Source organism: Streptomyces sp. NPDC031274 (assembly GCF_055570235.1).
In genome coordinates this window covers 113,116-156,362 of sequence record NZ_JBVIHP010000025.1, presented here as the reverse complement: position 1 = coordinate 156,362, position 43,247 = coordinate 113,116, and the positions used below count along the sequence as shown (strand labels likewise).

Annotated in this window: 39 protein-coding genes, 1 rRNA gene and 1 pseudogene; 30 read left to right on the top strand and 11 right to left on the bottom strand. The window is 71.2% G+C overall.

The genetic code is table 11. From position 1 onward, the window contains the following. Window positions 1-211 precede the first annotated feature (211 nt). From rrf to ACZ5CR_RS33390, 3 genes and pseudogenes are all read left to right on the top strand, one after another. Window positions 212-328: ribosomal RNA gene (gene rrf, locus ACZ5CR_RS33400) — 5S ribosomal RNA — on the top strand. A 125-nt stretch (window positions 329-453) separates the two neighbouring features. Continuing rightward, window positions 454-1,494: pseudogene (locus ACZ5CR_RS33395) on the top strand (hypothetical protein); the annotation flags it as partial. 228 nt (window positions 1,495-1,722) lie between these two features. Next, window positions 1,723-2,550 carry a tetratricopeptide repeat protein gene (locus ACZ5CR_RS33390; RefSeq protein ID WP_468864444.1) on the top strand — a complete coding sequence of 276 codons (828 nt, stop codon included), beginning with the start codon at window positions 1,723-1,725 and terminating at the stop codon, window positions 2,548-2,550. Between the two features lie 85 nt (window positions 2,551-2,635). On the opposite strand, the gene ACZ5CR_RS33385 is transcribed toward ACZ5CR_RS33390, so the two are convergent. Further along, window positions 2,636-3,913, bottom strand: coding sequence for a DUF1015 domain-containing protein (locus tag ACZ5CR_RS33385; RefSeq protein ID WP_468864425.1), 1,278 nt, complete (start codon window positions 3,911-3,913; stop codon window positions 2,636-2,638). A gap of 72 nt (window positions 3,914-3,985) precedes the next feature. On the opposite strand from ACZ5CR_RS33385, the gene ACZ5CR_RS33380 reads away from it, so the two are divergent. Further along, window positions 3,986-5,014, top strand: a complete 1,029-nt coding sequence (locus tag ACZ5CR_RS33380) for an HAD hydrolase-like protein (protein WP_468864423.1) — start codon at window positions 3,986-3,988, stop codon at window positions 5,012-5,014. 133 nt (window positions 5,015-5,147) lie between these two features. Here ACZ5CR_RS33380 and ACZ5CR_RS33375 read toward each other — a convergent pair whose 3' ends face one another. Further along, a complete protein-coding gene (locus ACZ5CR_RS33375; protein ID WP_468864421.1) occupies window positions 5,148-5,981 on the bottom strand; it encodes a siderophore-interacting protein in 834 nt (277 codons plus the stop codon). After that, window positions 5,981-6,985 (bottom strand): ABC transporter substrate-binding protein, encoded by a 1,005-nt coding sequence (locus ACZ5CR_RS33370; RefSeq protein WP_468864418.1) that lies wholly within the window; start codon window positions 6,983-6,985, stop codon window positions 5,981-5,983. The genes ACZ5CR_RS33375 and ACZ5CR_RS33370 overlap by 1 nt, the downstream gene beginning before the upstream one ends. Before the next feature lie 284 nt (window positions 6,986-7,269). Here ACZ5CR_RS33370 and ACZ5CR_RS33365 point away from each other — a divergent pair, with 284 nt between their 5' ends. Genes ACZ5CR_RS33365 through ACZ5CR_RS33355 form a run of 3 tightly spaced genes read left to right on the top strand, consistent with a single transcriptional unit; the run spans window position 7,270 to window position 10,285 of the window. After that, complete coding sequence (locus ACZ5CR_RS33365; protein WP_468864416.1) at window positions 7,270-8,313, top strand: FecCD family ABC transporter permease; 1,044 nt, start codon at window positions 7,270-7,272, stop codon at window positions 8,311-8,313. Then, entirely contained in the window at window positions 8,310-9,338 is a 1,029-nt protein-coding gene (locus ACZ5CR_RS33360) for a FecCD family ABC transporter permease (RefSeq protein ID WP_468864413.1), read from the top strand. Before ACZ5CR_RS33365 ends, ACZ5CR_RS33360 begins: the two co-directional genes overlap by 4 nt. Further along, window positions 9,299-10,285 carry an ABC transporter ATP-binding protein gene (locus ACZ5CR_RS33355; RefSeq protein WP_468864411.1) on the top strand — a complete coding sequence of 329 codons (987 nt, stop codon included), beginning with the start codon at window positions 9,299-9,301 and terminating at the stop codon, window positions 10,283-10,285. Before ACZ5CR_RS33360 ends, ACZ5CR_RS33355 begins: the two co-directional genes overlap by 40 nt. On the opposite strand, the gene ACZ5CR_RS33350 is transcribed toward ACZ5CR_RS33355, so the two are convergent. Beyond that, window positions 10,269-10,616 (bottom strand): SCP2 sterol-binding domain-containing protein, encoded by a 348-nt coding sequence (locus tag ACZ5CR_RS33350; protein ID WP_468864408.1) that lies wholly within the window; start codon window positions 10,614-10,616, stop codon window positions 10,269-10,271. The genes ACZ5CR_RS33355 and ACZ5CR_RS33350 overlap by 17 nt on opposite strands. 42 nt (window positions 10,617-10,658) lie before the next feature. Between ACZ5CR_RS33350 and ACZ5CR_RS33345 the strand changes: the two genes are divergently transcribed. Genes ACZ5CR_RS33345 through ACZ5CR_RS33335 form a run of 3 tightly spaced genes read left to right on the top strand, consistent with a single transcriptional unit; the run spans window position 10,659 to window position 12,734 of the window. After that, the gene (locus ACZ5CR_RS33345; protein ID WP_468864407.1) at window positions 10,659-10,994 is read left to right on the top strand and encodes a hypothetical protein; all 336 of its coding nucleotides are present in this window, start codon (window positions 10,659-10,661) and stop codon (window positions 10,992-10,994) included. A 7-nt stretch (window positions 10,995-11,001) separates the two neighbouring features. Further along, window positions 11,002-11,817, top strand: coding sequence for a TlyA family RNA methyltransferase (locus ACZ5CR_RS33340; protein ID WP_468864405.1), 816 nt, complete (start codon window positions 11,002-11,004; stop codon window positions 11,815-11,817). Then, entirely contained in the window at window positions 11,814-12,734 is a 921-nt protein-coding gene (locus ACZ5CR_RS33335) for an NAD kinase (RefSeq protein ID WP_468864403.1), read from the top strand. Before ACZ5CR_RS33340 ends, ACZ5CR_RS33335 begins: the two co-directional genes overlap by 4 nt. Window positions 12,735-12,844: 110 nt before the next feature. Here ACZ5CR_RS33335 and ACZ5CR_RS33330 read toward each other — a convergent pair whose 3' ends face one another. Continuing rightward, entirely contained in the window at window positions 12,845-14,194 is a 1,350-nt protein-coding gene (locus ACZ5CR_RS33330) for an FtsX-like permease family protein (RefSeq protein ID WP_468864401.1), read from the bottom strand. A gap of 220 nt (window positions 14,195-14,414) precedes the next feature. Between ACZ5CR_RS33330 and recN the strand changes: the two genes are divergently transcribed. The 3 genes from recN (at window position 14,415) to ACZ5CR_RS33315 (ending at window position 18,511) form a co-directional block, all read left to right on the top strand. After that, window positions 14,415-16,142, top strand: coding sequence for a DNA repair protein RecN (gene recN / locus ACZ5CR_RS33325; RefSeq protein WP_468864442.1), 1,728 nt, complete (start codon window positions 14,415-14,417; stop codon window positions 16,140-16,142). 34 nt (window positions 16,143-16,176) lie between these two features. Then, window positions 16,177-16,989, top strand: coding sequence for a hypothetical protein (locus tag ACZ5CR_RS33320; RefSeq protein WP_468864399.1), 813 nt, complete (start codon window positions 16,177-16,179; stop codon window positions 16,987-16,989). 385 nt (window positions 16,990-17,374) lie between these two features. Beyond that, complete coding sequence (locus ACZ5CR_RS33315; RefSeq protein WP_468864397.1) at window positions 17,375-18,511, top strand: glycosyltransferase family 4 protein; 1,137 nt, start codon at window positions 17,375-17,377, stop codon at window positions 18,509-18,511. A 61-nt stretch (window positions 18,512-18,572) separates the two neighbouring features. On the opposite strand, the gene ACZ5CR_RS33310 is transcribed toward ACZ5CR_RS33315, so the two are convergent. Continuing rightward, window positions 18,573-20,210 carry a PucR family transcriptional regulator gene (locus ACZ5CR_RS33310; RefSeq protein WP_468864395.1) on the bottom strand — a complete coding sequence of 546 codons (1,638 nt, stop codon included), beginning with the start codon at window positions 20,208-20,210 and terminating at the stop codon, window positions 18,573-18,575. Between the two features lie 198 nt (window positions 20,211-20,408). Further along, window positions 20,409-22,214: a glycoside hydrolase family 15 protein gene (locus ACZ5CR_RS33305; protein ID WP_468864393.1), complete on the bottom strand. Its 1,806-nt coding sequence runs from the start codon at window positions 22,212-22,214 to the stop codon at window positions 20,409-20,411. A 418-nt stretch (window positions 22,215-22,632) separates the two neighbouring features. Here ACZ5CR_RS33305 and ACZ5CR_RS33300 point away from each other — a divergent pair, with 418 nt between their 5' ends. From ACZ5CR_RS33300 to ACZ5CR_RS33250, 11 genes are all read left to right on the top strand, one after another. Beyond that, window positions 22,633-24,282: a CTP synthase gene (locus ACZ5CR_RS33300; protein ID WP_389913584.1), complete on the top strand. Its 1,650-nt coding sequence runs from the start codon at window positions 22,633-22,635 to the stop codon at window positions 24,280-24,282. Between the two features lie 86 nt (window positions 24,283-24,368). Next, window positions 24,369-24,995, top strand: a complete 627-nt coding sequence (locus ACZ5CR_RS33295) for an NUDIX domain-containing protein (RefSeq protein WP_468864390.1) — start codon at window positions 24,369-24,371, stop codon at window positions 24,993-24,995. A 200-nt stretch (window positions 24,996-25,195) separates the two neighbouring features. Next, window positions 25,196-27,295, top strand: coding sequence for a tetratricopeptide repeat protein (locus ACZ5CR_RS33290; RefSeq protein ID WP_468864387.1), 2,100 nt, complete (start codon window positions 25,196-25,198; stop codon window positions 27,293-27,295). 144 nt (window positions 27,296-27,439) lie between these two features. After that, window positions 27,440-28,555: an alanine dehydrogenase gene (gene ald, locus ACZ5CR_RS33285; RefSeq protein ID WP_468864440.1), complete on the top strand. Its 1,116-nt coding sequence runs from the start codon at window positions 27,440-27,442 to the stop codon at window positions 28,553-28,555. Window positions 28,556-28,921: 366 nt separating this feature from the next. Beyond that, a complete protein-coding gene (locus ACZ5CR_RS33280; RefSeq protein WP_468864385.1) occupies window positions 28,922-30,064 on the top strand; it encodes a ParA family protein in 1,143 nt (380 codons plus the stop codon). Next, entirely contained in the window at window positions 30,049-30,651 is a 603-nt protein-coding gene (locus tag ACZ5CR_RS33275; RefSeq protein ID WP_468864383.1) for a hypothetical protein, read from the top strand. Before ACZ5CR_RS33280 ends, ACZ5CR_RS33275 begins: the two co-directional genes overlap by 16 nt. 17 nt (window positions 30,652-30,668) lie before the next feature. Further along, window positions 30,669-31,709: a segregation and condensation protein A gene (locus ACZ5CR_RS33270; protein ID WP_468864381.1), complete on the top strand. Its 1,041-nt coding sequence runs from the start codon at window positions 30,669-30,671 to the stop codon at window positions 31,707-31,709. Continuing rightward, entirely contained in the window at window positions 31,706-32,371 is a 666-nt protein-coding gene (gene scpB / locus ACZ5CR_RS33265) for an SMC-Scp complex subunit ScpB (protein WP_468864379.1), read from the top strand. The genes ACZ5CR_RS33270 and scpB overlap by 4 nt, the downstream gene beginning before the upstream one ends. 10 nt (window positions 32,372-32,381) lie before the next feature. Beyond that, entirely contained in the window at window positions 32,382-33,632 is a 1,251-nt protein-coding gene (locus ACZ5CR_RS33260) for a pseudouridine synthase (RefSeq protein WP_468864376.1), read from the top strand. A gap of 132 nt (window positions 33,633-33,764) precedes the next feature. Further along, window positions 33,765-34,502, top strand: coding sequence for an NUDIX hydrolase (locus ACZ5CR_RS33255; RefSeq protein ID WP_468864373.1), 738 nt, complete (start codon window positions 33,765-33,767; stop codon window positions 34,500-34,502). Beyond that, a complete protein-coding gene (locus ACZ5CR_RS33250) occupies window positions 34,499-35,503 on the top strand; it encodes an ADP-ribosylglycohydrolase family protein (RefSeq protein WP_468864371.1) in 1,005 nt (334 codons plus the stop codon). The genes ACZ5CR_RS33255 and ACZ5CR_RS33250 overlap by 4 nt, the downstream gene beginning before the upstream one ends. Here the strand turns inward: ACZ5CR_RS33250 and ACZ5CR_RS33245 are convergent. The 4 genes from ACZ5CR_RS33245 to ACZ5CR_RS33230 are packed head-to-tail and all read right to left on the bottom strand — an operon-like array spanning window position 35,476 to window position 38,024. Further along, window positions 35,476-36,192, bottom strand: coding sequence for a nucleotidyltransferase domain-containing protein (locus ACZ5CR_RS33245; RefSeq protein WP_468864370.1), 717 nt, complete (start codon window positions 36,190-36,192; stop codon window positions 35,476-35,478). The two genes, ACZ5CR_RS33250 and ACZ5CR_RS33245, sit on opposite strands and share 28 nt — an antisense overlap. Before the next feature lie 22 nt (window positions 36,193-36,214). Further along, entirely contained in the window at window positions 36,215-36,694 is a 480-nt protein-coding gene (locus ACZ5CR_RS33240) for a Rieske (2Fe-2S) protein (RefSeq protein WP_468864367.1), read from the bottom strand. Beyond that, window positions 36,691-37,284: a DUF6529 family protein gene (locus ACZ5CR_RS33235; RefSeq protein ID WP_468864365.1), complete on the bottom strand. Its 594-nt coding sequence runs from the start codon at window positions 37,282-37,284 to the stop codon at window positions 36,691-36,693. The genes ACZ5CR_RS33240 and ACZ5CR_RS33235 overlap by 4 nt, the downstream gene beginning before the upstream one ends. Before the next feature lie 29 nt (window positions 37,285-37,313). Further along, entirely contained in the window at window positions 37,314-38,024 is a 711-nt protein-coding gene (locus ACZ5CR_RS33230; protein WP_468864364.1) for a hypothetical protein, read from the bottom strand. A 349-nt stretch (window positions 38,025-38,373) separates the two neighbouring features. On the opposite strand from ACZ5CR_RS33230, the gene ACZ5CR_RS33225 reads away from it, so the two are divergent. From ACZ5CR_RS33225 to der, 6 genes are all read left to right on the top strand, one after another. Next, window positions 38,374-38,472, top strand: coding sequence for a hypothetical protein (locus ACZ5CR_RS33225; protein WP_468864437.1), 99 nt, complete (start codon window positions 38,374-38,376; stop codon window positions 38,470-38,472). Window positions 38,473-38,617: 145 nt separating this feature from the next. Further along, complete coding sequence (gene aroH, locus ACZ5CR_RS33220; protein WP_389913540.1) at window positions 38,618-38,980, top strand: chorismate mutase; 363 nt, start codon at window positions 38,618-38,620, stop codon at window positions 38,978-38,980. Next, window positions 38,977-40,062, top strand: a complete 1,086-nt coding sequence (locus tag ACZ5CR_RS33215) for a prephenate dehydrogenase (protein WP_468864362.1) — start codon at window positions 38,977-38,979, stop codon at window positions 40,060-40,062. Before aroH ends, ACZ5CR_RS33215 begins: the two co-directional genes overlap by 4 nt. Window positions 40,063-40,252: 190 nt before the next feature. Continuing rightward, window positions 40,253-40,954 carry a (d)CMP kinase gene (gene cmk, locus ACZ5CR_RS33210; RefSeq protein WP_468864360.1) on the top strand — a complete coding sequence of 234 codons (702 nt, stop codon included), beginning with the start codon at window positions 40,253-40,255 and terminating at the stop codon, window positions 40,952-40,954. Further along, window positions 40,912-41,598 carry a lysophospholipid acyltransferase family protein gene (locus tag ACZ5CR_RS33205; RefSeq protein WP_468864358.1) on the top strand — a complete coding sequence of 229 codons (687 nt, stop codon included), beginning with the start codon at window positions 40,912-40,914 and terminating at the stop codon, window positions 41,596-41,598. The genes cmk and ACZ5CR_RS33205 overlap by 43 nt, the downstream gene beginning before the upstream one ends. A gap of 70 nt (window positions 41,599-41,668) precedes the next feature. Next, complete coding sequence (gene der / locus ACZ5CR_RS33200; RefSeq protein ID WP_389913528.1) at window positions 41,669-43,150, top strand: ribosome biogenesis GTPase Der; 1,482 nt, start codon at window positions 41,669-41,671, stop codon at window positions 43,148-43,150. Window positions 43,151-43,247 lie beyond the last annotated feature (97 nt).

Below are 43,247 nucleotides of genomic sequence, written 5' to 3'. Positions count from 1 at the left end.
GTTGATAGGCCAGATCTGGAAGCCCGGTAACGGGTGGAGGTGACTGGTACTAATAGGCCGAGGGCTTGTCCTCAGTTGCTCGCGTCCACTGTGTTAGTTCTGAAACAACGAACAGTTGTGTCGGCTGAACAGCTACACCACTTAATTGAAGAGTGTGCTTGTTCGCTGCCCTGTTTGAGATCCCGCTTTGCGGCGGGATATTTCATAGGGTTTCGGTGGTCATAGCATGAGGGAAACGCCCGGTTACATTCCGAACCCGGAAGCTAAGCCTCATAGCGCCGATGGTACTGCAGGGGGGACCCTGTGGGAGAGTAGGACGCCGCCGAACAATCTTTGGAGGACCCCTGGTCCCAGCGTCCACGCTGGGACCAGGGGTCCTTTTTGTTTTGTCGAAGCGCGCCGGCTACCCGGCTGCGCAAGAATGACTGCGGTACCGAAGACTAGGAGTCACCGATGTCCACCAACTCTCCCGACGAGCGACCGGAGCGCGGCCAGCGAAGCCGGGACGGTGGCGACCGGGGCGGAAACCGTGGCGGCGCACCGCGTCGCGACAACGACCGCAGTGGCGGTGGGCGTCCTCCGTTCCGCCGCGACGAACGCCCCACCTCCGGTGGCCCCCGCCGTGACGACCGCGACCGGAGTGCTCCGCGTCGTGACAACGACCGCGGTGGTGAGCGCGGTGGGTTCCGCCGTGACGACAACCGTGGCGGCAGCGGCGACCGTGGCGGCTTCCGCCGCGATGACCGCTCGACTTCCGGCGCTCCGCGCCGTGACGACCGCCGTGACGACAACCGTGGTGGCGGTGACCGCCCCCAGTTCCGCCGTGACGACAACCGTGGCGGTAGCGGTGGCGGTGACCGTGGCGGCTTCCGTCGTGACGACAACCGTGGCGGCGGTGACCGCCCCCAGTTCCGCCGTGACGACAACCGTGGTGGCAGCGGTGACCGTGGCGGCTTCCGCCGCGATGACAACCGGGGCGGTGGCGGTGGCGGCTACCGCGGGCGCGATGACCGTGGTGGCGGTGGGGATCGTCTTCCGTTCCGCCGTGATGACCGTTCGACCTCTGGCGCCCCGCGCCGTGACGACCGCAGTGGCGGTGGGGATCGTCCTCCGTTCCGCCGCGACGACCGTTCGACCTCCGGTGCTCCGCGCCGTGACGACCGACGCGATGGCGACCGTCCGCCCTTCCGGCGCGATGACCGCCGTGATGACAACCGCGGCGGTGGCGGTGGTGACCGTGGTGGCTTCCGCCGTGACGACAACCGTGGTGGCGGCGACCGTCCCGGGTTCCGTCGTGACGGGGATCGTCCGGGGTTCCGGCGCGATGACCGCCGTGACGACAACCGTGGCGGCGACCGCGGCGGTGACAACCGCGGCGGCTTCCGTCGTGACGACCGCCGTGATGACCGTCGCGACGACCGGCGTGATGACAACCGTGGCGGTAGCGGTGGCGGTGACCGTGGTGGCTTCCGCCGTGATGACAACCGTGGCGGTGCCGGTGGCGGTGACCGTGGTGGTTTCCGTCGCGACGACAACCGTGGCGGTGGTGGCGACCGTGGAGGCTACCGCGGCGGGCGCGATGAGCGTGGGCCGCGGCGTGACGACAGCCGTGGCGGGCGGCCCGGCGGGTTCCGTGGGCGCGATGACCGGCGTGACGACCGTGGCGGCGACCGTGGTGGCTACCGCGGGCGTGACGACCGTGACCGCGAGCCCATCAAGCGGCTGCCGATCCCGGACGACGTCACGGGCCGCGAGATCGACAAGGACGTACAGCAGGAGCTGCAGAGCCTTCCCAAGGGGCTCGCTGAGGACGTCGCCAGGAACCTGGTGATGGTCGCCAACCTCATCGACGACGACCCCGAGCAGGCGTACGCCTACGCGCGGATCGCGCTGCGGCTCGCGTCGCGTGTCGCCGCCGTACGAGAGGCCGCGGGCTTCGCCGCGTACGCGACTCAGAATTACAACGAGGCGCTCGGCGAGTTCCGGGCCGCCCGGCGGATGACCGGCACTGTCGAGCTCTGGCCCGTCATGGCGGACTGCGAGCGCGGTCTTGGCCGGCCCGAGAAGGCGCTGGACATGGCCGGTGCGCCCGAGGTGCAGAAGCTGGACAAGCCGGGCCAGGTCGAGATGCGTCTCGTCGCCGCCGGTGCGCGTCAGGACCTGGGCCAGACCGATGCCGCCATCGTCACCCTGCAGGGTCCCGAGCTGGCGTCGAACTCCGTCCAGCCGTGGACCGCGCGGCTGCGTTACGCGTACGCCGACGCGCTGCTCGCCGCCGGTCGTGAGGACGAGGCGCGCGAGTGGTTCGCGAAGGTCGTCGAGTCCGACAAGGACGGCAGCACCGACGCGTCGGACCGCCTCGCCGAGCTGGACGGTGTCGAGTTCGTCGACGTGCTTCAGAACGATGCCGAGGTGCCGGTCTCGGAGCCCGTGGTCGCCGACGTCACCCCCGTCCAGGAGGACGAGGATGAGGACGACGACGAGGATGAGGACGACGAGGACGACGAGGACGAGGACGAGGACGAGGACAGCGGTAAGTCTGGGCGCTGACCTGGTCGGCTAGTCACCTGGCCGCACAGAACGGGCGGGATCCCCTCAGGGGGCCCGCCCGTTCTCGTATGCGCGCTGCGGAGGTTCAGAAGTCCAGGTCGCGCAGGACCAGGCCCGATGCCGGCTTGGGGCCGAAGGACGTGGACTTGCGGGGCATCGTGACCCCCTGGCGGGCCAGATCGCGTACGACTTCTTCGCGGACCGGGTGCATCAGGACGGCCGTGCCGCCGTCGCGCTCCGCCTTCTCCACGGTCGCCGCGGTGTCGTGGATGTACGCGATGTGCTCCGGCGCGTCCGGGATCTGCCAGATGTGGTCGAGGAGCGTGGAGTGCAGGACCGTCGCGTCCAGGGTGCGCCAGGCCTCGGGCAGGTCGGCGGGGATCGTACGGGCCAGGAGGTCCGGGGACGGGCGGTCGATGAGGTGGAAACCGCCGTCACCCGCGAGGAGGAACGCGTTGCCTTCCGCCGCGGCTTCGGCCAATGCTTCGAGGGCGCGCGGCAGGGAGCCTTCGACGGTGCGTATGCGGAAGGAGTCCGTGAGGGCCGCGAGGGCGTCCGGGACCGGGAGCCGGTGCAGGTAGCGGTGGATGGAGCGGACCCGCAGGGGGTAGCGCGCGGTGTCCACCAGGAGGACCAGGCCGTAGTCCCAAGGGCTGGGTGACGGGTGCTCCGAGCGCAGTCGGAGGGTGGTCGCCCAGCGGTGGTGTCCGTCCGCGATCAGGGCCTGATGGCGGAGGAGATCTGACTGGATCTCGGCGAGATCGGCGGGGTCGGTGACCGCCCACAAGCGGTGACTGAAGCCGTCCTCCGTGGTCGTCGACAGGAGAGGCTCGGTGTCCACGGTGCGCTCGACGACGGCCGTTGCGCCCGTGGCGTCGCCGTTCGAGCGGTAGGTCAGGAGCAGCGGTTCGAGGTTGGCGCTCGTCGCGCGCATCAGGCCCGCGCGGTCCTCCACGACGTGCTGCATGACGCCTTCGTGGGGCAGGACGATGCCGTCCTCGGCCTCGGAGAGGCGCAGGGCGCCGATGACGCCGCGCTGCAGGATGTCGGCGTCGCGCTGCTCGTAGACATAGAGGCTGGGCTCCGGGTCGGGCGCCAGGATGCCCTGGGAGAGCCAGGCCCGCAGGGTCTGCGCTGCCTGTTCGTTGCGGGCCGCCGGTGTGGTGGCCTGCGGGAGGATCAGCCGGACGATGTTGTGCGGGTCGGCGGACTCGAGGTGGAGCAGGCCGTCGGGCCGTACGACCACGTCGTACGGGGGAGACGTCACGGCGGCGAGGCTGCCGACCTGCTCGGGGACGTAGCGCACGCCTCGGAACGGGATCAGGTCGAGGCCTTGGTCGTCGGTATGACCCGCTGTGTTCATTGCTGCATCGTATGTGTGTCAGTGGCATGAGCGATGATCGGGGGAGTGGGATCGATCGAGGAGCGATGCGTAATGAGCCAGACCGTCAGGACACGGCCCGCGGGCAGCCGAAATGTGCTGAGTGAGGCGTATGACACCGCGCTGCTCGACCTGGACGGGGTGGTGTACGCGGGTGGGCACGCCATCGCGCACGCCGTCGATTCGCTCGGGACCGCCCGCGCGGGGGGCATGCATCTCGCGTACGTCACGAACAACGCGCTGCGCACGCCGGACGCGGTGGCCGAGCATCTGAGTGAGCTCGGCATCCCCACCGGGGCATCGGACGTCATCACGTCCGCGCAGGCGGCGGCGCGCCTGGTGAGCGAGCAGGTGCCCGCGGGCGCGCGGGTGCTTGTGATCGGCGGGGAGGGGCTGCGGGTCGCGCTGCGGGAGCGGGGGCTCGAGCCTGTCGAGTCGGCGGACGACGGTCCCGTGGCGGTCGTGCAGGGGTACGGCGGTCCCGACATGGCATGGGGGCGGTTCGCCGAGGCCTGTTACGGGATCGCGCGCGGACTGCCGTGGTTCGCGTCCAACACCGACCTGACGATTCCGAGTGCGCGGGGCATCGCGCCGGGCAATGGCGCGGCGGTCGAGGTCGTACGCATCGCGACGGGCGCGGAGCCGCAGGTGGCGGGCAAGCCGCTGCCTCCGATGCACCGCGAGACGATCCTGCGGACGGGCGCCGAGCGGCCGTTGGTCGTGGGGGACCGGCTCGACACGGACATCGAGGGCGCGTTCAACGGAGAGGTGGACTCGCTGCTCGTTCTGACCGGGGTCACGGACGGCGCCCAGCTCCTCGCGGCCCCGCCCGAGCACCGGCCTACGTACGTGGACGCGGACCTGCGCGGCATGCTGACCGGGCAGCCCGAAGTGACCCCGGCCGATGGCGGCTTCGGCTGCGGTGGGTGGACGGCGTCGGCGCGGGGGCACGAGCTGGTGCTCGACGGCGAGGGCGAGGCGCTGGACGGGTTGCGGGCGCTGTGCGCGGCGGCGTGGACTCAGGCGGGGGACGGGAAGTGCGCGCTGGACGGGGAGAAGGCGTTGGCGCGGCTGGGGGTGTAGCAGCGGGGGGTGGAGGGGGGGAGAGCCGTGTGGCTGTTCTGACGGCTGCCCCCCGGGCGAAGTCCCGGCCGACGGGCCGACGGGGCTTCGCCCGGGGGCAGGCGCAGGGGAGGCAGTAAGGGATAGGGGAGGGTCAGGCCGTCTCGTTGCGGTCGATCAGTTCGTCCGTGGTGGTGCCCTTGCGCCAGTAGCCGGAGAAGCAGATCCGCTTGCGGTCGAAGTCGCGGTCGCGGACCAAGTGGCGGCGGACCGTCTTGACGGTTGCCGACTCGCCCGCGACAAAGGCGTACGGGGTGCCCGATGGCAGCTCCGCGGACTGGATCGCCGACGGTGTCGCGCCTTCCTCGGTGAGCCAGGTGATCTCGGCGTCGGCCTTCGTCGGCAGCTCCTGCTTGTCCGCCAGGTCGTGGACCTCGATCCACACGCGGGTCGGCGTCGCGGGCGGGAGCGTCTCCAGGATGGCCGCGATCGCCGGGAGCGCCGATTCGTCGGCGGCCAGGAGGACCCAGTCGGTGTCCTGCGGCGGCCTGAACTCGTACGCGCCGTTCTCCTCCTCGACCGGGGCGAGCACGCCGATCCGGGCGCCGGGCTGAGCGCTGCGTGCCCAGCTGGTGGCCGGGCCGTCGAAGGGCGAGGGAGCGGGGCCGTGGACCGCGAAGTCGACGATCAGTTCGTCGGGGTCGCGGCGCAGTTCACGTGTGGTGTAGGTACGCATGATGCCCCGGACGTCGGGATCGAGGGCGCACCAGTCGGCGTACCAGTTGGCCGCGTTCTCGCCCGTCGTGTCCGGCATGACGGGGGCGTCCTGCCCCGGATGCGGCAGGAACACCTTGATGCGCTGGTCGCGGCCCGCCGACGCCATCCCCGCCAGGCCGTCGCCGCCGAGGGCCACGCGGATCATGGCGGGGGTGACGAACTCGGTGCGCAGCACGTGGACATCGAAGAAGTGGTAGGGGGACGCAGTCATCAGGTGAGCCTCTTCGACTTCTCTATCGCGGTGGCGAGTTGTTCGAGCACGGGGGCGTAACCGGCGTAGCTGTAGCGCTCCTCCATGGACCACGGCACGGTCTGGCCGGCCTTGACGGCGGGGAGCAGCGCCCAGGTGGGTTTCTTCGCGAGTTCCTTGGGCGGCATGGCGCTCGTGCGGTTGTCGATCATGATGAGGTCGGCGTCGTACTTGTCGACGTTCTCCCAGCTGAGGAACTCCCAGAAGCCCCACTCGTCGCTCTTCTCGCCCTCGACGAACTCGACGCCGAGATCCTTGAAGTAGTTGAGGTCGCAGTAGGAGTCCGGCACGGCGACGTACATCTGGTCGGCGTCGCCGGTCATCGCGAGGACTTTCAGGCCGCGGTTGGCCTTCGCCGCCTTGCGCAGCGTCCGTTCGGCCTTGTCGAAACGGGCCTTGGCGGCCCGTACCTTCTCCGTCCCGAGGTCCGCGCCGAGTGACTCCGCGAGTTCGGTGTAGCGCTTCAGCGGGTCCAGGAGCGAGGTGCGGGCGCCCTTGATGCCGACGGTGGGCGCGAGCGCCTCGATCTTCTTGACGCTTTCCTCGGGGACGAACCAGAGGGCGGGCGGCGGGAACATGTTGCTGATCAGGAGGTCGGGCCCCAGGCCCGCGTACTTCTCGATGTTGAACTGGCCCCAGGACTCGCCCAGGCTTGTCAGTTTGTCGACATCGAGATCGCCGGCCTGGGGGTTGGGCCTGCCGTCCACCGGCTTGGAGGGGCCGAAGGTTCCGGTGCATGCGACGCCGTAGTCGTGCAGGGCGGCGGCGGTGCTGATGAAGGCGACGATGTTCTTCGGTGTGTGGTCGACCTTGGCGGTCTTGCCGCGGTCGTCCTTGAAGCTCCAGGGCCCCGCGCCCGGCATCGCGCCCGAGTCCTTCTCGGACTTCTCGCCGCTTCCGCAGGCGGCGAGCAGGGCGCCGAGTCCGAGGGCCCCGCCGGAGGCGAGCAGGCCGCGGCGGGACATGCCCGTGCTCGTTACGCCTGTACTCGATATACCCGTGCTCGATATACCCGTGCTCGATACGCCCGTGATACCCGTGCTCGACATGCCCGTGCTCGACATGCCCGTGCTCGACGTTGCGTCATCTGCGTCGCCGCCGCATGCTGTCAGAGGTCCGCCGATGCCGAGGGCCCCGCTCGCGCCGGGCACACCGTGACGGGTCGGAGCGGGAGATATCGGGCGGCGGGCGCGCATAGGTGGTGCTTCTCTCGTCGAAGTCGGCTGCGAGGGTAGGCTAACCTAACCTGGTGTTGGTCGACAGTCCCCCCGAAGCCGGCGCGGAGAACGCCCCCGCGCCTCCCAACCGCCGCGCGATACGCACCGCCGGGCTCCTTGTCTCGGTCTGTGTGCTGCTGCTCGTCGTCGTGGCGAGCATCGCGGTCGGTGCCAAGCAGATGTCCCTCGACCAGGTCTGGCACGGCCTCTTCCAGGAGACCGGGACGTACGGCGATGTCGTCGTCCAGGAGCGGCTCTCGCGGACGCTGCTCGGAGTGCTCGTCGGCGTGGCCCTCGGTCTCGCCGGAGCCGTCCTGCAGGCGCTGACGCGCAATCCGCTGGCCGACCCGGGGCTGCTCGGCATCAACCTCGGCGCGTCGGCCGCCGTCGTCACCGCCATCAGCTTCTTCGGCGTCACCTCGCTGAGCGGCTATGTGTGGTTCGCCTTCTGCGGAGCGGCAGTGGTCGGCGCCGCCGTCTATGCCCTCGGCGGGACCCGTAACGCCACCCCCGTACGGCTCGCACTCGCCGGAACCGCGCTGAGCGCCGCGCTCTACGGCTATCTGCAGGCCGTGATGATCACGGACAACGCCGCGCTCAACAAGATGCGCTTCTGGACGGTCGGTTCCCTGGCCTCGGCCAAGAACGAGACCATCATGCAGGTCCTGCCCTTCTTCGTGATCGGCATCGTGCTCGCCCTGGGCCTCGCCCGGCCGCTCAACGCCATGGCGATGGGCGACGACACCGCCCGCGCGCTCGGCGCCCACCTGAACCGCACCCGCGCCCTGTCCATGGCCGCCGCGACGCTGCTCTGCGGGGCGGCGACCGCGGCCTGCGGGCCCATCATGTTCGTCGGCCTGATGGTGCCGCACGTCGTGCGCTCCTTCACCGGGCCCGACATGCGCTGGATCCTGCCGTACGCGGCGATCCTCTCGCCGGTCCTTCTGCTCGGCGCCGACGTCGTCGGGCGCGTCGTCGCCAGGCCCGCGGAGCTGCAGGTCGGCATCATCACCGCGTTGATCGGCGCTCCGGTCTTCATCTTTCTCGTACGACGGCGGAGGCTGGCTCAGCTGTGAAGGCGATACGCACCCGGGGCGGGCTCAGCCTCCGACTCGACGTCCGCACGGCCGTGGTCGTCGCCGTGCTCATCGTGGCCGCGCTCGCCGCGAGCGTCGTCCTGATCGGCACCGGCGACTTCCCCATCCCCACCGCCGACGTCATCCGCACCCTGCTCGGCAACGGAGACGCCGGGCAGGAGTTCATCATCAACGACCTGCGCCTTCCGCGGGTCCTCGTCGGCCTCCTCGTGGGGGCCGCGCTCGGGCTCGGCGGCGCGATCTTCCAGTCCATCTCGCGCAATCCGCTGGGCAGTCCGGACATCCTCGGCCTCGGCCAGGGCTCCACCGCGGGCGCGCTCACCATGATCGTCCTCTTCCAGGGCAGCGCGGTGCAGGTCGCCGGTGGCGCGCTCGTGGGCGGTCTGGTCACCGGTTTCGCGATCTATGTGCTCGCCTGGAAACGGGGCGTGCACGGCTTCCGGTTCGTCCTGGTCGGCATCGGCGTCTCCGCCTTCGTCACCGCCGTCAACGGCTATCTGCTCACCAAGGCGGACATCGTCGACGCCGCGCGCGCCGTCGTCTGGATGACCGGCTCCCTCAACGGCCGGGACTGGGACCAGGTCTGGCCCCTGCTCATCCTCTGCGCGATCCTCGTGCCGCTCGTCATGACATACGCACGTCCGCTGCGGATGCTGGAGATGGGCGACGACGTCGGGTACGCGCTCGGCGTGCCCGTCGAGCGCACCCGCATCGTCCTGATGGGCGCGGCCGTGCTGCTCACCGCCGCCGCCACCGCGGCGGCGGGCCCCGTCAGCTTCGTCGCGCTCACCGCGCCGCAGCTCGCCAGGCGGCTCACCCGCTCGCCGGGGCCGAACCTGCTGCCCGCGATGTTCATGGGCGCCACCCTCCTCATCGTCGCGGACTGGGCCTCACAGCGGGCCTTCGCCGCCGATCAACTGCCCGTCGGCGTGGTCACGGGCGTACTCGGCGGCATCTATCTGCTGTGGCTCCTCGTCATCGAGCGCAAGGCGGGGCGGATATGAAGGCGCGCGTCACCGTGGATGCGGCCACCTCTGACACCTCTGATACCTCTGACTTCTCCACGAACACCTCTGAGAGCACCGACAGGCAGGAGCGTGCCGCAGTGAACCGGCTCATCGCGGACGGCGTGACCCTTGGCTACGACCAGCGCGTCATCGCCGAGAAGTTGTCCGTCGAGATCCCCGACAACTCCTTCACGGTGATCGTCGGCCCGAACGCCTGCGGCAAATCCACCCTGCTGCGCGCCCTGTCCAGGATGCTCAAGCCCTCGGCGGGCCGCGTCCTGCTCGACGGGAACGTCATCCAGTCGATGCCCGCGAAGAAGGTGGCGCGGACGCTCGGCCTGCTCCCGCAGTCCTCCATCGCGCCCGACGGGATCACGGTGGGCGACCTGGTCGCGCGCGGGCGCTATCCGCACCAAGGGCTCCTGCGCCAGTGGTCGGCGGACGACGAGCGGATCGTGGGCGAGTCGATGGCGTCGACCGGTGTCGCCGAACTGGCCGATCGCTATGTCGACGAACTCTCCGGCGGTCAGCGCCAGCGCGTCTGGATCGCGATGGCGCTCGCGCAGCAGACTCCGCTGCTGCTCCTGGACGAGCCGACGACGTTCCTCGACATCCAGCACCAGATCGACGTCCTCGACCTCTGCGCCGACCTGCACGAGGAACAGGGCCGCACGCTGGTCGCCGTCCTGCACGACCTCAACCACGCGGCGCGCTACGCCACCCACCTCATCGCCCTGCGCGAGGGCGAGGTCGTCGCCGAGGGCGCGCCGTCCGACATCGTCACGACGGAGCTCGTACGGGACACCTTCGGGATGGACTGCCAGATCATCGACGACCCGGAGACCGGGACGCCGCTGGTGGTGCCCGCGTCGCGGCGGGTGCGTGCCAAGAGCACGGCCGGGGCGGTGGCGACCGGCCGTGCCGGGGCTAAAGCAGCGACCTGAGGCGGAGCATGTCGCGCAGGCCCGCCTCCAGCTTGACCCGGCCGGAGGCCCAGGCCTTCGCGAAGTTCAGATCGCCGTCCACCATCGCCACCAGATCGTCGCCGGACATGGCGAGGCGGATCTCCGCCTTCTCGCGAGGGGCGCCCGCGTAGGTGTCGAGCACCGTGATCCGGCCGTTCTGGAGGCGGCCCGTGAAGGTCACGTCGAGATCGGTGATGCGGCAGCTCAGCGAGCGGTCGAGCGCGGCAGCGCCGCGTGCGCCGCCTTCGGCGCCCGCCAGGTTGTCCGAGAGTTTGTCGAGCGCCGTGCGGCACTCTTCGATCGTCGCCATCGTGATCGACGGTACCGCAGCGCTTCGGGGTAGCGTCGGGGCATGAGCGACTCGATGCCGGGCCCCGAGCCCGAGCCGGTGGAGCCCGGGGCCGCGGCAGCCGCGGCGGAGGCGGAGACGTACGACCCCGTCGGGCCCGCGCCCCTCGGGGTGGAGCGTGTCCCGACCGGTGACGCCGAGGTCGACGGCCTTCTGGGGCGTCTCGGCGACGCCGACCACCTCGCCACGGACGGCCACATCGAGGTGTACGAGGATGTACACCGGGGACTGCGAGACGCGCTGACCGCGCTCGACGCACGCCCCGGGCCGCCGGCGCCCTCACCCATGGGGACGCCCTCGGCTCCGTCCCCGCACTCACCCCCGTACAACAGGAGCTGAACAGAACGTGGCAGGAGTGGCACGCCGCCGCCTCGACGCCGAACTGGTCCGACGCAAGCTGGCGCGCTCGCGCGAGCACGCCAGTCAGCTGATCGCCGCCGGCCGGGTGACCGTCGACAAGAACACCGCGACGAAGCCCGCGACGCAGGTGGAGACCGCGGCCGCCATCGTGGTCGCGACCGACGACAGCGACCCCGACTATGTCTCGCGCGGCGGCCACAAGCTGGCGGGCGCGTTCGCCGCGTTCGTGCCGCGGGGCCTGGTCGTCGAAGGGCGGCGCGCGCTCGACGCGGGCGCGTCCACCGGCGGCTTCACCGATGTGCTGCTGCGAGCCGGCGCCTCGGGCGTCGTCGCCGTGGACGTCGGGTACGGCCAGCTCGCCTGGTCGCTGCAGAGCGACGAGCGGGTCACCGTCAAGGACCGTACGAACGTACGCGAGTTGACGCTGGACGCCATCGACGACACCCCTGTCGATCTGGTCGTCGGCGACCTCTCGTTCATCCCGCTCGGCCTGGTCCTTCCTGCCCTCGTGCGGTGTGCCGCCCCGGACGCCGACCTGGTCCTGATGGTCAAGCCGCAGTTCGAGGTGGGCAAGGAGCGCCTGGGCACCGGCGGTGTGGTGCGCAGCGTGGAACTGCGGGCCGACGCCGTGCGGGGTGTGGCGCGCCAAGCGTGGGGGCTCGGGCTCGGTGTGCGTGGCGTGACTGCGAGCCCGCTGCCCGGACCTTCCGGAAATGTCGAGTACTTTCTGTGGCTGCGTGCCGGGGCGCCCGAACTCGACCCGGCGGACGTTGACCGTGCCGTGGCGGAGGGGCCCCGTTGACTGAGACCCGAGAGACCCAGACCCGAGCTCGTACCGTTTTCCTGCTCGCGCACACCGGACGGCCTGCCGCCATCCGCAGTGCCGAACTCGTCGTCCAGGGGCTGCTGCGCAGCGGCATCGGCGTACGGGTCCTCGAGGCGGAGGCGGCCGATCTGCCGCTGCCGCCCGAGGTCGGCACGGTGAAGGAGGCCACCCCCCAGTGCCTCGACGGCTGTGAACTGCTCGTCGTCCTCGGCGGCGACGGCACGCTGCTGCGCGGCGCCGAGTTCGCCCGGGCCTCCGGGGTGCCGATGCTCGGCGTGAACCTGGGGCGCGTGGGCTTCCTCGCCGAGGCCGAGCGCGACGACCTCGACAAGGTCGTCGACCGGGTGGTGACGAAGGCGTACGAGGTCGAGGAGCGGATGACCATCGACGTCATCGTCCACAGCAACGGCGATGTCGTGCACCGCGACTGGGCGCTGAACGAAGCGGCCGTGCAGAAGATGTCGGCCGAGCTGATGCTCGAGGTCATCCTGGAGATCGACGGGCGTCCGGTCACCGGCTTCGGCTGCGACGGCATCGTGTGCGCGACGCCGACCGGCTCCACCGCGTACGCCTTCTCCGCGGGCGGGCCCGTGGTGTGGCCGGAGGTGGAGGCGCTTCTGATGGTGCCGATCAGCGCCCATGCCCTGTTCGCCAAGCCCCTGGTGACCTCGCCGGACTCGGTGCTCGCTGTCGAGGTCCAGCAGCACACGTCGCACGGGGTGCTGTGGTGCGACGGGCGGCGGACCGTGGAGCTGCCGCCGGGGGCCCGGGTCGAGGTGCGCAGGGGCGGGGTGCCGGTACGCCTCGCGCGGCTGCATCACGCGTCGTTCACCGACCGGCTCGTGGCCAAGTTCGCGCTGCCGGTGTCCGGATGGCGCGGGGCGCCTCACTAGCGTTCCGTTGGAGGCGCGGTTGGTGTGGGCTGCGTGGTGCGGACACCGCGGGTCGCCGGTGGCCGGTCGCGCAGCTCCCCGCGCCCTTCACGGGGCACGGCCTTTCCCGGCTACGTGGAGCAGACCACGGAGATGGCCCGCTTCCGCATGACCGCGCGTACCGGAAGCCCCGTGGCCAGCAGCGTGAGCAGCAAGGTGCCCGCCGTGATCCCCGTCGGTACGGCCCATGGGAGGTAGGGGACCGGCGAGCCGAAGGCCGTGCTGAGGATCGGCGCGAGCGTGCCGAGCGCGATCGCCGTGCCGAGCAGCAGCGCGGTGCCGGCGACGACCACGGCCTCCCAGGCCGCCATGGCCCGCAGTTGGGCGCGCCGGCTGCCGATCACGCGCAGCAGGGCCATGTCGCGGCGGCGCTCAAAAGAGATCATGGCGAGGGTGTTCGCCGCGGCGATCGCGGCGAAACCCGCGTACAGACCCGTGCCCACGTAGTCGAGCCAGACCTCGCCCGCGCTGCCCGCCGACCCCGTGTGGTGCCGCGCCGTGGTGCGCATGCCGATCTTGGTCAGGCCGAACCCGACGACCAGGACGAGCGGCACGACCGCGGCGGAGAAACGGCGTGGCTGCGAGCGGATGTTGAGCATCGCCAGGCGTGCGCTGCCGCCGAACCGGCCCACCAGCGCGGAGACCAGCCAGGCCGCGGGCCCGATGATCCGCGGGCCGAGCAGCCCCGCGCCGACGCAGAAGAGGATCAGGACGAGGAACGCCCCCTCGCCCGCCTCGTCCGCGGGCTGCTCGGACAGCAGGACCGAGACCACGCACGCCCCCGCGACCGCGACCAGGCCGAGCGGCGCCCGGAGTATGCCGAGCCCCCGCCGTCCGGTCGCCGCCTCGCTCAGGGCGCGGGCCGGGCGGAGCAGCGAGAACCGCAGCGCGGAGAGGAGCGCGGCGAGCGTCGTCGTCACCACGGCCACGCCCAGGCACACCGGCAGGGCGACCCAGCCGAACCGGAAGTGCGCCTCGGCGGGGAGCAGACCGTGCGCGATCATGCCCGCATGCCACCACCGGGCCACGAAGCCGCCGAGGACGAAGCCCGCGAGCGCGGCCGGTAGGGACGCGGCGAGGGCCTGCACGGCCACCGCGCGGCGGACCTGGCGGGGTGTGGCGCCGATGGAGCGCACCATGGCCAGCTCGCGGTGCTGCTGCGTGACGGCCGTGCCCATCGTCGATGCGACCACGAATATCGACATGTAGATAGATCCGATGAGCAGAACGACGGCCATGTCGCCGACGCCGTTCTCGGTGATCTGCTCGCGTGCCCGTGCGGAGAGTCCGTCCGTGCCCGTCGCGCCGAGCATCATCGTCGACGCGCTCACCACCGTCGCCGCGAAGAGCGCGGCCACGGCCGTGCCCACGAACGCCGGGCGGTGCGCGCGCAGCGCCGCCTGTGCCAGTCCCGTTCCCATAGGGATCAGGGTGGGGTGCTGGGGCACCTGTGCGACAGGAGGCTGTCAGGAAGATCGTGGTGGGGTAATCCCCACCCTGAGATCCCACCTCCTGCGGGTGACAGCGTCCGTTCGGTCCGCCTTTGCCACCTGCGCCTTCGTGGAAGGAAGGTGGAAGGGAGCCAGGGCCCGTCGCACACCTGGCCCATGACCTCGTAAGGTCGTGTCCGTGTTGGAGGAGATGCGGATACGGTCGCTCGGAGTCATCGACGACGCGGTGGTCGAGCTGTCGCCGGGGTTCACCGCGGTGACCGGCGAGACCGGTGCGGGCAAGACGATGGTGGTCACCAGCCTCGGCCTGTTGCTCGGCGGACGCGCGGATCCCGCCCTGGTGCGGATCGGCGCCAAGGCGGCGGTGGTGGAGGGGCGGATCAGCATGCCCGCGGACGCCTCGGCCGCCGTGCGGGCGGAGGAAGCGGGCGCCGAACTCGACGACGGGGCGTTGCTCATCAGCCGTACCGTCTCGGCGGAGGGGAGATCCCGCGCGCATCTCGGCGGGCGGTCGGTCCCGGTGGGGCTGCTCGCCGAACTCGCCGACGACCTCGTGGCGGTGCACGGACAGACGGACCAGCAGGGGCTGCTCAAGCCGGGCCGGCAGCGCGGGGCGCTCGACCGGTACGCGGGAGACGCGGTCACCGTGCCCCTTGCCAAGTACACGGCGGCGTACCGCAGACTGCGGGCCGTGACGACCGAGGTCGACGAGATCACCACGCGGGCGCGTGAACGGGCCCAGGAAGCAGATCTGCTGCGCTTCGGCCTCGAAGAGGTCGCGGGTGTCGAGCCGCGCGAGGGCGAGGACACCGAACTGGCCGCCGAGGCCGAGCGGCTCGGCCACGCGGAGGCCCTCGCCTCCGCCGCCACGTCCGCGCACGCCGCCCTCGCGGGCATCCCCGAGGACCCGGAGGGTGTCGACGCCACGACGCTGGTGGCGGGCGCCCACCGGGCTCTTGAGGCGGTGCGTTCCCACGACCCCGCCCTTGCCGCTCTCGCCGAGCGGATCGGCGAGATCGGGATTCTGCTCGGCGACGTGGCGGGGGAGCTCGCGGGATACGCCGACGACCTCGACGCCGATCCGCTGCGCCTCGCGGCGGTGGAGGAGCGGCGGGCCGCGCTCACCCAGCTGACCCGGAAGTACGGCTCCGACATCGATTCCGTGCTCGCCTGGGCCGAGGAGGGGGCCACACGGCTCACCGAACTCGAGGGCGACGACGACCGCCTCGACGAGCTGACCGCCGAGCGGGACGCGCTCAGAGGAGAACTGGCCGGACTCGCGCAGGCGTTGACCGACGCGCGCAAGGAGGCCGCTTCGCGGTTCGCGGCGGCCGTCACCGAAGAGCTGTCCTCGCTCGCGATGCCGCACGCGCGCGTGACGATCGACATCAGCAGTACGGAGGTGCCCGACGGCGCGGACGGTGTGCCGGTCGACGGACGCCTCGTCGCGTACGGCCCGTCGGGCGTCGACGAGGTGGAACTCCTCCTCGCCCCGCATCCGGGAGCCCCGCCGCGGCCGATCGCCAAGGGCGCGTCCGGCGGTGAACTGTCGCGCGTGATGCTGGCCGTCGAGGTCGTCTTCGCGGGCACGGACCCCGTTCCGACGTACCTCTTCGACGAGGTCGACGCGGGCGTCGGCGGCAAGGCCGCGGTCGAGATCGGCCGCAGGCTCGCCAGGCTCGCCAAGTCGGCGCAGGTCGTGGTCGTGACGCACTTGCCTCAGGTGGCGGCGTTCGCCGACCGCCAGCTGCTTGTCGAGAAGACCAACGACGGGTCGGTGACGCGGTCCGGCGTGCTCGTTCTCGAGGGCGAGGACCGGGTGCGGGAGCTGTCCCGGATGCTGGCGGGTCAGGAGGACTCGGAGACCGCGCGGGCGCACGCGGAGGAGCTGTTGGCGACGGCTCGGGGGGACGGGTAAGGCTCTGCCGTGCCCCGGCTCTAGGCTGGGCCGCATGATCGACCGCAAGCCCGCCCGCCGCCTCACCGCCCTCCTCGCCGCAGCCGTCGTCACCCGCGCGGCCACCACCGCGCTGCGCTCACGTGCCCCCGGCGGTCCCGACCGCTGGCAGCGGAGGAACTACGCGGGCCGCGCACTGGAGTTGTACGCCGGGCCCGCCGCCGCTCTCGGTGCGGCGGCCGGGACCCTGGCTCTGCCCGCCAGGGCCCGGGGCGCCGCCGCGCTCTCCGTGCTCGCCGCGGGGGCCTGCGGGGCGTACGACGACGTGGCGGGGGAGGGAGATCCGCGCCGGGGCTTCCGTGCCCACCTGAGCGCGTTGCGGGGCGGTGAAGTCACCAGTGGGGCCGTGAAGTTGTTCGGGATCTCCGCGGCGGGCCTCGCCGCCGGTGCGCTGCTCAAGGAGCGGCCGGTGGACAAGCTCCTCGCGGGCGTCGTGATCGCGGGCACCGCCCACTTCGTCAACCTCGTGGACGTACGCCCGGGGAAGGCCGCGGGTGCGGTGCTCGCCCTTGGGGCGCCCGGGCTGCTGCGCAAGGGCACCGCCGGGGTCCTCTCCGCCGCCTCCGTGGGGGCCGCGGCAGCCGTGTTCCCGGAGGACTTCGGGGAACAGGCCATGATCGGCGACGCGGGAGCGCACGCCCTGGGCGCGGTACTCGGTGCCGCCATCGTCGCGGGCAACGGCCGCGTGGGTCTTGCCGTCCACGCGGCGGGTCTGGTGACGGCCGCCGCGTACGGCGAGAGGGTCAGCGCGGTCGCGGGGGGACGGGCTCGGGCCGTTTCTGAAGGCTCTCGGTCCGCTGCCGAGTGATCGGCCGGCGTTTCGAGAGCCGCGTCCTGAGCCGTCGCTTGCCCCATGGAGTGCGCAGGCAGCAGGCGAGAGGCGGGTTCAAGACCGTAGGCGGCGGCCTGTGGCCCAATCCCAGGGAGGGGCGTCCGATTCCCGCCCTATCCCGGGCCCCGAGCCACGCCGAGCCTCTGAAAGCCTTCCCTCCGGCATATCCCCGCTGCAAAGATGCTGGGGGCCGCAGGCCATCAGCGGCGCTGAAACCCCGTCGTCCTCACCCGTGTGGGTGATCCGTGTCAGGGAGTTGCCCGCCCAGACACGGAAGAGACCTTTCGGTGGTGCCGGAACGTCCGTACGGACTGGCATCCTTGGCGCAGCCCCCCGACGCCGACCCAGGAGCCCCGGCTACGTGAGCCACGTGAGCAGCCACTCACCGCAAGGTCAGACCTCGCTGCACACCGTGCAAGTACTGGGCGGTGGCAGCGCGGGCAGCAGCGCCCACGTGAGGTCGCTCGCCGCGGGCCTCGCCGCGCGGGGCGTGCGGGTCACGGTCTGCGCCCCCGCCGAGGCGGCCAAGGCCTACGACCTGACGGGCACCGGCGCCCGGCACGTCCACGTACCCCGCAGCAGCGATCCCGCGTCCGTCGCCTCGCTCCGCCTCGCCTGTGCCGACGCCGATCTCGTGCACGCGCACGGGCTGCACGCCGCACTGCGTGCCGCCCTCGCGCTCACCGGCCGCCGCATTCCCCTCGTCGTCACCTGGCACACCCGCGCAGAGGCGGAAGGAGCGCGCGCCCGCCTCCTGCACCTGCTGGAGCGGCGCGTCGCCAAGGCCGCCGCCGTGGTCCTGGGCACCTCGTCCGACCTCGTCGACCGCGCCCGCAGCAGGGGCGCGCGAGACGCCCGTCTCGCCCCCGTCACGCTCCCCGCGCCCCGCGCGGCGGCCGGTGCGGGCGAGGAGCCCGACGGGTCACGCCACAAGGCCCGCGCCGAGATCGGCGCCGTCGACCGGCCGTTGATCGTCACGGTCGGCACGCTCGAACGGCAGCGGGGCTACGACCTCCTTCTGGAGGCCGCCCGCGCGTGGCGTCACCTCGACCCCCTGCCGCTCCTCGTCATCGCCGGTGAAGGGCCCGAGCGCGGCGCTCTGCAGCGTCGTATCGAGAACGAAGGCCTTCCGGTCCGGCTCGTCGGGCGGCGCGACGACGTCCCCGAGATGCTCGCCGCGGCCGACCTCGTGGTCCTGCCCAGCAGCTGGGAGTCCCGCTCCGTACTCGCCCAGGAAGCCCTGCACGCGCGCGTGCCGCTCGTCGCGACCGCTGTCGGCGGCATCCCCGAACTCGTCGGCGACGCGGCCACCCTCGTCCGGTACGGGGACGCCGAGGCCCTGGCCACCGCCGTCGCACGCCTCCTCGCCGACCCCGCGCTCAGGGAGAAGTTCAAGGACAAGGGCACGGCCCAGGCGGCGACATGGCCGACCGAGGACGAGACGGTCGCGCAAGTGCTGAGTGTCTACGACGAGTTGACGCAGCCGCTCACCCTGTAGCCCGCAGGCCGAGGCCCGCGGCCCCGATGCCACATGCCTCCCCTACGCCACACGCCTCCCCCTACGCCACATGCCTGCGCGCCCGCAGGGCCAGGCTCAGCGCGAGCACCGTCTGCGGGTCGTCCAGGTCGGTACCGAGGAGTTCACTGATTCTGGCCAGGCGGTTGTAGAGCGTCTGACGGTTCAGGTGCAGTTCGCGCGCCGTCTCCGCCTTGCGTCCCGCATGGGCCAGATACGTCTGCAGGGTGGGAAGGAGTGGTGGCTTCGAGCGCCGGTCATGGGTGCGGAGGGGGCCGATCGCGCGGTCCACGAACGCCGCGAGCGCCGAGTCGTCGTAATTGTGCAGGCGCCAAAGGAGCAGGTCGATGTCCAGGCGTCGCGCGTCGTACCAGGGTCGGTCGACAAGGCCCTGCGCGGCCGTCGCCGTCTCCGCGGCGTGCCGCAGCCCCGCCGAAGCCGCCGCCCAGCCGCCCGCGACCCCCACCACCACGACCGGCGGCAGTGCCCCTGCCCGCTGCATCCCCGCCCGTTCGACCCCTGCCCGCAGCGCCGTGGCGACCCGGTCGGCCACCGCGGCGCGTTCGGATTCGGAACGGAGCCCGAGGAGCAGCGGGACGCGCCCCTCGACCGGCCGTACGCCGAGCAGCACCGGCACCCCCACCGCCGCGAGCTCCTCCGCCACCGCCCGCGCGAGCACGGCCCAGCCGCCGCCGGGCGCAAGACCGTCCGCGAGTCTCATCACGACCGGGAGCAGCGGGCTCTCGCCGGGCTTGAAGCCGAGCACCCGCGCCTGGGCGGGCGCGTCGTCGGCCAGGATCCGCCCCTCCGCCAGATCGGTCAGGAAGTCTCCCCGGCCGCGTGCGGCGAGCTCCTCCTCCTGCCGGGCCTGCATCAGGACCACCGCGAGCGACCCCGCGGCCCGCTCCGCCGCGATCCGGTGCACCGGAAGCAGCGCGGACTCCACGGCGAGCAGCACCAGCCTGGCGCGCACCGAGCCGGAGCCGGGCCCACCGCCCGGCACGTCGACGAGCACCGCGCCCGCGGGCGGCCCTTCCTTGTGCTGACCCCGAAGCCCCTCCCACACCTGAAGAGGATCGGCGCACTCGGTTCCCGCTCCGGCGGCGTACAGAAGCTGCCCGTCCGCCGTCTCCAGGAACACCGGGTTGCCGCTGAAGTCCGCGAGGACGTTCAGGACTTGGGGGACGCCGCCTCCGCCGAGCAGCGCCTGGGTGCAGCGCCGGTGGACCTCCTCGGCGCGCTGGAGCAGCGCGTAGTGGCCGTTGACGATCTCGGTGTGGACTTCCTCCGTGACCGTGACGAAGGGCACCTCGCGGTGCAGCTGCACCAGCGGAAGGCCCGCCGCGCGCGCCGTCTCCACTATCGCCGCGGGGAGCCGCGTGAAGCGCGGGCCCAGCTCGACGACCAGTGCCGCGATGCCGCGCTCGGCGAGCTTGCGCACGAAGACGCGCTGTTCGGCGGGGCGTGCGCCGAGGCCGAGGCCCGTGGTCAGGAGCAGCTCGCCGCCCTTGAGGAGCGAGGCGATGTTCGGCACCTCGCCCGCGTGCACCCACCGCACCGTGCGCTGCAGCCGTTCCGCGCCCGCGACCACTTCCGGGAGCCCGCCGCGAAGACCCGGAAGTTCCAGGGCCCGCTGCACGGTGATGCCGCCCTGAGTGCCCTGCGTGCCCTGACTTTCCATGGGGCGGACGCTACCTGCGCATACGCCCCGGGAACATCTCCGACCGGTTACGGGAGTGATCTGTTCCGCTCATATCCCGACAACCCGTCGCCCCAGACATGACCCGAACATGAATCCCGAACATGAATCCCGAACAGGAAAACGGACGGCGACGGGCAACCCGTCGCCGTCCGATCCGATCCGGTCTGAGGAGCCCGGCTAGCCGCCGTACGCCCCGCTGGCCGTCAACCGCAGCGCGGTGTCGATCAGCGGCACATGGCTGAACGCCTGCGGGAAGTTGCCCACCTGGCGCTGCAACCGCGGATCCCACTCCTCGGCGAGCAGCCCCAGGTCGTTGCGGAGCGCGAGCAGCTTCTCGAAGAGCTTGCGGGCCTCGTCGACCCGGCCGATCATCGCCAGGTCGTCCGCCATCCAGAACGAACAGGCGAGGAAGGCACCTTCGTCACCTTCGAGCCCGTCCACGCCCGCGTCGTCGCCGGTCGTCGGATAGCGCAGGATGAAGCCGTCCGGCGTCGAGAGCTCCCGCTGGATCGCCTCGATCGTGCCGATGACGCGCTTGTCGTCGGGCGGCAGGAAGCCCATCTGCGGGATGAGAAGCAGCGAGGCGTCCAGCTCCTTGGAGCCGTACGACTGCGTGAACGTGTTCCGCTCCTTGTCGTAGCCCTTCTCGCAGACGTCCCGGTGGATGTCGTCGCGCAGCTCGCGCCACTTCTCCAGGGGGCCGTCCGCGTCTCCGGACTCGATGAGCTTGATCGTGCGGTCGACGGCGACCCAGCACATCACCTTGGAGTGCACGAAGTGGCGGCGCGGGCCGCGCACCTCCCAGATGCCCTCGTCCGGCTGGTCCCAGTTCGACTCCAGGTAGCGGATCAGCTTGAGCTGGAGCAGCGAGGCGTAGTCGCTGCGGGCGAGGCCCGTCATGTGCGCCAGGTGCAGCGCCTCGGTGACCTCGCCGTACACATCGAGCTGGAGCTGGTGCGCGGCTCCGTTGCCCGCTCGGACCGGGGTCGAGCCCTCATACCCCGGCAGCCAGTCCAGCTCCGCCTCGCCGAGCTCACGTTCGCCCGCGATGCCGTACATGATCTGCAGGTTCTCGGGGTCGCCCGCCACCGCCCGCAGGAGCCACTCGCGCCAGGCACCGGCCTCCTCGCGGTATCCGGTGCGCAGGAGCGAGGAGAGCGTGATGGCGGCGTCGCGCAGCCAGGTGTAGCGGTAGTCCCAGTTGCGGGAGCCGCCGATGTCCTCGGGCAGTGACGTCGTGGGCGCCGCGACGATGCCGCCCGTCGGGGCGTACGTCAGGGCCTTCAGCGTGATCAGCGAGCGGACCACGGACTCGCGGTACGGGCCGTGGTACGTGCAGTGCTCGACCCACTCGCGCCAGAAGTCCTGCGTGGCCAGGAGGGCGTTCTCGGGCTCGGGCAGCGCGGGCGGCTCCTTGTGCGAGGGCTGCCACGAGATGGTGAACGCGATCCGCTCACCCGGCGCGACCGTGAAGTCCGAATACGTCGTGAGGTCCTTGCCGAACGTCTCGGCCGACGTGTCGAGCCACACCGAGTCGGGCCCCGCGACGGCCACCGTGCGCCCGTCGACCTTGTGCACCCAGGGCACCACACGGCCGTAACTGAAGCGCATCCGCAGGGCGGAGCGCATCGGCACCCGGCCGCTGACGCCCTCGACGATCCGCACGAGCTGCGGGGCGTCCGTGTCGCGCGGCGGCATGAAATCGGTCACGCGGACCGTGCCGCGCGGGGTGTCCCACTCGGATTCCAGAATCAGTGAATCGCCGCGGTACGTGCGCCGCGCGGCTGTCGGCGGCTGCGCGTCGGGGCTGTGAGCAGGCCCCAGACGCCAGAATCCGTGCTCCTCAGTGCCGAGCAATCCGGCGAAGACGGCGTGCGAGTCGAAGCGGGGCAGGCACAGCCAGTCGACTGTGCCGTCCCGGCAGACCAGGGCGGCGGTCTGCATGTCTCCGATGAGTGCGTAATCCTCGATGCGCCCGGCCACGTGCAACTCCAGTCAAACGGCCACGTCGCCCTCTCGGGGCGCTCGCTCTACGGTCAAGGCTTCGCTGTAAAACGAACTGCACGAGCCTCTTGTTCCGGGGAACGGGCGGGGGGTGGTTGCCGTTGATCGGTCCGGCTCGGCAGTGAGTGTCCGAGCAGGATACGACGCACGCAGGTGATCTGCGCGCCGCTCCCGGCAACGAGGCTGCGCCGAACGGGTGAGCACCAGGTGAGGGAGTTGTGACGCGAGTGATCGAGCGTGGCCGGAAGCAGCCTCCCTTCGTCGCTGATACCCTGGTAGCCCGTGAGCCGGTGGTCATAGAACCCCCGAACCGCAGCGACGGCACCTCCTCCAGAACCCTTTGGACGGACGCCGGTACGCACCCTCCAGACCGCGACCACGGGAGCCCCTCTTGGCCATGCAGCCCAAATCCACGACGACCAAGCACATCTTCGTCACCGGGGGTGTCGCCTCCTCCCTCGGCAAGGGACTGACGGCTTCCAGCCTCGGCGCGCTGCTCAAGGCCAGGGGCCTCCGGGTCACCATGCAGAAGCTCGACCCGTACCTGAACGTCGACCCCGGCACGATGAACCCCTTCCAGCACGGAGAGGTGTTCGTCACGAACGACGGCGCCGAGACCGACCTGGACATCGGCCACTACGAGCGCTTCCTGGACGTCGACCTCGACGGCACGGCCAACGTCACCACCGGCCAGGTCTACTCGCAGGTCATCGCCAAGGAGCGGCGCGGCGAGTACCTCGGCGACACCGTCCAGGTCATCCCGCACATCACGAACGAGATCAAGCACCGCATCCGCCGCATGGCCACCGACGACGTCGACGTGGTCATCACGGAGGTCGGCGGCACGGTCGGCGACATCGAGTCCCTGCCGTTCCTCGAGACCGTCCGTCAGGTCCGCCACGAGGTCGGCCGCGACAACGTCTTCGTCGTGCACATCTCGCTGCTTCCCTACATCGGCCCGTCCGGTGAGCTGAAGACCAAGCCGACCCAGCACTCGGTCGCGGCCCTGCGCAACATCGGTATCCAGCCGGACGCCATCGTGCTGCGCGCCGACCGCGACGTGCCGACCGCCATCAAGCGCAAGATCTCGCTGATGTGCGACGTCGACGAGGACGCGGTCGTGGCCTGCAAGGACGCGCCGTCGATCTACGACATCCCGAAGGTCCTGCACACCGAGGGCCTCGACGCCTACGTGGTCCGGAAGCTGGACCTCCCGTTCCGTGACGTGAACTGGACCCAGTGGGAGGACCTCCTCGACCGGGTGCACAACCCGGACCACGAGGTCACCATCGCGCTCGTCGGCAAGTACATCGACCTGCCCGACGCCTACCTCTCGGTGACCGAGGCCCTGCGCGCGGGCGGCTTCGCCAACCGCGCCCGCGTCAAGGTCAAGTGGGTCACGTCCGACGACTGCAAGACCCCGGCGGGCGCCGCCAAGCAGCTCGGCGACGTCGACGCGATCCTGATCCCCGGCGGCTTCGGCGAGCGCGGCGTCAACGGCAAGGTCAGCGCCATCCAGTACGCCCGCGAGAACAAGGTGCCGCTGCTCGGCATCTGCCTCGGCCTGCAGTGCATCGTCGTCGAGGCGGCCCGCAACCTCGCGGACATCCCCGACGCCAACTCCACGGAGTTCGACGCCGCGACCGCCCACCCGGTCATCTCGACCATGGCGGAGCAGCTGGACATCGTCGCGGGCGAGGGCGACATGGGAGGAACGATGCGCCTGGGCATGTACCCCGCGAAGCTCGCCGACGGCTCCATCGCCCGTGAGGTGTACGACGGCAAGGAGTACGTCGAGGAGCGCCACCGTCACCGCTACGAGGTGAACAACTCCTACCGCGCCGAGCTCGAGAAGAAGGCCGGCATCCTCTTCTCCGGCACGTCCCCGGACGGCAAGCTCGTCGAGTACGTCGAGTACCCCCGCGAGGTCCACCCCTACCTGGTCGCCACCCAGGCGCACCCGGAGCTGCGCTCGCGCCCGACCCGCCCGCACCCGCTCTTCGCGGGCCTGGTGAAGGCCGCCGTGGAGCGCAAGACGAGCAAGTAACGCAAGAGAGATACGGTTGCCGGGGTACGGGCCTTACGAGGCGCGTACCCCGGTTTCTGTTTGCACGTGTGGGAGGACAGGGCGACATGACGATCAAGGACACCGCCGAGGAGTGGCAGGTCACGGCGGTCCAGACGCCCTTCGTGGGGAACAAGACCTCCGTCCGCACCGACGACGTGGTCATGCCCGACGGCACCGTGGTCCACCGTGACTACCAGGTGCACCCCGGATCGGTCGCCGTGCTGGCTCTGGACGACGCGGGACGCGTCCTGGTCCTGCGCCAGTACCGCCACCCCGTCCGCCAGAAGCTCTGGGAGATCCCGGCCGGGCTGCTCGACATCCCCGGCGAGAACCCCCTGCACGCCGCCCAGCGCGAGCTCTACGAAGAGGCGCACGTCAAGGCCGAGGACTGGCGCGTCCTGACCGACGTCTACACCACCCCCGGCGGCTGCGACGAGGCCGTGCGCGTCTTCCTCGCCCGGGATCTCTCCGAGGCCGACGGCGAGCGCTTCGAGGTCTCCGAGGAGGAGGCCGACATGGAGCTGGCGCGCGTACCGCTCGAAGAGCTCGTACGCGGTGTGCTCGCCGGTGAGCTGCACAACAACTGCCTCGTCGTGGGCGCCCTTTCGCTGACCGCCGCGCTCGGCGGCGACGGAGTCGACGCGCTGCGCCCGGCGGACGCGCCCTGGCCCGCGCGTCCCTTCGAGGCCTGAGGGGGCCCGTTGGAGGCCGTAGGCGGCCGTAGGCGGCCATAGGGGGCCATTGGAGTTCTCCGGTGTGACGATCTACTGATCCGATCGGGGGACTTGTGCGCGCCGCGCGTCGGGGGAGCGACCAGGGCCTGAACTAGGCTCTGGAAGCGTCCCGACCGGAGTCCCGGCGGGTTCGCGCGCAGGCGGACGGAGCATGGCCCGTGACGGATCAGGCGGTCGACACGGACGGATCGGCAGTGGGCGGCCCGGCGCCGCGCCTCGCTTCGGACCAGAGTTCCGACGGCGGTCAATTCGTCGGCAGGCGCAGAGAGTTGAAAGAGCTCCGCGCCGACATCGGCCGCGCCGGGCTCGACACCATCTCGGGCCGCAAGGCGCCACGCGCACGCGTGCTCCTCATCGCGGGCCGTCCAGGATCCGGCCGCACCGCGCTCGCCGAGGAACTCGCGCGGCGGCTCGCCGACAACTACCCCGACGGGGTGCTCCGCACCCACCTCACCGAACCCGACGGCACACGCGTGCCCACGGAACGCACCGCGAGGGAACTCCTGGACGCCCTCGACGTCCCCGCGCCCCCGGGGGCCGACGAGGACGAGCTCGCCGAAGCGCTCCGCAGCGCCCTGGCGGGCCGCAGGGCGCTGCTGCTCCTCGACGGCGCCGCCGACGCCGAGCAGGTCGACCCGCTGATCCCGGACGTGCCCGAATGCCTGGCCGTCGCCGTGTCCGAGGGCCCGCTCACCGGGATCCCGGACGTGCGGCCGTGCACGCTGGGCGGCCTGGACACCGCGGCCGCGGTCGAACTGCTCTCCCGCGCGGCGGGCCCGGTGCGCATCACCGTGGACCCGCGGTCCGCGGAGAGCCTGGTCGAGGCGTGCGGCGCACACCCCGCCGCGCTCGTCCTCGCCGGTGGCTGGCTCTCCGGGCGGCCCAAGGCGGCCGTCGCCGACCTGGCCAAGCAGGTGCACGACAGGCCCGAGGACGAGTCCGCGCCCGGCGCCCTCTCCCGGATGTTCCAGCTCTCGTACGCCTCCCTGCCGGGAGCGGCCGCGCGGATACTGCGATTCCTCTCCCTGGCCCCCGCGGGCCACGTCGACCCGCACACCGCATCCGCGCTCGCGGGCTGCTCGGTCTCCGCCGCCCGCACGACCCTGGACGACTTCGTGAAGCTCGGCCTCGTCAGGGCCGTGGAGTCGCCGCTGCCGCAGTACGAGCTGCCCGCCTGCCTGGTGCCGCTGCTCCGCGCGTGCACCGAGCGCCAGGACCGGCCCGCGGAGATCCAGCTGGCCCGGGCCAGGATGCTGGAGCGGACCGTGCGGCTGCTCCAGTCCTGCCGGGCGATCACGGAACCGGACGGCTCGGCGGCCCGCAAGAAGCTCGCCGGCATGCCGCGCGCCCTGCGCTTCCCCCACCCCGGCGCCGCATCCGAGTGGCTGCGCATCCGGCAGCCCGCCCTGCTCGCGGCGGCCCGCCTAGCGGTCGCCGACGGAGAGCTCGACACCCTCGCGCGGCGCCTGATGGCGGCCCTGACGCGGGCTCTGGTCGCCCATCGCGGCACGGAGGACGCGGCCCCCGAGCTGTACGGCATCCACCAGCTGGTCCTCGACGTGGCCGAGCGCAGGAAGCTGCCCCGCGAGAAGGCGGCGGCCCTCCTGAACCTCGCGGATCTGGACGCGAGGACGGGACGGACGCAGGGGGCGCTGGTGCGCTACCGCCTGGCACTGGATGCCGGACGGCAGGCAAACGATCCGTACGCGACCGGCCGCGCGATGGAATCCGTAGGCAGTGCCTACCAGGAGCTGGGGGACTGGCCGCGGGCGTCGGACTGGTTCGGGCGCGCCCTGGCCCAGCGGCTCGCGCGCGACGAGCGCACCGACGCCGCACGTCTCTACGGCCGGATCGCGGCGGTGCACACGTACGCGGGCCGGTACGGCGAAGCGCTTCGCAACTGGAGCTCGGCCGTCACCGGACACCGCAAGACCGGCGATGTGGCGGGCCAGGCAAGGGCGTTGAGCGAGCTGGCGCGGGTGCAGGAGTACGCGGGCCGGCCCGAGGAGTCGCTGCGCACCTGCCAGGAAGCCGTCGAGTGGGCGCGGCGGGCCGACGACGTACGTCTCCAGGCGGCGCTGCAGCTCAGGCTCGCCGACACCCTTGACCGGCTCGGCGACCCGGCGGCCGCCCGGCTGCACCGCGGTGCGGCCGAACGCATGCTGGGACCGGAGCTTGCGGAGGTCACAGGGCTTGCATCGAAAGATGGAGCTACGGCTTCCGCCTACGAAATCCGTAGCACTTCCGTAGAAGATTGATGCATTGAAAGGCTAGACAGCGAGAAGTCCTTCATTAGACTGGCTCCGCCGCGTACTTCCGTGGTGTCTCCGATGCGCCCTCTTGTGTATCGGTATGTAGAGAATTGCCCGAAAAATCCCTGAGCCAAGAGGACCGTGATCGACGTGAAGGTCGGCATCCCCCGCGAGGTCAAGAACAACGAGTTCCGGGTGGCCATCACCCCCGCCGGTGTGCACGAGCTGGTGCGCCACGGCCACCAGGTCGTCATCGAGCAGAACGCCGGTGTCGGCTCCTCGATCACGGACGCGGAGTACGTCTCCGCGGGCGCCCGCATCCTGGAGACCGCCGATGAGGTCTGGGCCACCGCCGACCTCCTCCTGAAGGTCAAGGAGCCGGTCGCGGAGGAGTACCACCGCCTCCGCAAGGACCAGACCCTCTTCACCTACCTGCACCTGGCCGCTTCCAAGGAGTGCACGGACGCGCTCCTGGAGTCCGGCACCACCGCCATCGCGTACGAGACCGTCGAGACCGCGAACCGCGCGCTCCCGCTGCTCGCCCCGATGTCCGAGGTCGCGGGCCGCCTCGCCCCGCAGGTCGGCGCCTACCACCTGATGGCCGCCAACGGTGGCCGCGGTGTGCTTCCCGGCGGCGTCCCGGGTGTCGCGGCCGGCCGGGCCGTCGTCATCGGCGGTGGCGTCTCCGGCTGGAACGCCGCGCAGATCGCCATCGGCATGGGCTTCCACGTGACCCTGCTCGACAAGGACATCAACAAGCTCAAGGAGGCGGACAAGATCTTCGGTACGAAGATCCAGACCGTCGTCTCCAACGCCTTCGAGCTCGAGAAGGCGTGCGTCGAGGCCGACCTCGTCATCGGCGCCGTCCTCATCCCGGGCGCCAAGGCCCCCAAGCTCGTCACCAACGAGCTCGTGTCGCGGATGAAGCCGGGAAGTGTCCTTGTCGACATCGCGATCGACCAGGGCGGCTGCTTCGAGGACTCGCACCCGACGACGCACGCCGAGCCGACCTTCCCGGTCCACAACTCGGTGTTCTACTGCGTCGCGAACATGCCCGGCGCGGTGCCCAACACGTCGACGTACGCGCTGACCAACGCGACGATGCCGTACATCGTCGAGCTGGCGAACCGCGGCTGGACCGAGGCGCTGCGCCGTGACAGGGCGCTCGCCCTGGGCCTCAACACCCATGACGGCAAGGTCGTTTACAAGGAGGTCGCCGAGTCGCACGGCCTCGAGCACGTCGAGCTCGAGACGCTCCTCGGCTGAACCTGACCGCTTTCGTCAACGAGAGTCGTCAATCTCACGCCAACGGCCGGACCTTGAGAGGGGTCCGGCCGTATGCGTATGTCCATGGACATGGTCAACTCGCCTTGAACGTAACCCTTTAACCGATTCGCCCACCCCGGAATTGTGGTGACGACGTGCCGTGCGCCCTTGACATGGGGGCGTTCGATTGCCGACACATCGGGCCGGGTCCGGCGGATTGTGTTGCTGCGGACCGGTGACACGCCATAGAGTCGCCAACCGTCGGCATAGTGCCACGCTGACCTATCGAGAAATTTCCTGGTCACCAAGGAGGTAAGACGACTTGTGAATGAGTCGACATTTGCTCCCGGGGGTGGTCAACCAGGAATGTCCGAGCGGGGCCGAGGACCCGTGGGACTCGAGGCTGTCGGCTCCGTCGCTGTCCGCACCTTCGAAGCCCGCCAGAAACCGCAGCCGACGCAACCGACATCGTCTGCACCCCCGAGCATGGATGGCCATCACGTGAACGCCATGGCCGGCGACCGGAGTGGCGAGAACACCACCCACACCCAACTCGCCGACTACGAGGAACTGCCCCAGGGGCACTTCTACGACCCTGACGCCGAGTACGAGCCCGATCCCGAGTACGCGGCCACGCTGGCCCCGGACGCGGCCCGTCAGCGCCGTGAGCGCATCGGTCCCACGGGGCGCCCGCTGCCGTACTTCCCGATCCCGGGACCGTTGACCGATCACGGTCCCGCGAAGATCATCGCGATGTGCAACCAGAAGGGCGGCGTGGGCAAGACGACGTCGACCATCAACCTGGGTGCCGCGCTCGCGGAGTACGGACGCCGGGTCCTGCTGGTCGACTTCGACCCGCAGGGCGCGCTCTCGGTGGGCCTCGGGGTGAACCCGATGGAGCTGGACCTGACGGTCTACAACCTGCTCATGGAGCGGGGCATGTCCGCGGACGAGGTGCTGCTGAAGACGGCGGTCCCGAACATGGACCTGCTGCCCAGCAACATCGACTTGTCGGCCGCGGAAGTGCAGCTGGTGAGCGAGGTCGCGCGCGAGTCCACCCTGCAGCGGGCGTTGAAGCCGCTGATGCAGGACTACGACTACATCGTGATCGACTGTCAGCCCTCGCTCGGCCTGCTCACCGTGAACGCCCTGACGGCCGCTCACAAGGTGATAGTGCCGCTCGAGTGCGAGTTCTTCGCGCTGCGCGGTGTGGCCCTGCTGACGGAGACGATCGAGAAGGTCCAGGAGCGGCTCAACCCCGACCTGGAGCTCGACGGCATCCTCGCCACCATGTACGACTCCCGCACGGTGCACAGCCGTGAGGTGCTCGCGCGGGTGGTCGAGGCCTTCGACGATCACGTGTACCACACAGTGATCGGACGCACGGTCCGCTTCCCGGAGACCACGGTCGCCGGTGAGCCGATCACGACGTACGCATCGAACTCGGTCGGCGCGGCCGCTTATCGCCAGCTCGCCAGGGAGGTGCTCGCCCGGTGTCACGCCGAGTGAGTCTGCCGGGGGCCGACGAACTGTTCCGTACGACCGGGGGAATGGCGCTGCAGTCGTCGTCCCCGCGCCGCCAGGCGAACGGCGAGGCGCGGGTGCCTCCGCCCGCGGGGGAGAGCGACGAGGCCGCCGCTGCCGTCGACGCGCACGGCAGTGTCACGGGGGGAGACGGCGGTGACGCCGCCGAACACGGCGCCGCCGACGCGGAGTCGGGCGAGTCCCGCAGCCGGTCGGCCACCGCCGACGCCGAGAAGGACGGACGCCGTACCGACCAGGGCCAGGAAGGCGCCGCCGCACAGGGCGGTGGCGGCCGGTCCGCGAACTCCTCCTCCACGGCACAGGCACGGCGGCGCGCACGGGCGGCCAACCGGCGGCCCAGCGGGCGCGAGCGGCACGACGAGAAGATCACGGTGTACGTGTCCGCCGAGGAGCTGATGGACCTCGAGCACGCGCGTCTCGTCCTGAGGGGCGAGCACGGGCTCGCGGTCGACCGCGGGCGCATCGTCCGCGAGGCGGTCGCCGTGGTCCTGGCGGATCTTGAGTCACGCGGGGACGCGAGCATTCTCGTACGACGGTTGCGCGGGCGGTAGCGGTAGCGTTCCCGGCGATGCCCCTGAACGACGATTCCGCACCGGCCGCCCGTCGGCGTGCGCTGGGGCGCGGCCCCGGCGCGGCTCCCGCGGAGCCCGCGGCTTCCGCGCCGGAGCCGGAGTCGGTTCTTGAGCCGGAGCCCGAGTCCGAGCCGGAGTCGGGTCCTGAGCCGGAGCCCGAGTCCGGGCCGGAGTCCCTGTCCGAGCCGGAGACGCCGCCCGAGCCGGACGACGGGCGGTTCAAGGTCCGTCTCGCCAACTTCGAAGGCCCCTTCGATCTGCTGCTTCAGCTCATCTCGAAGCACAAGATGGACGTCACCGAAGTCGCGCTCTCCACGGTGACCGACGAGTTCATGGCGCACATCCGCGCCATGGGACCCGACTGGGACCTGGATCAGACCACCGAGTTCCTCGTGGTCGCCGCCACCCTGCTCGACCTCAAGGCCGCCCGGCTCCTGCCCTCCGCCGAGGTCGAGGACGAGGGGGATCTCGCGCTGCTCGAAGCGCGGGACCTGCTCTTCGCGCGGCTGTTGCAGTACCGCGCGTACAAACGCATCGCCGACATCTTCAGCGGGCGGCTCGACGACGAGGCGCGGCGCTATCCGCGGACCGTGGGCCTGGAGGCCCACCACGCCGAACTGCTGCCGGAAGTCGTCATCAGCATCGGCGCCGCGGGATTCGCCGCGCTCGCCGTGAAGGCGATGCAGCCCCGGGCCAAGCCCCAGGTGTACGTCGACCACATCCATGCCCCGCTCGTCTCCGTGCAGGAGCAGGCCGGGGTGGTCGTGGCCCGGCTCAGGGAGCGGGGCGAGGTCAGCTTCCAGGTGCTCGTCGAGGACGCGGGGGACACCCTCACCGTCGTCGCCCGCTTCCTGGCGCTCCTCGAGCTGTACCGCGAGAAGGCCGTGGAGCTCGACCAGGAGGACGCCCTGGGCGAGCTGATGGTGCGCTGGACCGGCGGGGACGGCGAGGAGCAGCCGACGGTGACGGACGAGTTCGACCGCGCACCCGATCCGCCGGGTGAGACGAGTGAGACGAGTGAGGAGACCGTCACATGAGCCCGACGAGCGACGCGAGTCCTGCCGGAGACCTGGCGGGCGCCGTCGCCGATCTGGAGCTGCGGCCCGCTCTGGAGGCCGTACTCATGGTCGTCGACGAACCGGCCACCGAGGAGCACCTGGCCAAGATCCTCGACCGGCCCCGGCGGCAGATCGCCGACGCGGTGCGGGAGCTCGCCGACGAGTACACCGTGCAGCGCAGGGGCTTCGAGCTGCGGCTCGTCGCGGGCGGCTGGCGGTTCTACACGCGGCCCGAGTACTCCGCCGCCGTCGAGCGCTTCGTGCTCGACGGGCAGCAGGCCCGCCTCACCCAGGCGGCCCTGGAGACCCTCGCGGTCGTCGCGTACCGCCAGCCGGTCAGCCGATCAAGGGTCTCCGCGGTGCGCGGAGTGAACTGTGACGGCGTGATGCGGACGCTTCTCCAGAGGGGCCTGGTGGAGGAGGCGGGCGCGGAACCCGAAACAAGTGCGATCCTGTACAGGACGACGAACTACTTTCTGGAGCGGATGGGCCTGCGTGGCCTGGACGAGCTCCCGGAGCTCGCGCCCTTCCTCCCCGAGGCGGAGGCGATCGAGGCCGAGACGCTGGAAGGCGCTTTGTCGTTCGACCCGGACGCACCTGACGCACCGGGTTACGAGTACACGCAGGACACAGCCGACTAACGGAAATTTGATGCGAAGCAGCAACGGCAGGAACAGCAGCGGAAACAACGGCGGGAGCCGTGGTGGCAACAGCGGCAGCCGTGGCAGCAGCGGTGGTGGTCGCGGCAGCGGCGGCAGCGGTGGTGGTCGCAGCGGCGGCGGCGGCGGTGGCGGCCGTGGCGGCGCCGGTGGCCGTGGCGGCAGCGGTGGCGGTGGCGGCCGTGACTACCGGGGTTCCGGTAACAGCCCCGACCGGCAGGGTCGCGGCGCCGGTGGCGCGCGCGACGACCAGCCGCCGAAGCGCGAGAGCAAGCCCCGCCCCGAGGAGCGTCGCTACGACGTAGGGGGCGACGCCTCGAGGAAGGGCAGGGGCGCTGCCGCACGCGGCGGCGCCAAGGGCGGCCCCAGGTCGCCTCAGGGCTCGGACAGGGGCACGCGGCGCGGCGCGGGAGCTCCCGCGACCTCCCGTGAGTACGACGCGCGGCAGGAAGAGCGCAACCGCGAGCGGTACGCGGGCAAGCCGAAGGTCAGCCCGCCCAAGACCTTCCCCGGCGCCGAGCAGGAGGGCGAGCGGCTGCAGAAGGTCCTCGCCCGTGCGGGCTACGGCTCGCGCCGTGCCTGCGAGGAGCTCGTCGAGCAGGCCCGTGTCGAGGTCAACGGCGAGATCGTGATGGAGCAGGGCCTGCGGGTCCAGCCGGAGCGGGACGAGATCAAGGTCGACGGCCTGACGGTCGCCACCCAGTCGTACCAGTTCTTCGCGCTGAACAAGCCCGCCGGTGTCGTCTCCACCATGGAGGACACCGAGGGACGGCAGTGCCTGGGCGACTACGTGACCAACCGCGAGACGCGGCTTTTCCACGTGGGGCGGCTCGACACGGAGACCGAGGGCGTCATCCTGCTCACCAACCACGGTGAGCTGGCCCATCGCCTCACGCACCCGAAGTACGGCGTGAAGAAGGTCTATCTCGCGCACATCGTCGGCCCGATCCCGCGTGACCTGGGCAAGCAGCTCAAGGACGGCATCCAGCTCGAGGACGGGTACGCCCGCGCGGACCACTTCCGCGTCGTCGAGCAGACCGGCAAGAACTACCTGGTCGAGGTGACGCTGCACGAGGGCCGCAAGCACATCGTGCGCCGCATGCTCGCCGAGGCGGGCTTCCCGGTCGACAAGCTGGTGCGGACGTCCTTCGGGCCGATCGCGCTGGGCGACCAGAAGTCCGGCTGGCTGCGCAGGATGTCGAACACCGAGGTCGGCATGCTGATGCAGGAAGTCGACCTCTAGGCGAGTCCGCTCCGAGGTCAGTGAAGACGGCCGGTCCCCGCGCATGCGGGGGCCGGCCGCCTTTCGTTCCGCGTGTTGCGGTGCGGACCCCCTCGCTTTAGAGTCGTACTGACCATAAAGAGGGGGAGGGTCATGCAGGGCTACGACAAGCACGCCTTCGAGCCGTTCGCCGTCACCGTCGACCTCGCCGTGTTCACCGTCCGCGCGGGCGGCCTGCACGTGCTGCTCGTCGAACGCGGCCAGGATCCGTACGCGGGACACTGGGCGCTGCCCGGCGGATTCGTGCTGCCTGACGAGTCGGCCGAGACCGCGGCGGGACGTGAGCTCGCCGAGGAGACCGGCCTCAAGGACAGCGCCGGGCTCCACCTGGAGCAGCTGCGCACCTACAGCGAGCCGGACCGCGACCCGCGGATGCGCGTCGTCTCGGTCGCCTTCGCCGCGCTCGTCCCTGATCCGCCCGCGGTACGCGCCGGCAGCGACGCCGCCCGCGCGGAGTGGCTGCCGTACGGCACCCAGGGGCCGCTCGCCTTCGACCACGACCGGATCCTCGCCGACGCCCACGACCGCGTCTGCGCCAAGTTCGAGTACACCGGCCTGGCCACGGCCTTCTGCCCGCCCGAGTTCACGCTCGGCGAGCTGCGACAGGTCTACGAGACGGTGTGGGCCGCCGAGCTCGACCCGGCCAATTTCCGGCGCAAGGTGCTCGGCACCTCCGGCTTCGTCGAGGCGATCCCCGGCGCCGCGCGCCTGACGGGCGGCCGGGGCAAACCGGCCGCCCTCTACCGGGCGGGTCCGGCCACCGCCCTGCACCCGCCCCTGCTCCGCCCCGCACCCGTCTCGACGCTCCCCTCGGAAGGACAGCCCTCATGAAGCGCGCCGCCACCGGATCCCTGATCGGCCTCGCCCTCGGGGACGCGCTCGGTTTCCCGACCGAGTTCAACGACGTGCCGTCGATCCTCGCCAAGTGCGGACCCTGGCGGGAGATGGAGCTGCCCAGGCCCGCGATCGTCACGGACGACACGCAGATGACGCTCGCGCTGGGACGCGCCCTGAAGGCCGCGTCGGCACGCGGGCTCTGTGGACCCGAGCGCTTCGCGTTCCTGACGCGCGGGGAGTACGTGGCCTGGTACCACGACCCGGAGAACAACCGCGCCCCCGGCAACACCTGTCTACAGGCCTGTGACCTCCTGGCCGACCCCGAACGCCCCTGGCGTGACGCCAGCCAGCTGCACTCCAAGGGGTGCGGGGCGAACATGCGCGTAGCGCCGCTCGGGCTCATACCGGGGCTGAAGGAGGAGATGCGGGCCGGTGCCGCGCAGACGCAGTCCGCGCTCACCCATGGTCACCCCACCGCGCTCGCGGCCAGTGACCTCACCGCGTACGCGGTCAAGCTGCTCGCCGAGGGTGCCGAACCGATGGGCCTGGTCGGCCTGCTCCGCTCGTACGCCATCGAGAACCGCACCAACTACCGCCACGACTGGCTCGGCGACCTGTGGACCCGCTCTCAGGACCCGACCCCCGAACACTTCATCGCGCGCGGCTGGGACGACTGCCTCGCGATCCTGGAGCGCCTGGCGGCAGCGGTGCGCGACGCCAACCCGGAGACCGACCCCTGCCTGGCCACCGGCGCGGGCTGGATCGCCGAAGAGGCGTTCGCCACCGGCCTGCTGTGCTTCCTGATGTTCCCCGACGAGCCCGTGACCGCCCTGCGCCGAGCAGCCTGCACCTCGGGCGACTCCGACTCGATCGCCTGCCTGGCCGGTGCGTTCGCGGGTGCCCACCTGGGCGCGGACGCCTGGCCCGCCGAGTGGGCCGAGCGGATCGAGTACCGGGAGGAGCTGCTTCAGCTCGGGGCGCTCTGGGATTCCTGAGCCAGGGCCGACCCCCGCCGCACGCGGAACAGGAAGTCCGCCACCCGCTCATGGTCCGGCTCGGCGGGCAGCGGGCTGCGGATGGCCGCCGTGTCCGCCTCCTGCGCGAGGCGCCGCATCCAGGACTCGATCTCGGGCCAGGGCACTTCGCCGCGCTTGACGGCGAGCAGCGGCTCGCGCTGGTCGCCGACGTCGAGCGTGAGCCTGCCGGTGCGCAGCAGGTCGCGGCAGCTGGTCAGGAGGCGCAGGAGGTGCATCGCGTGCTTCCACCGGGGTGCGCCGTGCAGGCGTACGTCGTCCTGAAGCTTCTTGTGCTGGCCGCGGGCATAGCCGGCGAACGTGAGGTGGGTCCGGCGGGAGAGGAACGCGTCCCGCAGGGCGAGGAGTTCGCGGCCGGTGTCCGTCACGTGCTCCACGAGGGGCGAGTGCAGGCACTCCAGGATGTTCGGGTTGGCGCGCAGGGCCAGCTCGCAGAAGCGCTCCACCTCCCAGCTGAACTGTTCCTCCGCCGGTCCCTCCACGTGCGTGGGCGGCTTCTCGAAGCGCCAGAAGAGCGGTGTGGGGGCCAGGAAGACGCCCCTGCGGTCGGTGTCGCTGCCGTCCGTGGCAAGACCGAAGGCGCGCGAGCCCATCACGCAGGCGTAGACGGTGTGGTCGCGTACGAGGTCCAGGTCCGTGGGGCGGTGCATGCGGGGAGCGTACGGGGACGGGCTAGCCGAGCGTGATCGAATTTCCGGTGACCGTGATGTTCTCCGGGGGGAGCGGGCGTGGTGCGGGGCCGGCCGCCACCGAGGCGTCCGCCACGCGGTACTTGCTGCCGTGACAGGGGCAGTTGATCGTGCCGTCCGCCACCTGGCTGACCGTGCAGCCCTCGTGGGTGCAGATCGCGGAGAAGGCCTTGAAGTCGCCCTTCTCCGGCTGGGTCACGACGACCTTCTTGTCCTTGAAGATCTTGCCGCCGCCGACCGGGATGTCGGATGTCCTCGCCAGCTCCTCGGCCTTGGGCGGCGGCTGCTTCTTCCCGTTCTTCCCACCTGATTTCGAGGGCGAGGACGAGGGCGATGCCGCTGACGGCGGCTGCGACGTGGGCGGCTTCGCGCCCTCGTCCCCGTACTTGCTGCATCCGGCGGTCAGCGCGACCGCTCCGCCCGCGGCGATGACAGTGCGCCGTGTGGGGTGTGGGGTGTTCATGTCGTCACTCCGAACGTACGGAAGAACCACAGCGCCGACGTCAGCCAGACCACCGTGAGGACCACGAAGACCAGGCCGCCGATCACCGGAAGCAGCCAGCCGGGCAGCTTCTCCGAGCGGAGCAGCAGCATCTTGGCGCTGAACGCCCCGAAGAAGAAGCAGCCGAGCAGCGAGTGCCACATCACCCGGGGCGAGTACGTCTGGTAGCCGAGGGCGTAGAGGCAGTGGATCGCCACGGGGACCGCCACCAGGAACGCGATCCGGCCCGACCAGCGGTGCAGCGCCGATGACCAGGACGGTCCCGGAAGGCGCCCGTAGACCATGAGCGCCGATACGACCTGGATCAGCGCGAAGGCGAACGCCGTCGTGCCCAGCCAGGCCTTGACCGCGCTCGTGCTGCTGAACCCGGCGAGGTTGAAGGCCGTGCCCCCGGGGTCGTGCGTCTTGCCGTACACACCGAGGCCGACCGCGACCACCGCGGCCACCAGGGCGGGGACGAGATAGCGGGCGGCGCTCGGGCGGCGGTGGTCGCCCGACGAGGGGGGCGGGCCGAAGCCGCCCTGCGTTGCGGCGTTCGGATCGACGCTCATGGCGGCTCCCTGGTCGGGGCGGAGCGGGGTCAGGGCACGACGGGCCGTGCGGTGAGTTCGCCGCCGTCGAACGCGACGGCGCCGGTCTCCGGGTCGAGGCGCGGGGCCGTCTGCGGCTTGCCGTCCCGCTTGAGGATGCCGACCTGCCGCCCGTCGGGCAGGACGATCCAGCCGCCGTCGATCTCGGCGCCGCGCACCTCGGTGGTCGCGCGGTAGAGGCCCGAAGGCTTCTTCGCCCTGGCGGCGGTGAAGTCCCGTGGCTGTTTGCCGATCTCGACCTTGCCGCGGACCGCGTTGTCGGCGAGGGTGCCGTCCAGCTTCGCGCCGTGCTTGCCGGTGAGGCGCATGGAGCCGTCGTCCTCGATGTCGCCCTTCAGCCAGGACTCGGCGTCACGGCCGTTGCAGTAGTACGCGATGGCCTTGTCGTCACGGATCGAGATGGAGACGGCTGCGGCGTCGTCGGCCGTGCGGCCCGCGTACTCGGACTTCCCGGTCGGCTTCCCGGTCGGCTTCCTGGACGGGCTCTCGGGCGAGCTCTCGGAAGGGCTCTCGGAAGGGCTCTCGGTGGGTGCGGGCGTGTTCTTGGTGGGCTTCGCGGACGGGGGCGCCGACGACGCGGCGCCGGGCGGGTCCTTCCCGTACGACGAATTGCCCGTCCCCGTCGTCGCGTTGAGCAACAGCATGAACAGGGCGAGCAGCAGTCCCCCCAGAAGCGTGTACAGCGGTCCCGAGCGCTTCATGCGGCCTCCCCCGAGGCTTGGGCCGTGACGGCCCCTCCATGCAAGCGGAACGGCGCCCCGGCGTCCATAGTTGAACACCCACCAATCGGTCCAAGTGGCGACAGAGGGCGATTCGGGTGACATTGACATGGTCTGAGGTCCGTGCACCTACGAGGCGCCGACCCGGCCACTCACGCGAAAGACACGACCATGGCGGGCAACGATCTGGGAAGCCTTCTCGGCGGTCTCCTCGGCGGCGGCCGAGGAGGTCAAGGCGGCTCAGGCGGCGGCAATCCGCTGGGCGGCCTGATGGACATGATCACGAAGTTCCTCCGATGCGGGCGTCAGCCGTGACGAGGCCGCCGACCGGATCGCGCGGCAGCTGCCCCAGGCCGTCGGCAGACTGACTCCGGAGGGGCAGGTCCCGTCGGGCTCGCTTGAGGACCTCATCAAGGAGCAGAAGCTCTGACCCGGCTGTGGATCCCACCCCGGTTCCCACCCCTGTGAGGTACGCGGCGTCCGTCTCGGCAGGCGGGCGCCGCGCACTCGTCCCCGGGACCCTGACTACCCTTGTCGGTACATCAGTCATACGTACGTGAGCGAGGAGCAGCACTGTGGCGGTACGAGCGGTCCGGGGCGCCGTCCAGCTGGAGCGGGACGCGGCCGACCACATGGACGAGCAGGTCGGCGAGCTGCTCACCGCCATCATCGAGCGGAACGGGCTCGCGGAGGACGACCTGATCAGCATCTGGTTCACCGCGACGCCCGACCTGCACAGCGACTTCCCCGCGGCGGCGGCGCGCAGGCTCGGCATCGTGGACGTCCCGCTGATCTGCGCGCAGGAACTGCAGATCGAGGGCGCCATGCCACGGGTCGTCCGCGTCCTCGCGCACATAGAGTCCGACAGGCCCCGCGCCGAGATCACGCACGTCTACCTCGGCGCCGCTGCCACCCTGCGCAAGGACATCGCCCAGTGAGAACCGCCCTCGTCATCGGCACCGGCCTGATCGGCACCTCCGCCGCCCTGGCCCTCGCCTCGCGCGGCGTGGACGTACACCTCGCCGACCACGACCCCGGACAGGCCCGCACGGCGGCCGCGCTCGGCGCGGGCACCGACGAAGAGCCCGCGGGACGGGTCGACCTGTGCGTCGTCGCCGTGCCGCCCGCGCACGTCGCGGCGACGCTGGCCGACGTCATGCGGCGCGATGTGGCCCGCGGCTACCTCGACGTGGCGAGCGTCAAGGGCGGCCCGCGCCGGGAGCTGGAAGCGCTCGGCATCGACCTCACCCCGTACATCGGTACGCACCCCATGTCGGGGCGCGAGCGCAGCGGCCCCCTCGCCGGTACCGCCGACCTCTTCGAGGGGCGGCCGTGGGTCCTCACGCCCACCCGCGACACCGACACCGAGGTCCTCAACCTCGCCCTGGAGCTCGTCGCCCTCTGCCGCGGCGTGCCGGTCGTCATGGACGCCGACGCGCACGACCGCGCGGTCGCGCTCGTCTCGCACATGCCGCACCTGGTCTCCAGCATGGTCGCGGCACGTCTGGAGAACGCCGAGGAGACGGCGGTGCGCCTGTGCGGGCAGGGCATCCGTGACGTCACGCGCATCGCCGCGTCGGACCCGGGGATGTGGATCGACATCCTGTCGGCCAATCCCGGTCCCGTCGCCGATCTGCTCTCCGCCGTCGCCGCCGACCTCGACGAGACGGTGTCGGCGCTGCGCGCGCTGCAGTCGGCGGACGAGGCGAAGCGGCGCGAGGGCGCCGCCTCGGTCGAGGGCGTGCTGCGGCGGGGCAACGCGGGACAGGTGCGGGTGCCCGGCAAGCACGGGACCGCGCCGACCACGTACGAGGTCGTGGCGGTGCTCATCGACGACAAGGCGGGACAGCTGGCCAGGATCTTCGCCGACGCGGACCGGGCCGGGGTGAACATCGAGGACGTACGCATCGAGCACGCGACGGGACAGCAGGCGGGCCTCATGCAGCTGATGGTGGAGCCGAAGGCGGTCCCGGTACTCACCGCGGCGCTGCGGGAGCGGGGCTGGGCGATCCGGCAGTAATCCCGGCAGTGATCCCGACGGGCGGATCCGGGGCGATCGGGTGGGTGGGCCAGAGAGCGTCCGCCGCGAAGCGGGCGGGACAGGGGTGCTCCCCGGGCAGTAAGAGGCAGCCACAGGAGCCAGTAACCTTGTGCAGGGCAGGAATGCCGCCCTGCTCCAGCCCTGTGCACACAGAAAGGTTCCGCACCCCGTGGAAACCGTGGAAACCGCCGGTTCGGCGTCCTCAGCAGTGATCGTCGCCATCGACGGGCCCTCCGGCACGGGCAAGTCGAGCACCTCGAAGGCCGTCGCCGCCCAGCTGGGCCTCAGCTACCTGGACACCGGTGCGCAGTACCGCGCGATCACCTGGTGGATGGTGCACAACAGCATCGACCTGACGGACCCCACCGCCATCGCCGCGGTCGCGGGCAAGCCCGAGATCGTCTCCGGCACCGACCCGCTCGCCCCGACCATCACGGTCGACGGCACGGACGTCGCCGGGCCGATCCGCACCACCGACGTCACCTCCAAGGTCAGCGCCGTCAGCGCCGTCCCCGAGGTGCGCTCCCGCATCACGGACCTGCAGCGCACCATCGCCGAGTCCGCCGAGAAGGGCATCGTCGTCGAGGGGCGCGACATCGGTACGACCGTCCTGCCCGACGCGGACCTGAAGATCTTCCTCACGGCTTCGCCCGAGGCCCGCGCGGCCCGCCGCAGCGGCGAGCTCAAGGGCGCCGACGTCGCCGCCACCCGTGAGGCGCTCATCCAGCGGGACACCGCCGACTCGAGCCGCAAGACGTCGCCGCTGGCCAAGGCCGACGACGCCGTCGAGGTGGACACCACCGAGCTCACGCTGCAGCAGGTCATCGAGTGCGTCGTCACCCTCGTCGAGGAGAAGCGGGCAGCGAAGTGACCGCGGCGCCATCGGAACGGGGTGCGGAGGTCGGCCGCCGCATCGGCGTCGGCCTCATGTACGGCCTGTGGAAGCCCCGCGTCCTCGGCGCCTGGAGGGTCCCTCCGACCGGCCCGGTGATCCTGGCCGTGAACCACTCGCACAACGTCGACGGCCCGATGGTGATGGGCACGGCGCCCAGGCCGACGCATTTCCTCATCAAGAAGGAAGCGTTCGTCGGGCCCCTCGACCGCTTCCTGCACGGCATCGGTCAGGTGAAGGTGGACCGTGAGGTCGCCGACCGCACGGCGATCACCCGGGCCCTCGGCGTGCTCGACGACGGAGGCGTCCTCGGGATCTTCCCCGAGGGCACCCGGGGCGAGGGCGACTTCGCCTCGCTCCGTTCCGGCCTCGCCTACTTCGCCGTACGCAGCGGAGCGCCGATCGTGCCGGTCGCGGTCCTGGGAAGCACGGAGAAGAGCGGACGGTTGATAAAGCGGCTGCCTCCGCTGCGCAGCAGGGTCGACGTCGTCTTCGGCGACCCGTTCGAAGCGGGCGACGACAACGGACGGCGTACGCGCAAGGCGCTCGACGAGGCGACCGTGCGCATCCAGGAGCGGCTCACCGCTCACCTGGACCATGCCAGGCGCCTGACCGGGCGCTGAGCGAGACTTTCAGTAGTGGCCCGTCGCGAGGCGGTCCACCGATCACGAATACGACAGAGGTACGGACTTCATGAACGACCAGATCCAGCCCGAAGGCTCGGCTGAGCCGGAGCACGGGGCGCTTGGCGACGTTGATGCCACCGAGTATGCAGCGTTCATGGAGCTCGCCGCGGAGGAAGGCTTCGACGCCGAGGACGTCGAAGGTGCGATCGGCGAGGCGGGCCACGGCCCGCTGCCCGCCCTCGCGGTGATCGGCCGCCCGAACGTCGGCAAGTCGACCCTCGTCAACCGCATCATCGGCCGCCGCGAAGCCGTCGTGGAGGACCGCCCCGGCGTGACCCGCGACCGCGTGACGTACGAGGCCGAGTGGGCGGGCCGCCGCTTCAAGCTCGTCGACACCGGCGGCTGGGAGCAGGACGTCCTCGGCATCGACGCCTCCGTGGCCGCCCAGGCCGAGTACGCGATCGAGGCGGCCGACGCGGTCGTCTTCGTCGTGGACGCCACGGTCGGCGCCACCGACACGGACGAGGCGGTCGTACGGCTGCTCCGCAAGTCGGGCAAGCCCGTCGTCCTGTGCGCCAACAAGGTCGACGGCCAGTCCGGCGAGGCCGACGCCACCGCCCTGTGGGCCCTGGGCCTCGGCGAGCCGTACCCCGTCTCCGCGCTGCACGGCCGCGGCACCGGCGACATGCTGGACGCCGTCATCGAGGCCCTGCCCGAGGCGCCCGCCCAGACCTTCGGCACCGCGCTCGGCGGCCCGCGCCGCATCGCGCTCATCGGCCGTCCGAACGTCGGCAAGTCGTCCCTGCTCAACAAGGTGGCGAACGAGAACCGCGTGGTCGTCAACGAGATCGCGGGCACCACCCGTGACCCGGTCGACGAGCTCATCGAGCTGGGCGGCATCGTCTGGAAGTTCGTGGACACCGCGGGCATCCGCAAGCGCGTCCACCTCCAGCAGGGCGCCGACTACTACGCCTCGCTGCGCACGGCGGCCGCCGTGGAGAAGGCCGAGGTCGCGGTCATCCTGATCGACGCGAGCGAGTCGATCAGCGTGCAGGACCAGCGCATCGTCACGATGGCCGTCGAGGCGGGCCGCGCCATCGTCGTCGCGTTCAACAAGTGGGACACCCTCGACGAGGAGCGCCGCTACTACCTGGAGCGGGAGATCGAGACCGAGCTCCTCCAGGTCGCGTGGGCGCCGCGGGTCAACGTCTCCGCCGAGACCGGCCGCCACATGGAGAAGCTCGTCCCGGCGATCGAGACGGCCCTCGCGGGCTGGGAGACGCGCGTACCGACCGGGCGGCTCAACGCCTTCCTCGGCGAGCTCGTGGCCTCGCACCCGCACCCGATCCGTGGCGGCAAGCAGCCCCGCATCCTCTTCGGTACGCAGGCGGGCACGAAGCCGCCGCGGTTCGTGCTCTTCTCCTCCGGCTTCATCGAGCACGGCTACCGGCGCTTCGTGGAGCGCAGGCTCCGTGAGGAGTTCGGCTTCGAGGGCACGCCGATCCACATCTCGGTCCGGGTGCGCGAGAAGCGCGGCCGCAAGAAGTAGGCAGAAACAAGCACGGATGGACCGATGGGCCGGGGGGGGGGGGGGGAGGGGAGGGGGGGGGGGGGGGGGGGGGGGGGGGGGGGGGGGGGGGGGGTGG

What these genes read in the sequence shown, in the direction of transcription:
- der (WP_389913528.1), top strand. Translation starts at nt 41,669, where the DNA reads ATGAACGACCAGATCCAGCCCGAAGGCTCGGCTGAGCCGGAGCACGGG.
- ACZ5CR_RS33270 (WP_468864381.1), top strand. Translation starts at nt 30,669, where the DNA reads ATGCCCCTGAACGACGATTCCGCACCGGCCGCCCGTCGGCGTGCGCTG.
- ACZ5CR_RS33370 (WP_468864418.1), bottom strand. Translation starts at nt 6,985, where the DNA reads ATGTCCCGCCGCGGCCTGCTCGCCTCCGGCGGGGCCCTCGGACTCGGC.
- ACZ5CR_RS33385 (WP_468864425.1), bottom strand. Translation starts at nt 3,913, where the DNA reads ATGAACACAGCGGGTCATACCGACGACCAAGGCCTCGACCTGATCCCG.
- ACZ5CR_RS33320 (WP_468864399.1), top strand. Translation starts at nt 16,177, where the DNA reads ATGATCGACCGCAAGCCCGCCCGCCGCCTCACCGCCCTCCTCGCCGCA.
- ACZ5CR_RS33300 (WP_389913584.1), top strand. Translation starts at nt 22,633, where the DNA reads ATGCAGCCCAAATCCACGACGACCAAGCACATCTTCGTCACCGGGGGT.
- ACZ5CR_RS33330 (WP_468864401.1), bottom strand. Translation starts at nt 14,194, where the DNA reads ATGGGAACGGGACTGGCACAGGCGGCGCTGCGCGCGCACCGCCCGGCG.
- recN (WP_468864442.1), top strand. Translation starts at nt 14,415, where the DNA reads ATGCGGATACGGTCGCTCGGAGTCATCGACGACGCGGTGGTCGAGCTG.
- ACZ5CR_RS33295 (WP_468864390.1), top strand. Translation starts at nt 24,369, where the DNA reads ATGACGATCAAGGACACCGCCGAGGAGTGGCAGGTCACGGCGGTCCAG.
- scpB (WP_468864379.1), top strand. Translation starts at nt 31,706, where the DNA reads ATGAGCCCGACGAGCGACGCGAGTCCTGCCGGAGACCTGGCGGGCGCC.
- ACZ5CR_RS33250 (WP_468864371.1), top strand. Translation starts at nt 34,499, where the DNA reads ATGAAGCGCGCCGCCACCGGATCCCTGATCGGCCTCGCCCTCGGGGAC.
- ACZ5CR_RS33380 (WP_468864423.1), top strand. Translation starts at nt 3,986, where the DNA reads ATGAGCCAGACCGTCAGGACACGGCCCGCGGGCAGCCGAAATGTGCTG.
- ACZ5CR_RS33240 (WP_468864367.1), bottom strand. Translation starts at nt 36,694, where the DNA reads ATGAACACCCCACACCCCACACGGCGCACTGTCATCGCCGCGGGCGGA.
- ACZ5CR_RS33245 (WP_468864370.1), bottom strand. Translation starts at nt 36,192, where the DNA reads ATGCACCGCCCCACGGACCTGGACCTCGTACGCGACCACACCGTCTAC.
- ACZ5CR_RS33280 (WP_468864385.1), top strand. Translation starts at nt 28,922, where the DNA reads ATGTCCGAGCGGGGCCGAGGACCCGTGGGACTCGAGGCTGTCGGCTCC.
- ACZ5CR_RS33350 (WP_468864408.1), bottom strand. Translation starts at nt 10,616, where the DNA reads ATGGCGACGATCGAAGAGTGCCGCACGGCGCTCGACAAACTCTCGGAC.
- ACZ5CR_RS33230 (WP_468864364.1), bottom strand. Translation starts at nt 38,024, where the DNA reads ATGAAGCGCTCGGGACCGCTGTACACGCTTCTGGGGGGACTGCTGCTC.
- ACZ5CR_RS33260 (WP_468864376.1), top strand. Translation starts at nt 32,382, where the DNA reads ATGCGAAGCAGCAACGGCAGGAACAGCAGCGGAAACAACGGCGGGAGC.
- ACZ5CR_RS33255 (WP_468864373.1), top strand. Translation starts at nt 33,765, where the DNA reads ATGCAGGGCTACGACAAGCACGCCTTCGAGCCGTTCGCCGTCACCGTC.
- ACZ5CR_RS33345 (WP_468864407.1), top strand. Translation starts at nt 10,659, where the DNA reads ATGAGCGACTCGATGCCGGGCCCCGAGCCCGAGCCGGTGGAGCCCGGG.
- ACZ5CR_RS33235 (WP_468864365.1), bottom strand. Translation starts at nt 37,284, where the DNA reads ATGAGCGTCGATCCGAACGCCGCAACGCAGGGCGGCTTCGGCCCGCCC.
- ACZ5CR_RS33375 (WP_468864421.1), bottom strand. Translation starts at nt 5,981, where the DNA reads ATGACTGCGTCCCCCTACCACTTCTTCGATGTCCACGTGCTGCGCACC.
- ACZ5CR_RS33310 (WP_468864395.1), bottom strand. Translation starts at nt 20,210, where the DNA reads ATGGAAAGTCAGGGCACGCAGGGCACTCAGGGCGGCATCACCGTGCAG.